The organism is Telluria sp. Soil_C_11 (genome assembly GCF_057657395.1).
This window is the reverse complement of the sequence record NZ_JBDGIN010000002.1, coordinates 343563-400073: the sequence shown is the minus strand read 5'-3', so window position 1 is coordinate 400073 and position 56511 is coordinate 343563. Positions and strand designations below refer to the sequence as shown.

52 protein-coding genes (1 of these 52 cut by a window edge) are annotated in these 56511 nt (G+C 66.1%); 20 read left to right on the top strand and 32 right to left on the bottom strand.

What is annotated here, in order from left to right:
* From AC3A6M_RS04740 to AC3A6M_RS04695, 10 genes are all read left to right on the top strand, one after another.
* Positions 1-195 carry the final stretch of a type II and III secretion system protein family protein gene (locus AC3A6M_RS04740; protein ID WP_487851736.1) on the top strand. 1284 nt of this gene lie to the left of the window's left edge, so 195 of the gene's 1479 nt are visible here — the last part of the coding sequence; its start codon lies off the left edge, out of view; it ends in the stop codon at positions 193-195.
* On the top strand, positions 192-479 hold the full coding sequence (locus AC3A6M_RS04735) for a hypothetical protein (RefSeq protein WP_487851571.1): 288 nt from the start codon (positions 192-194) through the stop codon (positions 477-479). The genes AC3A6M_RS04740 and AC3A6M_RS04735 overlap by 4 nt, the downstream gene beginning before the upstream one ends.
* A 131-nt stretch (positions 480-610) precedes the next feature.
* A complete protein-coding gene (locus AC3A6M_RS04730) occupies positions 611-817 on the top strand; it encodes a Flp family type IVb pilin (protein ID WP_487851570.1) in 207 nt (68 codons plus the stop codon).
* 237 nt (positions 818-1054) lie between these two features.
* Positions 1055-2287, top strand: a complete 1233-nt coding sequence (locus AC3A6M_RS04725) for a pilus assembly protein TadG-related protein (RefSeq protein WP_487851569.1) — start codon at positions 1055-1057, stop codon at positions 2285-2287.
* A gap of 10 nt (positions 2288-2297) precedes the next feature.
* Entirely contained in the window at positions 2298-2723 is a 426-nt protein-coding gene (locus tag AC3A6M_RS04720; protein ID WP_487851568.1) for a TadE/TadG family type IV pilus assembly protein, read from the top strand.
* Positions 2720-3139, top strand: coding sequence for a TadE/TadG family type IV pilus assembly protein (locus tag AC3A6M_RS04715; RefSeq protein WP_487851567.1), 420 nt, complete (start codon positions 2720-2722; stop codon positions 3137-3139). Before AC3A6M_RS04720 ends, AC3A6M_RS04715 begins: the two co-directional genes overlap by 4 nt.
* 17 nt (positions 3140-3156) lie before the next feature.
* Entirely contained in the window at positions 3157-4308 is a 1152-nt protein-coding gene (locus AC3A6M_RS04710) for a CpaE/TadZ family protein (protein WP_487851566.1), read from the top strand.
* A 14-nt stretch (positions 4309-4322) separates the two neighbouring features.
* Positions 4323-5669, top strand: a complete 1347-nt coding sequence (locus AC3A6M_RS04705; RefSeq protein ID WP_487851565.1) for a TadA family conjugal transfer-associated ATPase — start codon at positions 4323-4325, stop codon at positions 5667-5669.
* Positions 5670-5681: 12 nt separating this feature from the next.
* On the top strand, positions 5682-6671 hold the full coding sequence (locus AC3A6M_RS04700; protein ID WP_487851564.1) for a type II secretion system F family protein: 990 nt from the start codon (positions 5682-5684) through the stop codon (positions 6669-6671).
* A 12-nt stretch (positions 6672-6683) separates the two neighbouring features.
* Positions 6684-7598: a type II secretion system F family protein gene (locus AC3A6M_RS04695; RefSeq protein ID WP_487851563.1), complete on the top strand. Its 915-nt coding sequence runs from the start codon at positions 6684-6686 to the stop codon at positions 7596-7598.
* Between the two features lie 71 nt (positions 7599-7669).
* Here the strand turns inward: AC3A6M_RS04695 and AC3A6M_RS04690 are convergent, their stop codons facing one another.
* From AC3A6M_RS04690 to AC3A6M_RS04605, 18 genes are all read right to left on the bottom strand, one after another.
* A complete protein-coding gene (locus tag AC3A6M_RS04690; protein WP_487851562.1) occupies positions 7670-8374 on the bottom strand; it encodes a response regulator transcription factor in 705 nt (234 codons plus the stop codon).
* Between the two features lie 268 nt (positions 8375-8642).
* Complete coding sequence (pncB, locus tag AC3A6M_RS04685) at positions 8643-9830, bottom strand: nicotinate phosphoribosyltransferase (protein WP_487851561.1); 1188 nt, start codon at positions 9828-9830, stop codon at positions 8643-8645.
* Positions 9827-10339, bottom strand: coding sequence for an SET domain-containing protein (locus AC3A6M_RS04680; protein ID WP_487851560.1), 513 nt, complete (start codon positions 10337-10339; stop codon positions 9827-9829). Before AC3A6M_RS04680 ends, pncB begins: the two co-directional genes overlap by 4 nt.
* Positions 10340-10426: 87 nt before the next feature.
* Positions 10427-12100: an AMP-binding protein gene (locus tag AC3A6M_RS04675; RefSeq protein WP_487851559.1), complete on the bottom strand. Its 1674-nt coding sequence runs from the start codon at positions 12098-12100 to the stop codon at positions 10427-10429.
* 80 nt (positions 12101-12180) lie between these two features.
* Complete coding sequence (locus AC3A6M_RS04670; protein WP_487851558.1) at positions 12181-13869, bottom strand: 4Fe-4S binding protein; 1689 nt, start codon at positions 13867-13869, stop codon at positions 12181-12183.
* Positions 13866-14411, bottom strand: coding sequence for a DUF3306 domain-containing protein (locus tag AC3A6M_RS04665; RefSeq protein WP_487851557.1), 546 nt, complete (start codon positions 14409-14411; stop codon positions 13866-13868). Before AC3A6M_RS04665 ends, AC3A6M_RS04670 begins: the two co-directional genes overlap by 4 nt.
* 11 nt (positions 14412-14422) lie before the next feature.
* A complete protein-coding gene (locus AC3A6M_RS04660; RefSeq protein WP_487851556.1) occupies positions 14423-14863 on the bottom strand; it encodes a DUF3305 domain-containing protein in 441 nt (146 codons plus the stop codon).
* Positions 14860-15408, bottom strand: coding sequence for a hypothetical protein (locus AC3A6M_RS04655; RefSeq protein ID WP_487851555.1), 549 nt, complete (start codon positions 15406-15408; stop codon positions 14860-14862). Before AC3A6M_RS04655 ends, AC3A6M_RS04660 begins: the two co-directional genes overlap by 4 nt.
* A gap of 30 nt (positions 15409-15438) precedes the next feature.
* Entirely contained in the window at positions 15439-15888 is a 450-nt protein-coding gene (locus AC3A6M_RS04650) for a hypothetical protein (RefSeq protein WP_487851554.1), read from the bottom strand.
* Positions 15889-15904: 16 nt separating this feature from the next.
* A complete protein-coding gene (locus AC3A6M_RS04645) occupies positions 15905-17017 on the bottom strand; it encodes a formate dehydrogenase subunit gamma (protein WP_487851553.1) in 1113 nt (370 codons plus the stop codon).
* Positions 17018-17027: 10 nt separating this feature from the next.
* Positions 17028-17240, bottom strand: coding sequence for a hypothetical protein (locus tag AC3A6M_RS04640; RefSeq protein ID WP_487851552.1), 213 nt, complete (start codon positions 17238-17240; stop codon positions 17028-17030).
* Positions 17237-17920, bottom strand: coding sequence for a formate dehydrogenase FDH3 subunit beta (gene fdh3B / locus AC3A6M_RS04635; protein ID WP_487851551.1), 684 nt, complete (start codon positions 17918-17920; stop codon positions 17237-17239). The genes AC3A6M_RS04640 and fdh3B overlap by 4 nt, the downstream gene beginning before the upstream one ends.
* 15 nt (positions 17921-17935) lie before the next feature.
* Positions 17936-20758, bottom strand: a complete 2823-nt coding sequence (locus AC3A6M_RS04630) for a formate dehydrogenase subunit alpha (protein WP_487851550.1) — start codon at positions 20756-20758, stop codon at positions 17936-17938.
* A 34-nt stretch (positions 20759-20792) separates the two neighbouring features.
* Positions 20793-21005, bottom strand: coding sequence for a formate dehydrogenase (locus AC3A6M_RS04625; RefSeq protein ID WP_487851549.1), 213 nt, complete (start codon positions 21003-21005; stop codon positions 20793-20795).
* Positions 21006-21013: 8 nt separating this feature from the next.
* Positions 21014-21601, bottom strand: a complete 588-nt coding sequence (locus AC3A6M_RS04620; protein WP_487851548.1) for a TorD/DmsD family molecular chaperone — start codon at positions 21599-21601, stop codon at positions 21014-21016.
* Positions 21602-21785: 184 nt separating this feature from the next.
* A complete protein-coding gene (locus AC3A6M_RS04615) occupies positions 21786-21908 on the bottom strand; it encodes a DUF2474 domain-containing protein (RefSeq protein ID WP_487851547.1) in 123 nt (40 codons plus the stop codon).
* The gene (gene cydB / locus AC3A6M_RS04610) at positions 21908-22915 is read right to left on the bottom strand and encodes a cytochrome d ubiquinol oxidase subunit II (RefSeq protein WP_487851546.1); all 1008 of its coding nucleotides are present in this window, start codon (positions 22913-22915) and stop codon (positions 21908-21910) included. The genes AC3A6M_RS04615 and cydB overlap by 1 nt, the downstream gene beginning before the upstream one ends.
* Positions 22916-22930: 15 nt before the next feature.
* Positions 22931-24358, bottom strand: coding sequence for a cytochrome ubiquinol oxidase subunit I (locus tag AC3A6M_RS04605; protein ID WP_487851545.1), 1428 nt, complete (start codon positions 24356-24358; stop codon positions 22931-22933).
* A gap of 218 nt (positions 24359-24576) precedes the next feature.
* On the opposite strand from AC3A6M_RS04605, the gene fnr reads away from it, so the two are divergent.
* From fnr to AC3A6M_RS04590, 3 genes are all read left to right on the top strand, one after another.
* Positions 24577-25347 carry a fumarate/nitrate reduction transcriptional regulator Fnr gene (gene fnr / locus AC3A6M_RS04600; RefSeq protein ID WP_487851544.1) on the top strand — a complete coding sequence of 257 codons (771 nt, stop codon included), beginning with the start codon at positions 24577-24579 and terminating at the stop codon, positions 25345-25347.
* Positions 25348-25434: 87 nt separating this feature from the next.
* Positions 25435-27051 carry a L,D-transpeptidase family protein gene (locus tag AC3A6M_RS04595; RefSeq protein WP_487851543.1) on the top strand — a complete coding sequence of 539 codons (1617 nt, stop codon included), beginning with the start codon at positions 25435-25437 and terminating at the stop codon, positions 27049-27051.
* Positions 27048-27668 (top strand): hypothetical protein, encoded by a 621-nt coding sequence (locus tag AC3A6M_RS04590; RefSeq protein WP_487851542.1) that lies wholly within the window; start codon positions 27048-27050, stop codon positions 27666-27668. The genes AC3A6M_RS04595 and AC3A6M_RS04590 overlap by 4 nt, the downstream gene beginning before the upstream one ends.
* 135 nt (positions 27669-27803) lie before the next feature.
* On the opposite strand, the gene AC3A6M_RS04585 is transcribed toward AC3A6M_RS04590, so the two are convergent.
* The 8 genes from AC3A6M_RS04585 to ccoN form a co-directional block, all read right to left on the bottom strand.
* Positions 27804-28103 (bottom strand): cyclic-phosphate processing receiver domain-containing protein, encoded by a 300-nt coding sequence (locus AC3A6M_RS04585; protein WP_487851541.1) that lies wholly within the window; start codon positions 28101-28103, stop codon positions 27804-27806.
* A 270-nt stretch (positions 28104-28373) separates the two neighbouring features.
* Positions 28374-30224, bottom strand: a complete 1851-nt coding sequence (locus tag AC3A6M_RS04580; protein ID WP_487851540.1) for a DUF885 domain-containing protein — start codon at positions 30222-30224, stop codon at positions 28374-28376.
* A 101-nt stretch (positions 30225-30325) separates the two neighbouring features.
* Entirely contained in the window at positions 30326-30838 is a 513-nt protein-coding gene (locus AC3A6M_RS04575; protein WP_487851539.1) for a FixH family protein, read from the bottom strand.
* A 9-nt stretch (positions 30839-30847) separates the two neighbouring features.
* Complete coding sequence (gene ccoG / locus AC3A6M_RS04570; RefSeq protein WP_487851538.1) at positions 30848-32236, bottom strand: cytochrome c oxidase accessory protein CcoG; 1389 nt, start codon at positions 32234-32236, stop codon at positions 30848-30850.
* Positions 32233-33159: a cytochrome-c oxidase, cbb3-type subunit III gene (gene ccoP, locus AC3A6M_RS04565; RefSeq protein WP_487851537.1), complete on the bottom strand. Its 927-nt coding sequence runs from the start codon at positions 33157-33159 to the stop codon at positions 32233-32235. The genes ccoG and ccoP overlap by 4 nt, the downstream gene beginning before the upstream one ends.
* Complete coding sequence (locus AC3A6M_RS04560) at positions 33152-33340, bottom strand: CcoQ/FixQ family Cbb3-type cytochrome c oxidase assembly chaperone (protein ID WP_487851536.1); 189 nt, start codon at positions 33338-33340, stop codon at positions 33152-33154. Before AC3A6M_RS04560 ends, ccoP begins: the two co-directional genes overlap by 8 nt.
* 2 nt (positions 33341-33342) lie before the next feature.
* Positions 33343-33972 (bottom strand): cytochrome-c oxidase, cbb3-type subunit II, encoded by a 630-nt coding sequence (gene ccoO, locus AC3A6M_RS04555; protein ID WP_487851535.1) that lies wholly within the window; start codon positions 33970-33972, stop codon positions 33343-33345.
* An 18-nt stretch (positions 33973-33990) separates the two neighbouring features.
* The gene (gene ccoN, locus AC3A6M_RS04550) at positions 33991-35436 is read right to left on the bottom strand and encodes a cytochrome-c oxidase, cbb3-type subunit I (RefSeq protein ID WP_487851534.1); all 1446 of its coding nucleotides are present in this window, start codon (positions 35434-35436) and stop codon (positions 33991-33993) included.
* A gap of 161 nt (positions 35437-35597) precedes the next feature.
* Between ccoN and AC3A6M_RS04545 the strand changes: the two genes are divergently transcribed.
* Entirely contained in the window at positions 35598-35996 is a 399-nt protein-coding gene (locus AC3A6M_RS04545; RefSeq protein ID WP_487851533.1) for a TraR/DksA family transcriptional regulator, read from the top strand.
* A gap of 94 nt (positions 35997-36090) precedes the next feature.
* On the opposite strand, the gene ccoS is transcribed toward AC3A6M_RS04545, so the two are convergent.
* The 5 genes from ccoS to AC3A6M_RS04520 all read right to left on the bottom strand — a co-directional run bounded on the left by ccoS (position 36091) and on the right by AC3A6M_RS04520 (position 42464).
* Positions 36091-36231: a cbb3-type cytochrome oxidase assembly protein CcoS gene (gene ccoS, locus AC3A6M_RS04540; RefSeq protein ID WP_487851532.1), complete on the bottom strand. Its 141-nt coding sequence runs from the start codon at positions 36229-36231 to the stop codon at positions 36091-36093.
* Entirely contained in the window at positions 36231-38636 is a 2406-nt protein-coding gene (locus AC3A6M_RS04535) for a heavy metal translocating P-type ATPase (protein WP_487851531.1), read from the bottom strand. Before AC3A6M_RS04535 ends, ccoS begins: the two co-directional genes overlap by 1 nt.
* Positions 38633-39403: a sulfite exporter TauE/SafE family protein gene (locus AC3A6M_RS04530; protein WP_487851530.1), complete on the bottom strand. Its 771-nt coding sequence runs from the start codon at positions 39401-39403 to the stop codon at positions 38633-38635. The genes AC3A6M_RS04535 and AC3A6M_RS04530 overlap by 4 nt, the downstream gene beginning before the upstream one ends.
* A 7-nt stretch (positions 39404-39410) precedes the next feature.
* Positions 39411-40847 carry an oxygen-independent coproporphyrinogen III oxidase gene (hemN, locus tag AC3A6M_RS04525; protein ID WP_487851529.1) on the bottom strand — a complete coding sequence of 479 codons (1437 nt, stop codon included), beginning with the start codon at positions 40845-40847 and terminating at the stop codon, positions 39411-39413.
* Positions 40848-40913: 66 nt separating this feature from the next.
* Positions 40914-42464, bottom strand: a complete 1551-nt coding sequence (locus AC3A6M_RS04520) for a methyl-accepting chemotaxis protein (protein ID WP_487851528.1) — start codon at positions 42462-42464, stop codon at positions 40914-40916.
* A gap of 182 nt (positions 42465-42646) precedes the next feature.
* Here AC3A6M_RS04520 and AC3A6M_RS04515 point away from each other — a divergent pair, with 182 nt between their 5' ends.
* Positions 42647-46672, top strand: a complete 4026-nt coding sequence (locus AC3A6M_RS04515) for a Pls/PosA family non-ribosomal peptide synthetase (RefSeq protein ID WP_487851527.1) — start codon at positions 42647-42649, stop codon at positions 46670-46672.
* Between the two features lie 182 nt (positions 46673-46854).
* A complete protein-coding gene (locus tag AC3A6M_RS04510) occupies positions 46855-47403 on the top strand; it encodes a 4'-phosphopantetheinyl transferase superfamily protein (RefSeq protein WP_487851526.1) in 549 nt (182 codons plus the stop codon).
* Positions 47404-47454: 51 nt separating this feature from the next.
* Here AC3A6M_RS04510 and AC3A6M_RS04505 read toward each other — a convergent pair whose 3' ends face one another.
* Positions 47455-48138 (bottom strand): PEP-CTERM sorting domain-containing protein, encoded by a 684-nt coding sequence (locus tag AC3A6M_RS04505; protein WP_487851525.1) that lies wholly within the window; start codon positions 48136-48138, stop codon positions 47455-47457.
* A 181-nt stretch (positions 48139-48319) separates the two neighbouring features.
* Between AC3A6M_RS04505 and AC3A6M_RS04500 the strand changes: the two genes are divergently transcribed.
* From AC3A6M_RS04500 to AC3A6M_RS04485, 4 genes are all read left to right on the top strand, one after another.
* Positions 48320-49579 (top strand): metal-dependent hydrolase, encoded by a 1260-nt coding sequence (locus AC3A6M_RS04500; RefSeq protein ID WP_487851524.1) that lies wholly within the window; start codon positions 48320-48322, stop codon positions 49577-49579.
* A 176-nt stretch (positions 49580-49755) separates the two neighbouring features.
* Positions 49756-52017: a TonB-dependent receptor gene (locus tag AC3A6M_RS04495; RefSeq protein WP_487851523.1), complete on the top strand. Its 2262-nt coding sequence runs from the start codon at positions 49756-49758 to the stop codon at positions 52015-52017.
* A gap of 16 nt (positions 52018-52033) precedes the next feature.
* Complete coding sequence (locus AC3A6M_RS04490) at positions 52034-55480, top strand: hybrid sensor histidine kinase/response regulator (protein WP_487851522.1); 3447 nt, start codon at positions 52034-52036, stop codon at positions 55478-55480.
* Entirely contained in the window at positions 55477-56397 is a 921-nt protein-coding gene (locus tag AC3A6M_RS04485) for a diguanylate cyclase (RefSeq protein WP_487851521.1), read from the top strand. Before AC3A6M_RS04490 ends, AC3A6M_RS04485 begins: the two co-directional genes overlap by 4 nt.
* Positions 56398-56511: the final 114 nt, after the last annotated feature.

Here is a 56511-nt window from a genome sequence, read left to right as displayed (position 1 = left end):
CGCAGCTCCGAATTCCAGACGGACCAGACCGAACTGATGTTCGTGATCACGCCCCGACTGGTCAAGCCGCTGGCCGCAATGCCGACCCTGCCCACCGACAACCACGTCGTTCCTTCTCGCGGCGAGGTTTACCTGAACGGCAGTATCGAAGGCAAGGCCGCTCCGGCATCCAACAAACAAAGGGGCAAACAATGAAGAAGCCGTTCGGAATTTTCGCGGTGGTGCTGGCGGCCGGCTGCGCCCAGACCGTGACCCCGCACTACGACATGCGCTTCGGCGACGCCGTGCGCGAGGCGAACCTGGCGATGACCATCGATCCAAATGCCGGAAGCCGCGAGGATGTGGTGGCTGGTATCGATGGCCGAGCCGCCCAGGAAAGCGCCAAGCGCTACCACGATTCATTCAAGCAGCCGCCACCAGTGACTAATGTCATCAATATTGGTGGGGGATTTACTGGGACTGGTGGCGGGGGTAAGTAAATGCCGACGCACCGATAACAGAGTTCTAGCAGTAGAAAGAGCAGTAGTTTGCAGTAGTAGCAGTGGTAAGAACGGGCTAGCGTACGCTAATCCGACATTTTTTAATCAATGTCTTGAGAGGAAACTTACAAATGAACATCCTGAACACCACCAAAAAAATGGCCGCTGACTTTGCTCGTGAGGAAGAAGGCGCACAGATCGTCGAATACGGCATGATTATCGGTGCAATCTCTCTGGTGCTAATTGGCTTGCTGGCCACTCTGCGGGATCAAGATTTCAGTGGTTTGGTCACCAAGATTCAGACCTGCCTCTCGGGCGCTACGGGCTGCGGAACCTAATCCGAGGCCATAAAACGGCCGTGGCAACGCGGCCGACGACGCGCGGGGATACCTCGCGCGTCGTACCTCGGCAAATAAGCCGCCGGATGTGACAAACATTCCTGTGGCCAAATCTGCGGTTGCGGTACTTCACGCATTGCATAGTCCATGCGTTCTGCAATTTTCACAGATCGTGGACGAGTTGCAATACCAATCTGAAGTACAGCGTCGCACTCTTGGATAAGCACGACGTCAATCATGCGTAAAGTCTTAAGAAATCAAAGTAGGCAGGAAGGCGCCGTAGCCCTAACATTCGCCCTCGTCCTTGTCCTTCTCCTGGGTTTCATGGGCCTTGCTCTCGACTTTGGCCACCTCTTCGTAGTCAAGACGGAACTGCAGACTGCGATGGACTCCTGTGCGCTGGCTGCCGCCCAGGAATTGAACGGCCAACCTGACGCCATTGCGCGAGCCACGAGTGCCGGCATTGCAGCTGGCAACGTCAACAGAGTCAACCTGCAATCCTCTACGTGGAGCGGCAAGGCTCAGATGACGGCCGCAGACATAACTTTTTTTGACAACGACCACGGCGGTACAACTGATAGTGCGAAGGCACATTTCGTACGCTGCGATCACGTCCAAGCAGGCACAAGTACACCCCTGTTGCACATGGTAAGCATTCAATCCTCTTCCTCCGCGTTTGCCGCCACGATGGACGTACGCGCCTTCGCCGAAGCGACCACTACGCCATCACAATCAACGTGTCCGATGCCTTTGGGCCTGAATCCAAGAAACAATACACCACCTGACTATGGCTTTATCAAAGGGGAATGGATCACTTTGCTCAGCAAGAACAATCCCAATCCTGGGCAGATCGGATGGCTGAACCTGAATCCTGACGGCAGCAAAGGAGCGCCGGCCATTGAGGACCAGCTCAAGGGGATTTGCGGGATTCGTACCGATGATCCCGTTCTGGCCCAAGGGGTGAAGCAGACAGTTGCTGACACATGGAATACGCGATTCGGCATCTACAAGGACGATGTGCCAAGCCAGCAGCATCCAGATTTCACAGGCTACGTGTACAACCAAACGGTTCCCGGCAACGGAAAAAATAAGCCGGCGCCCACTTGGCCACTCGGTCGCGACGCTTATTCTGATTTCGTTGGCAAGCGTCAGACGTTTAAAGGCTGTGCAGCCACGTTCAGTGACTGCGTCGCTCTCACTGGCGTAAATGCCAAGACGCTCGCCAGTTCCGGACCAGGTAGTGATTTGCAAACCTATGGCACCAACCGCAGGCTCGTTACCGTACCGATCACGACAGGTGGCAAAATCAAAGACTTTGCATGCATGCTCCTGTTGCAGCCGATCCCCACACCGTTCGCCGACGTGCAGTTGGAATACCGGGGCAATGCTTCGCAGGCCGACAGCCCCTGCACTGGCAGCGGATTGCCCGGGGGCACAAACGGCCCCTTGGTCCCTGTTTTGGTGCGATAAGGAAGATGCCATGAACCGACAACAAGGTGTGGCACTGGTCGAATTCACATTGCTCCTGCCATTCATGCTCGTCTTGACATTTACCGTCACAGAAATCGGTCGAGCTTATTACCAGTACAACACAATCGCCAAGTCGGTACGGGAAGCGGCACGTTATTTGTCAATTCGCGCCCCTAATGTGGATGTAGACAAAGCGCGGAATATTGTCGTCTATGGCAATCCGAAGGGTACGGGTGCTCCGCTCGCACTAGGATTGAGCTTGTCAAATGTTCCGCCCCCAACGTGGGGAACTACAGGTAGCTACCCCGCGTTAAGTACAGTCACAATCAGCGTTACGGGGTACAGATACAAGCCGTTGGTAGGCAACATATTCGGAGTCGCCTTCAACACGATCACGTTTGGCTCGATTCAAGCCACCATGCGGAGCCCGTCATGAAGCTCAGACAAGAAGGCGCGGTCATCATCGAGTTCGCGCTAGTGCTACTCCTGTTCCTAGCGTTCGTGTTTGGAATCGTGGATTTTTCGCGTCTGTTATACAGCTGGCAGATCGCAAACGAAGCGACACGTGAAGGGGCGCGCTATGCCGTGGCCTGTGCCGACCCGACTAGTAATGCTCGCATTAAAGCAAGAATGCAAGCGCTGATGCCGCAAATTAGCGCGATCAATGTAGTGTGGGAACCTGCAGATTGCAACAGCACAAGCTGCGAGGCCGTGACTGTTTCAATTACAGATATGAAGTTCAAATGGATATCGCCCCTCCCAGGAAGTTTGACCAAGCCAATCATCCTCATGCCCGGCTTTTCCACCTACCTCCAGCGCGAAATGATGAGCTACAACCCCCGGATCTGCTAGTCAACACTGAGGCAAACATGAAAATTGTACTGATTTCCGAAGATAGGGTCTTGCTGCAGCAAATGCACACCATTTTGGCCGACAGCGATAATGAGTTGCTAACAATGCCAGGCGAGACATCTGATTTGCGTGGCATTGCCAAAGAACTAGCGCCAAATGTAATGCTCGTCGATGGCCGGAATAAGGAGGCCATAGACCTTGAACACGTGGAACGGCTTACCCTGCAATACCCAGCCGTTGCCGTAATCCTGATCTCCGATGCCGTCTCGCCGAAATTCCTGCTGGCCGCTATGCGTGCCGGCGTTCGCGAAGTCATCTCGCCTTCTCATCTTCAAGAAATGCTTCGCGCTGCCGTCGAGCGCATCGCCACCATGATGTCTGTTGCATCGGCCAGCGATCACGCAAAGATCCATGCCTTCATTGGCACAAGCGGCGGTAGCGGCACCACATTCTTGGTAACGAATTTTGGCTACCAGCTTGCCCAATCGCATAAGGTGCTACTGGTCGATCTAAACCTGCAATTCGGCGACGCGCTGAGCTTCGTTCAAGATGGAAAGGCATCCAAGACCATCGGCGATATCGCGCGGGACATCAAGCGTCTTGATAGTACCTTACTGAATGCCAGCACTATTCACGTAACACCCAATTACCACATCCTCGCTGCACCGGACGAGCCTGGTCTGGCCGAAGACATCCGGCCCGAGCACATTGACGCAATCCTCAGTCTCGCGGTCACGCAATACGACATCGTTCTACTCGACATGCCACGCATTGTTAATTCCATGCTGATGACGGCACTAGACCGAGCGGCCTCGATCTTCTTGGTACTGCAGGCTAGTGTGCCGCACCTTCGCAATGCGGACAAGCTGTTGTCCGCTTTCCGCTCGCTGGACTATTCACGGGACAAGGTCGAGCTGATACTTAATCGCTATGACAAACGCAGCGACATTACTATCGACAAGATCCATAAGGCGCTAGGGCAGCTTGAGATTCACACAATTGCCAACGGTTACCGCCAAGTAAGCACGGCAATCAATCAAGGTGTGCCGCTGATGGAATTGGAACGCAAGCATGGCGTGATCCGCAATCTCAGCCAGCTTAGCAACACCATGGCACCAGCCGCTGAGCATCCAGCCGGGCTGTTTGAGCGCCTATTCCGGCGCGCTTAAAACGCGGAGTCCTTATGTCACTCAGGGAAAAACTAAGTGCCCGGCAACCGGATAGCGAGCAAGCTCCGCTACAGACGGTTCAGCGCGATGCCTACAAGCAACTCAAGGAGCAAATGCACCTGAAGCTGGTCGATCAGTTTGATTTGACTACATTAGAAACACTGCCCGCAGACAAACTGCGCCAAGAAATTGCTACTTCAATTGACCGCCTGCTTCTAGATGAACAAGTTCCAGTCAGTGCTTTGGAACGTCGCATGCTGATGCGCGACATCCAACATGAGATGCTGGGATTTGGACCACTCGAGTTGCTAATGGCCGATCCTACAGTATCGGATATTCTTGTTAATTCGTACGACAACATATATGTCGAGCGCCGCGGTAGGCTGGAGCGGACAGACGTCAGCTTTACCGACGAGCGCCACCTTTTAAGAATCATCGACAAGATCGTATCCCTGGTCGGACGCCGTATCGACGAGTCAAGCCCTATGGTCGACGCACGCTTACCCGACGGTTCTCGCGTCAACGCAGTTATTCCACCGATCGCACTTGACGGACCGATGATGTCGATCCGCCGCTTCGCTCACATCCCATTGCGGATGGAAAACCTTGTACATGACCTGCGCAGCCTAACGCCGGAAATGGCCGAAATGCTGGAAGGGCTGAGTAAGGCCAAAGTCAACATGTTGATTTCCGGTGGTACAGGCGCTGGTAAGACCACGCTATTGAACATCATGTCCGGTTACATCCCTGAATCCGAACGGCTCGTGACAATCGAAGACGCTGCAGAACTTCAGTTGCAGCAACCACACGTTGTTCGCTTGGAAACGCGCCCACCGAATATCGAGGGTAAGGGCGAAGTTACTGCACGTGCTCTGGTAAAGAACGCCCTTCGGATGCGGCCGGATCGCATCATCATTGGCGAGGTGCGCGGAGCCGAGGCGGTCGATATGCTGCAGGCAATGAATACTGGCCATGAAGGCTCGCTAACCACGATCCACGCGAATACGCCGCGGGACGCACTCGCACGTATGGAGAACATGATCGGGATGGCAAACCTCAACCTGCCGCACAAGGCCGCGCGTCAGCAGATTGCCTCTGCTGTTACGGTCGTTGTCCAGGCGCTACGTCTCATTGATGGCAAGCGCAAGATCACCAGTATCCAGGAAGTGACTGGCATGGAGGGCGACGTGATCACAATGCAGGAAATTTTCGCTTACCATCAGACTGGAGTCGATGCCGACGGCAAGATTATTGGTCATTTCCAGGCAAGTGGCGTCCGACCGAAGTTTGCCGACCGCCTGCGCTCATTCGGCATTCAATTACCCGACCGAATGTTCGATCCAGCCCGACACTATTCCTGAGGAGGGCGAAGCATGTTTAATCTTTCTGGAGCTGGTTTAGGCCCAATTATCTCGGTCTTGGTCTTCCTCTCGGTTATGCTACTGATGGAGGCCGCTTACCTATTCTGGCGTGCACGCCGCGGTGCGGCAGCCCTGCGCCTGACCCGACGGCTGGAAGTGCTATCGCAATCCATCTCCGGCGAAGGACAGCGCCCCCTGCTGAAACAGCGAAAGCTGAGTGAGGTGACAACCCTAGCCCGGCTGCTCGACAGGCTATCCTTTACTTCTGGGCTCGAGCAATACCTCGCCCAATCCGGACTGAGTTGGACGGTCGGTAGGCTAATCCTGACTAGCGCTACCGCCACGGCACTCGGCATTGCTGCTGCTAATTTGACAGCAACACCGCTCTTCTTCGGCGTCACATGTGCCGTCATACTCGGCTTACTACCTTGGGCCTATGTCGCTCGCGCACGCCAAAAGAGATTGCGCAAGCTAGAGCAACAATTGCCTGACGCCCTGGATTTGATTACCCGAGCCATGCGCGCCGGCCATTCCCTGCCGCTTGGAATACAGTTGTTATCCGAAGAAATGGCGGATCCTATTGCCAGCGAATTTCGCTTGGTCCATGAGCAAGTGAACTTCGGTGTTTCATTACAACAAGCACTGTCAAACCTTTGCGAGCGGGTGCCGTTAACGGATTGCCGTTACTTCGTCGTATCGGTACTCATCCAACGCCAGTCTGGTGGCAACCTGACCGAGGTACTCATAAATCTCAGCCGCCTGATTCGCGAGCGTCTCAAATTGATGGGCCGCATCCGCGTGCTCTCTGCCGAAGGACGAATGTCGGCTTGGATTCTAGGCCTTCTGCCTTTCTTCATCGGAGGACTACTACAAACCTTCAACCCAGATTTCATGGGACCTATGTGGACCGATCCCTTAGGTATTCGGATGCTTCAAATCATGCTAACCATGATGATGTTGGGGGCTTTTGTGCTGAGCCGGATCATCAAGATTCGTGTCTGACTGGAGATATCTATGTTGCTCCCTATCGTCGTCTTTTTTTCGGTCACATTCGCAGTTGTCGGCCTCTACCTCTGGCTTGTTCCCGACAAAACAGATAAGCGTCTCCATGCGCTCTCCAACACGAGTGATTTAGACTCGCTAGGATGGCAAGCCGCGGTTGTCAAGGTAGTTACTCCATTTGCAAAGCTGTCCACACCCTCGGGAGACTGGGAGTCTTCCCCATTTCGCTTGAAGTTCATACATGCGGGGATTCGCCACCCTAAAGCGCCGCACGTCTTCTTTGGCTTGAAAACATTGCTCCCGCTGTTGCTCGCAGTACCAATTTTTTTTCTCCTGCGGGGTATGCAAGGCGTAAGCACCTTAAAGCTTTCGACGATAGTATTTTGTGCGGCAGCAGTCGGCTGTTACCTGCCGAACATCATTTTGCATCTCAAAGCGAAAAGCCGCATGCGCGAAATTTTCGACAACTTTCCAGACGCAGCCGACCTGATGTTGGTTTGCGTCGAGGCTGGTCTTGGACTAGACGCGGCGATCACACGGGTCGCAGAGGAACTATTGGAAAAAAGCGCTACGCTCGCCGAGGAACTTCAGTTGACCAACCTTGAGATTCGCGCAGGCAGTACGCGAGAAAAGGCGTTGCGGAACCTTTCTCTGCGTACCGGCGTCGAAGAACTAAATTCGTTCGCCACGATGCTAATCCAGGCGGATAAGTTCGGTACAAGCGTCGGCGATTCGTTGCGCGTGTTTTCCGAAGATTTACGTCACAAGCGCCAAATACGGGCGGAAGAGCATGCGGCAAAGGTACCAACCAAGATGCTGTTTCCGCTTGTAATGTTCATCTTTCCATCAATCATCATGGTCGTCTTAGGGCCGGCCATCATCCAAATCGTTCGTCACCTCGGCCCAGTGATGGGTGGCGCACGTTGATGGCACAAACAACACAGGGCGCATTCCAAAAGAATGCGCCCCGCGTAATGACCAACAATTTAATAATTCTACTAAGCCACCTCCGCCACATCCACCCCAAGATGGCTCTGCACATAAACATACAAATCCAGTCGATTACCAACCCCAAGTTTCTGGTAAATCGAGGATAAATGATTCCTTAAAGTAGATTCGGAAATAAAGAGTTGTTTCGCCAAATCCTTATTTGTACGAACCTTATTATCGACCACGGCATGCAATACTTTTCGTTCACGCGGCGTCAGCAAACCGAAATGGCCCCTGGGTTCTCCCGCCGCCGGCTGTTCGCGCGCCCGGCGCATCACCTGCAGCGCGATGCCGGTCGCTTCGCGGCCGAACCACAGCTCGCCCTCGTGCGTCTTTTCGATGGCCTTGATGATCTCGTCCGCGCTGGAGCGCCGGGTCAGCACGCCATGGGCGCCGGAACGCACGCTTGCTGCGAGTGTATCCTCGGTGACCTCTTCCATGAACAGCAGCGTGCGGCAGTTGGTCGTCAGCGCCTCGGGCAGCAAGCCATGTCCCGTCATCGTCGCCAGTTCATGCCGCATCAGCACGATATCGGGAGTCACGCCGGGAATCTGCAGGAGCGCATCGGTCTGATTGCTGGCGATGCTGACCACCTCCATTAATGGACGGTGGCCGTTGATCAACTTGGTCAGTGCCCACAGCATGAGTTGGTGGTTTTCCACCACCATGACGCGGATGGGCTTATTCAATACATTGTGCATGTTGGACATCATGTTTTCTTTTTAGAAAGAATAATATCCGCTGAATTAAACGTATTATCAGCGCTCTTTGGTGATGTCTTATCTACCAGTGGCCGCGCCTCATATTGCTGAGGCGTGTGTAATTACTATAATCAGATCCTTACCAAAAGTCCATGTTTATGATTACTGTCGCGATTAAAAAAGCCACATTTTGAACTCAGCCATTAATTAATGCCATGTTCAATTTCTCGATCGAAAAATTAATCGTACAAATGAATTTTAATTGTCATTAATTTGTATTTTAAATATGTTGATCGAATACCTGCCGTAAATAGGCAATGAAAGTTTCATCCGTGCCCATGCCCTTGCCCGGGCTGTCCGACAGCTTGGCCACCGGCTGGCCGTTGCAGCGCACCAGCTTCATGACGATGTTGAGCGGCTCGAATTGCGTGTCGTTGGTCAGCTTGGTGCCGATGCCGAAGCCCAGCTGGACGCGGTCCGCGAAGTGGCGGTACAGGTGCAGGGCCTTCGGCACCGTGAGCGCGTCCGAGAACACCAGACGCTTGGTGCGGGCGTCGATACGCAGTTTGGCGTAATGGGCCAGGGCCTTTTCGCCCCACTCGACCGGATCGCCGGAATCGTGGCGCAGGCCGTCGAACAGCTTGGCGAAATAAAGGTCGAAATCGCGCAGGAAGGCGTCCATGCCCACCACATCGGTCAGCGCGGTGCCGAGGTCGCCGCGGTATTCCTGCACCCAGTCCTCCAGTGCCTTCTTCTGGAAATCGCGCAGGCGCACGTCGAAGGACTGGAAAGCCTGCATGTATTCGTGGGCCATGGTGCCGATCGGCACCAGGTTGAATTTCTTCGCCAGGTAGACGTTCGACGTGCCCTTGAAGAATTGCGGCAGTTCGCGCGCCATGGCGGCCACCACCTCTTCGTGCCACTCGCCGGAAAAGCGGCGGCGCACGCCGAAATCGAAGAACTCGAAGGGGTTCAGGCGCTGCGGTTCCGTATCGAAGGCGCGGAACTCGTCGATCTTCTGTTTCAGGCGCTTCCTGCCCTCTTCCAGCGCCGCGGCCTGGTCGACGCGGCGGAAGTAGAGTTCATTGACGATGTAGAGCACGAAGATCTCGAAGCCCATCACGTGCACGATCGGGCCGGAAGCGCGGATGCGCAGGTGCGGGCCGTCGGTTTCGACGCGGATGAACTTGCGCTGGAAGCGGAACAGGGTCAGGTAGTCGGCGAAATCGCTCTTGATGAAGCGCAGCGAGCGCAGGTACGCGACCTCTTCCTCGCTGAACATCATTTCGCACAGGTGGTCCAGTTCGCGGTCGACCTCATCCTTCAGCTCGGCCAGCGGAAAGGCCGGCGTGTTGCGGCACTTGAACTCGTATTCACCGATGGCGCCCGGGTGCATGTGCAGGAAAGCCTGCCACATCGTGAATTTATACAGGTCGGTTTCGAGCAGGCTGCGGACGACTGGTTTCATGTGGACCTTTCGATGCGGGCGGGCTTTTTCGCGCGGCGCTTGGGCGCCAGCATGGTGCCGCTGCAGGCCGGGGTGCCGCAGCGGCAGGCGAACAGGCGCTTCAGGGCGGGCGTATGACGCTCGTCGTAGATCAGCGCGTAGTTGTAGTTGAGTTCTTCGCCGGCGTCGATGTCGCGCAGGGCGTGGATGTAGACGCGGCCGTCTTCCTCGTAGGCTTCGCAGTTCGGCTCGCAGGCGTGGTTGATCCAGCGCGCGTCGTTGCCGCGCCGGCCGCCGTCGATCACATTGCCGTCGGCCAGGCTGAAATAGAAGGTGTGGTTGACCGGGCCGCCGCGCTCGGCGGCGCGCTCGGTGGCGGCGTCCCAGCTGATGCGTTCGCCGCGGTATTCGATGATGCGTTCCCCGGCCGCGATCGGGCGCAGGGCGAACACGCCGTTGCCGTGGACCGGGGACTTCCTGACTTCATAGGCGGGTGCCTTCGGTGCTGCGGGTTTCTTCGCGGTGCTCATCTCGGATTGGGGAAGGTTGAGGGATTGGTCCTCATTATTGCCCGAAACTTGGCAAGACTGCCACACCGCCCCTTCCCCTCCCTGCGCTTACGCGGCGAAATCCTCCTCGCGGTACTCGCCGGCGCGCCCGCCCGCCTGCTCGGCCTTGCGCAGCTCGACGCGGCGGATCTTGCCGGAGATCGTCTTCGGCAGCTCGGTGAATTCGAGCCGGCGGATCCGCTTATAGGGCGACAGCCGCTCGCGCGCGAAGGCGAAGATGGCGCCGGCCAGCTCGCGGGTCGGCTCGACGCCGGGGCGCAGGGTGACGAAGGCCTTCGGCACCGACAGGCGCAGCGGATCGGGACTGGGCACGATCGCCGCTTCCAGCACGTCCGGATGCTCAATCAGCACGCTCTCCAGTTCAAAGGGGCTGATGCGGTAATCCGAGGACTTGAACACGTCGTCGTTGCGGCCGACGTAGAAGTAGTAGCCGTCCGCGTCGATGGTCGCGGTGTCGCCGGTGTGATAGTGGCCGGCGCGCATGACGTCCGCGGTCTTGGCTTCGTCGCCCTCGTAGCACAGCATCAGGCCGAGCGGGGCCGGATCGAGCGTCAAGGCGATCTCGCCCTCTTCCGCCGGCTGGTCGTCGGCGTCGAGCAGGGCCACGCGGTAGCCCGGCAGCGGGCGCCCCATCGACCCCGGCTTGACCACCTGGCCCGGTGGATTGCCGATCTGGCAGGTGGTTTCGGACTGGCCGAAGCCGTCGCGGATGCGGATGCCCCAGGCGCGTTCGACCTGCTCGATGACTTCCGGGTTCAGCGGCTCGCCGGCGCCGACCAGCTCGCGCAGCGGCGGTTTCCAGGCCGTCAGGTCTTCCTTGATCATCATGCGCCACACGGTCGGCGGCGCACACAGCGAGGTCACGCCGCAGCGGCAGATGACGTCGATGCAGGCGCGCGCGGAAAAGCGCTCGTAGTTATAGACGAAGATGGTGGCGCCGGCATTCCAGGGCGCGAAGAAGCAGCTCCACGCGTGCTTCGCCCAGCCCGGCGAGCTGATATTCCAGTGCACGTCGCCCTGCTTCAGGCCGATCCAGTACATGGTCGACAGGTGGCCGACCGGGTAGCTCTGGTGGCTGTGCAGCACCAGCTTGGGCTTCGCCGTGGTGCCGGAGGTGAAGTACAGCAGCAGCGGGTCGCTGGCTTTCGTGACGCCGTCGGGCGTGAATTCCAGGGCGGCGCCGGCGCTGTCCGCGAAGTCGGCCCAGCCCGCCGGCCTGTCGCCGACGGCGATGCGGGTGTAGTCGCCCGGCAGCTCCGCGAACTTGTGGGTTTCGGAGCCTTGCGCGATCACGTGGCGGATGCGGCCGCGCTGCAGGCGGTCGTCGAGGTCGGCGGGCGAGACCAGCATCGTGGTCGGCACCAGCACGGCGCCCAGCTTGATCCCGGCCAGCATGATCTCCCACAGTTCGACGCGGTTCGGCAGCATCAACAGGACCCGGTCGCCGCGCCGCACGCCCTGGTCGCGCAGCCAGTTGGCGACCTGGCCGGAGCGGGCCGCCATCTCGGCATGGCTGATCTTCTTCTCGCTGCCGTCTTCCTCGACCACCCACAGGGCGGGCGTGGCGTTGTCCTTCGCCTGGACGTCGAAGAAGTCGAGCGCCCAGTTGAACTCCTCGAGTTCGGGCGCCCGGTAGTCGCGGTAGGCAGTGTCGTAGTCGAGGCGGTGCTGCTGCAGGAAGTCGCGCGCCTGGATGAAGCGCTCGTAGGGGGTGAAGGCCATGGCTGTCTCCTTGTTCGCAGGGGTATTTATGTACTGTTGCGAACATTCTGCCATGGCTTGCTGACGGCCGGGTTACAAACTCATGGCCGGCGGCGCAGCTCCTCCACCTGGCCGATCGAGACTTCGTCCTTCGGCGTCATCATGTCGATCACCCGGCAGTCGCCGCACATGCGCATGCGGTCCAGGTTGCCGGCAAAGGCCGGATGCGAGGCCAGGCGCGCCAGCATGGTCTCGACCATGCGCAGGGTGCCGAACGGCTTGCTGCAGCGGATGCAGTGGAAGGGCCGGGTCTCGTTCAGCACCACGGTCTGCTTGCGCGTATCAAGCAGGTTCATGCGCGGCACCAGGCGGATCGCGTCTTCCGGGCAGGTGGTGGCGCACAGGCCGCACTGCACGCAGTTCTTCTCGACGAAGCGCAGCTGCGGCGCGTTCTGGCCATCCATCAGGGCGGAACTCGGGCAGGCGCCGACGCAGGACATGCACAGGCTGCAGGCGGACGAATCCACCGCCAGGGTGCCGAACGGCGCCCCGGCCGGCAGCGGGATCTCCTGGACCGGCGCCGGCGCATGGCGCACCAGGTGGTCGAGCGCATAATCGAGCGTGTTGCGCTTGTCGGCGGCCAGGTTGAAGGTCGCGCGCTGGGCCGGCACGTGGCCGCGCGGCGCATGCTGCAGGGCCACCGTGAGCTCGTCCAGGCTGTTCACCCGCAGCAGCTGCAGGTGCGGTCCGGCGTATCCGAGGCCGTCGAGGATGGCCTGGGCGATCTCCATCTGCTGGCCGAGCGCGGCCGCGTACTGCGGCGCCTCCGCCTCCGTCATCAAGACCGTGACCCCGGCCGCGCCGTAGGCCAGCGCACTGAGCCAGACGTCGATGCCGGTCGATGCCGTGTGGTGCAGGCCGAGCGGCAGCAGGCGTCCGGGGATGGCGCTGCCTTGCTCACCTTCGGCCTGGGCCAGCAGCGCCGCGCCGTCGAGGCCATGCAGCAGCAGCACCGGCTCGAGCCCGCCCGCCTCCGCATAAGCCTGCAGCGCGGTCTTGATGCGGCCGCCCGTGTGGCTCGCCGACGGGTAGGCATACGAGATGGCGCCGGTCGGGCACACCGTGGTGCAGGCGCCGCAGCCGGCGCACAGGTAAGGGTTCACCTTGACCAGGTCGCCCGCGCCCTCGATCGCGCCGGCCGAGCAGATCTCGACGCAGGCATTGCAGCCGACCAGCTGGTTGCGGCTGTGGGCGCACAGGCGCTCCTTGTAGCTGAAGTATTTCGGCTTTTCGAAGTCGCCGACCATCTCCAGCATCTCGTCGACGGCTTGCGCGCGCGCCGCTTCGTCAAGGCCGGGTGCGTAATAGCCGTGCGGGCGCTGGTGGGTCGTGATCTGCGGGCTGGCGCCGAGGTCCAGCACCAGGTCGAACTTGCCGTGTTCGGGCGCCCTGCCCGGCGCCTGCCAGGTCGCCTGGAATGCGCCCAGCCAGCCGCTCAGGACGATGGCGCGGGCCGGGAACGCCGGGTAGATGCGCAGCGGCGGTGTGTCGTCCGCATCCAGCAGCAGCACCGTCACCTGTACGCCGGCGGCGAGGCGGTCGGCCCAGGGCAGCACCGAGGCGGCGCTGCCGATGACCAGGGTGTGGCCGGCCGAGCGGTAGCCGACCGTGTCGAGCGGCTCGGGCGGCTCGATGGTGCCGAGCGAGGCGATGGCGGCGGCACGGGCGATCAGGTCGCGCGCTTCCTGTGCCGGATCGGCGCCCTGCCCTTCGATGAATCGGATATTCATTGTGTCTCTTGTTCAGGTGGTTGTCGTGTTTGTGGTTCTTGTCGGGGTGCTGCTTGTGCTTTTGCTGTTGCTTCCGCTTCCGGCTCGTCCTCGAGCATCTTCGCGAACACGCTCTTCGCATGCTCGAGCGAAGCCAGCATGGCCTCGGACACCGGGCTCGCCACGGTGTAGTCGTCGATGTAGACGTCCAGCCTGTCCATCACCTTGAAGTGCGGGTCGGCGAACAGCTTTTTCAGGGCGCTGCGGCGCACGGCCTGGTCGACGCCGCGGGCGACGAAGGCGGAGAAATCGGAGTCGCCGTCCAGCGCAGCCACGTCGTCGAGCGTGGGCAAGGAGCGTGCGGGCGCGGCGGCGGCTTCCGCCGGCACCGTACCGGGCACCGGCTGCGGCGCGGCGAACGCGCTCGCGCCAAGCGGGGCCGCGACGGCGTCCGGGGCTGCTTCGGCAAGCGGCTGCCGCTGCGGCTGAGGTTCCGGCGCGCGTCCCTCCCGCACTTCGGTCTTGCGGCGCGCCCAGCGGCGCAGGAATCCTTCCCCGGACATGGCGCGGCCCGTCACCCGTGCTGCCGGCCGCGGCGCGGCTTGGGCTGGTAGTGCTGGCGCAGGTAGGCGGCCACCCAGGCGTAGATATCGGCCGGCATGGTCACGCCGTCGGCGTTTTCGCCCGAGTCGAACATGCGCGTGCCTTCGACGTAGCTGACCGAAGCCCGCACCGGCATCGCCCGGCCGTCTTCCATGCGCCACAGCACGAAGACCTTGGATTCGGGCGCCACCACGTTCTCGTAATAGCCTTCGTTCTCGTCCGGATACAGCTCCAGTTCGAGGCCCGAGACCAGGTAGTAGTCGCGCTCCGGCGTCTGGCTGAGCATCTGCACGTGCGGCAGGTTGCCGCGGTCGGGCACCACGCCCACCGCTTCCCACGCTTCGTCGGCCCAGACGTGCTTGACGCTGCGGCGCTGCATCAGCACCGCGATCGGCATGCTGCCCATCTTCATTTGTTCTTCACGTCAGGCGTGCCCCTGTCGACGGTTGGTTTTGCGCTCCTGGGCTGGGCCTGGGTCGGCGCCTTCTTGACGTCCTCGCTCGGCGGTGCGGTGCCCAGCTTTTCGCTCTTGATGGCCGGGTTGACGCCAGCCTGCCCGGCGGCGGTCGTGTTGCCGGCACCGATCGACCCGGCTGGCGGCGGGCTGGCCGGCCCGGCCGCGGTGACGGGCGCGCCACCGGCGGCGGGCGCCGCTCCCGCAGCCGGCGCGGCGGCGGCGATGGCCACCGCCGGATTGGTCTTCCAGCCTTCCTTCGCGGCGCGCGCGCGCCAGCGGGCGGTGACGGCGTCCATCGACGCCGCCAGCTTGACCTTGTCGGCCGCGGCCTGGGCATCGGCCTTGGCCTTCTTCTCGGCCGCGGCCTGCTGCTGGGCCGGGGTCGGCGGCGGCAGGGCTGCCCAGGCAACACTGGCCAGCAGCAGGCCCGCGATCAGCAGGGCCGCCTTGATCGCCGGATGGCGGCCGGGGTGGCCTTTCCTGTGTTGGGTCGTCCTCATCGCATGGTCCTCCTCGTATCGGCGGCCCGGTCAGCGGCCCGGCGCGGCGCTGCTTGCGCCCGGGTCGCGGTGGGCGGCGGCCGGCTGCGGCGCCGGGTTGGCGTCGGGCTTGACCGGGTTGTTGCCGCTGTCGCCGGATGGTTTCTCGGTGGCGCCCGTCTGCGCGGCGGTGCCGCTGGACGGGGTCGATACGCCATTGCTCGGGCCCTGGCCGGTTTCGCGCACCGCGCCCCCGGTGGCCACGCCGCCGGTATTGCCGCCCGAGCCGCCGGCGATGCCCGGTGTCCCGCCCGCATAGGTGGCGTCGGTCTTCGGTCCTCCGTTGCGCGCCATGACCTGGCCGCTGGTGCCGCCGCCGGCCGTGACCATGCCCGGGAACTTGGTCTCGCGCATGGCTTCGTCGCCATGCCGCTTGCAGCCGGCCGCGCTCAGGAGCAGCGCCACGGCGCCTGCATGCATAAGAAAAACTGATGCTTTCATGGTGCGGTCCTCATGCTCAGTGCGCCGGCCCCGGGCGCCTGCCCGGCGGCAGCGTGCCCGGTGCGCCTCCCGAAGGGGGATGATCGGGCGGCAGGCGGTCGTCGAAGGTTCCCGGCGGCACGCCGGCCTTGACCTCGTCGTACCAGATGCCGTGGTGGGCCCTGGCCCAGGCTTCGTCGACGTCGCCGTGGCGCATCGCGTGGTAGGCGCCCGGGGTGCCCCAGGTGCCGATGTAGATGTGGCCCATGGCGGCCGCGATGTAGAAGGTCGCGCCCAGCAGGTGCAGGTAGTTGGCGACCTGCAGCACGTAGCGGGTCTGGCCGAAGGCGATGAAATCCAGGACCAGGCCGCTGATCGACATCACCAGGCCCAGCAGGGTCACGCCGAGCCAGAACCAGCTCTTCTCGCCGGCGTTGAAGAAGCCGGCAGGCACGTGCTCATGGGTCAGCATGCCGCCGCCCTTCCTGAACCACAGCCAGTCGATGCGGCGGAAGAAGTTGCGGTGCAGGAAGGTGAAGAACATCGCCACCGAGCACAGGATGAACAGCGGGCCGATGAAGTTGTGCAGGTATTTGAAGATGTAGGCGATGAAGGCGAAGATGTCGTGCCCGAACAGCGGGATCAGCAGTTTCTTGCCGAACAGGATCACCAGGCCGGTGACGGCCAGGATGATGAAGCTGATCGCCGTCGACCAGTGGATGAAGCGCTCCCAGTCGGTGAAGCGGCGGATGCGCCGTCCGGTGTCCGGCTCGTCGGCCTTGATCTTGCCGACCACTGCCGCGACCACGAACACGGCCAGCAGCGCCAGCACCAGGATCACGCCGGCCAGGGTCGCGAGCGGGCCGTTGCGCAGCACGCGCCACTCGTTGCCGCCGCGCTGGACGATCACGGTGCCCTCCTTCTGGCCGTACTGGCCGAGGTAGTGGCGGTCGATGTGCACGCGGCCGGAATCCTTCGAATCCAGGCCCGGCTCCGGCGAACGCGAATCCTTCTCGGCCTGGAGGATGGTCTGCTCCTCGGCATAGGCCGGCTGGGCACGGTTGTTCGGCACCCCGGCCCAGGCCGACGACAGGCTCAGCGCCAGGCACAGTCCCATCAGGAAGGACGATAACCAGTGGATTGTTCGCATGGTCGGCTCCTCAGGGATTGGCCCGGTTGTATTCGTTCTGGTGCTGGTTGCGGTTGCTGATCGTGCCCCACCAGGACAGCTTGTCGTTGTGGAAGTGGGTGGCGAACTGGCGGTCGTCCTTCTTGCCGGCGTACTGGCCCTTGATCCAGTTCGGATGCTGGTCGACCTCGAGGCAACCGGCCAGCAGGCACAGTGGCAATACCATGATGAACAGTCGCTTCATGTCGGCAGCCTCCCCGGGTCGTTCTGCGAATCCTTCAGGTTCTGGTTCTCGCGCGGGCCGTCGCCGGTGGCCTTGATGTCGCCGCCGCGCTTGGGCTTGCCGTAGGCGATCTTCCAGCCCCACAGTTCCGGACCGTAGCCGCGCGTTTCGACGCGCTGGCGGTAGATGTCGGCGATCACGCCGGCGTCGCCGCCGATCAGGGCCTTGGTGCCGCACATCTCGGCGCAGGCCGGCAGCTTGCCCTCGGCGATCCGGTTGCGGCCGTATTTCTTGAACTCGGCTTCGGAGGTGTCCGGTTCCGGGCCGCCGGCGCAGAAGGTGCACTTGTCCATCTTGCCGCGGTGGTTGAACAGGCCGCTCTCCGGGAACTGCGGTGCGCCGAACGGGCAGGCGTAGTAGCAGTAGCCGCAGCCTATGCACTGGTCCTTCGAGTGCAGCACGATGCCGTCCTCGGTGTGGTAGATGCAGTTGACCGGGCACACCGCGAGGCAGGGCGCGTCGCTGCAGTGCATGCAGGCCATCGAGATCGAGCGCTCGCCGGGCACGCCGTCGTTGATCGTGACCACCCGGCGCCGGTTCACGCCCCATGGCGTCTCGTTCTCGTTCTTGCAGGCCGTCACGCAGCCGTTGCAGTCGATGCAGCGCTCCGTGTCGCAAATGAATTTCATCCTCGCGGCCATCTCACTCTCCTCAATTCACGCGCGCACCAGGCGGCACAGCGACACTTTGGTTTCCTGCATCATCGTCACGGCGTCATAGCCGTAGGTCCAGCCGGTGTTGGCGGCCTCGCCGCGCACGGTCGGGGCGCCCCCTTCCGGGTAATGCTTCTCGAGGTCTTCGCCCATCCACCAGCCGCCGAAGTGGAAGGGCATCCAGACGATGCCTACCGGCACGCGCTGGGTGACCATCGCCATCAGCTTCAGGCGCGCCCCGGTCGGGGTCTCGACCCACATGAAGTCGCCCAGCTTGACGCCGATCTGGGCCGCGTCTTCCGGATTCACCTCGCAGAACATGTTCTGCTGCAGTTCGGCCAGCCACGGATTCGAGCGGGTCTCCTCGCCGCCGCCCTCGTACTCGACCAGGCGACCGGAGGTCATGATCAGCGGATAATCCTTGGAGAAGTCGACCTGCTGGACCGACTTGTACAGCGTCGGCAGGCGCCAGAACGCGGCCTTGTCGTCGTAGGTCGGGTACTTCGCGACCAGGTCGCGGCGCGGCGAGACGAGCGGCTCGCGGTGGACCGGCACCGGGTCCGGGAAGTTCCAGACGTTGCAGCGCGCCCGCGCATTGCCCCAGGGCGCGCAGCCGTGGGAAATGACGACCCGGATGATGCCGCCCGACAGGTCGGTCTTCCAGTTCTTGCCTTCGGCCGCCTTCTGCTCTTCCGGCGTGAGGTCGCCCCACCAGCCGAGCTTCTTCAGGAACACATGGTCGAACTCGGGGTAGCCGACGTCGAGTTCGCTGTCCTTGTTGGTCGAGCCGTCGGCCGCGAGCAGGCTCTCGCCGTTGTGCTCGACGCCCCAGTTGGCGCGGAACGGCAGGCCGCCCTCGGCCACCGGCTTGTGCAGGTCGTACAGGATCGGCGTGCCCGGATGCTTCATCTCCGGCGTGCCCCAGCACGGCCACGGCAGGCCGTAGTAGTCACCCTTGCAGGGGCCGTCCTCGGCGCGCATGGTGGTCGGGTTGAAGGTGTGCTTGTTCTGCATGTGCAGCTTCAGGCGCTCCGGCGAGCAGCCGGTGTAGCCGATGGTCCAGCAGGAGCGGTTGATTTCGCGGAGGATGTCCTCGATCACCGGTTCGTTGTTGACCACCTTGATGTTCTTCACCAGCTCATCGCCGAAGCCCAGCTTGCGCGCGAACAGGTACATGATCTCGTGGTCGGTCTTGCACTCGAACAGCGGCTGGATCACGCGTTCGCGCCACTGGATAGATCGGTTCGAGGCGGTCACCGAGCCCTGGCATTCGAACTGCGAAGCCGCCGGCAGCAGGTAGACGCCGTTCTCGCGTCCGTGCATCGACGCCGTCATGCTCGGATATGGATCGATCACGACCAGCATGTCGAGCTTCTGCATCGCCTTCTTCATGTCCGGCAGGCGGGTCTGGCTGTTCGGCGCGTGGCCCCAGTAGAACACGGCGCGCAGGTTGGTCGGCTGGTCGACGTACTGGTTGTCTTCCAGCACGGCGTCGAACCAGCGCGAGACAGTGATGCCCGGCTTTTCCATCAGCTCCTTGGAGCCGAAGCGCGACTTGATCCATTCGTAGTCGACGCCCCAGACGTTCGCGAAGTGCTTCCACGCCCCCTCGGCGATCCCGTAATAGCCCGGCAGCGATTCGCCGTTCGGGCCGACGTCGGTGGCGCCCTGCACGTTGTCGTGACCGCGGTAGATGTTGGCGCCGCCGCCCTGGATGCCGATATTCCCCAGCGCCAGTTGCAGGATGCACAGGGCGCGCACGTTGGCGGTGCCGACGTGGTGCTGGGTGATGCCCATGCACCACACCACCGACGAGGGGCGGTTCTTGGCCAGCATCTCGGCCGCCATCCGCACCGAGGCTTCCGGCACGCCGGTCACGTCGGTCACCTTGTCCGGCGTCCACTTCGCGACTTCCTTGCGGACGTCGTCCATGCCGTTGGTGCGGGCCGCGATGTATTCCTTGTCTTCCCAGCCGTTCTCGAAGATGTGCCACAGGATGCCCCACACCAGCGGGATATCGGTGCCCGGACGGACCCGCACGTAATGGTGGGCGAAGCGCGCCGTGCGCGTGAAGCGCGGGTCGATCACGATCATCTTGGCGCCCAGTTCCTTCGCGTGGAGGAAGTGCAGCATCGAGATCGGGTGGGCCTCGGCCGGGTTCGAGCCAATGAACATCACCGCCTTGCTGTAGTGCAAGTCGTTGAACGAGTTCGTCATCGCGCCGTAGCCGAAGGTCTGGGCCACGCCCGCCACCGTGGTCGAGTGGCAGATGCGTGCCTGGTGGTCGCAGTTATTGCTGCCCCACATCGAGACCCATTTTCGCAGCAGGTAGGACTGTTCGTTGTTGTGCTTCGAGCTGCCGATCACCATCAACGCATCCGGGCCGGACTGCTGGCGCAGCTGCAGCAGCTTGTCGCCGATCTCGTTGATGGCCTGGTCCCAGGAGATGCGCTCGTACTTGCCGTTGACCAGCTTCATCGGATAGCGCAGGCGGTGCTCGCCGAAGCCGTGCTCGCGCACCGAGGCGCCCTTGGCGCAGTGCGCGCCCATGTTGATCGGCGAGTCGAAGGCCGCTTCCTGGCGCACCCAGACCCCGTTCTGCACCACCGCCTCCACCGAGCAGCCGACCGAGCAGTGGCTGCAGATGGTGTGCTTGATCTCGGTCTTCGGGGCCTGCGCCGGCGCCGGATCGGCGGCCGAAGCCGGCTCGATGACGTTCAGCGGCAGGTGGCGCGCGACCGCCGCCGCGCCGGCCGTGACGCCGGCCCCGACCAGGAATTTGCGCCGTTTCAGCCCGCTGTCGCGCGAAGTCTTCACCAGTGTCATGGCTGCTCCTCAGTTCCTTGCTCGGTTCCTGGCATTACCAGTAGGCGGCCGTACCGTAGTAGCGGCGGATGTGTTCGGTTTCGTGGTAGCCCTTCGGCTTGGCCGGCGCTTCCGCCGCCACTGCGGGCGCGGCGGTCTCGGCGGCGCCGGCGCGGGCCGCGACCACGGCCAGGGCGCCCAGCGGTGCGGCCTTCAGCAGGCTGCGGCGGGCGGGATCGGGCGCTTTGTCTTTATCGTCGGTAGCCATCGTTGTCCTCATGCGGCAAGGGGTGCATCGGCCGGGTTTTTGTCATCTGTCCATACCGAGAAGGCATGGGCTTCGACCGCCAGGAAGGCGCCGGCGAACGCGGCGACCACCCGGTAGAAATTGGCCGGTTCAGCGGCGGAAATGTCGGCCACGCAGGCCGCGTACCATGGCTGGATGTGGGCGGTGAACAGGTGCTTCTGCTCGGCCAGCGTCTGGCGCGCAATGCCCGGCGCACCGGTGATCAGCACGCGCATGGTTTCGCACAGGGTGCCCAGATGGTCTTCGAACTCGCCCACGCCGCGCGCACGCGCGATGCGCAGGCGGGCCAGGTCCTGGCGCAGTTCGGCCAGCGGGAAATCGTTCAGGTGGCCCGACAGGTAGAACGAGCCGTAAGGATTCAGCAGCGGATTGCCGGTGCTGATGAACAGCGCATCGAATTCCCCGGCCACCGCATCGGCATCCATCACGCTGGCGGCCTGGGTCAGCTTCAGCCAGCCGTCCTGCAGCGCCCGCCCGGCTTCATCGAGGCCGTCGGCGGCGATCGGCTCGGCCGTGGCCAGGGCCGCGAGCAGCGGGGCGTCGGGTGGCGCCAGCATCAGGCGCGCTATCAGTGCGTAAAAATCGGCCCGTGCCTGGTCCTCGTCGGACAAGGGCAAGGCAATCGTTTGAAAGGACGCGGTCTCCTGAGGCACTGAGTAGTTCTCCCGTTAGCAAATCTGCACTGAAAGTGTAGTACCACGACACCCAGAAGGCGCGCACGGTTGAACTTTCGCGTGCCTGCTATTTCATGCCGGCTGCATGCATCACGACCCGCAGCAGCCAGGCGACCACGCCCAGCGCCGCCACCCCGGCCATCCACAGGCCCGCGAACCAGCCGGCGCGCCGCAGCCAGAGCGGCGCCATCAGTGGTAACCCCCGGTATCGCCCACCTTGCCGCGGAAGACGTAGTACGACCAGCCGGTGTAGGCCAAAATCAGCGGCAGCACGATCAGGGTGCCGACCAGCGCGAAGCCCTGGGTGGCCGGCGGCGACGCCGCTTCCCAGATCGTGATCGCGGGCGGCACGATATGCGGCCAGATGCTGATCGCCATCCCCGTAAAGCCCAGCAGCACCAGGGCCAGGGCGGCAATGAAGGGATGGCGGAAGGGATCGCGCTTCAGCGACCACAGCAGCCAGAACGCGGATGCGGCCACCAGCAGCGGCACCGGCGACAGGACCAGCAGGTTCGGGAAGCTGAACCAGCGCTCGGCCACCTGGTGCTGGGACAGCGGGGTCCAGATGCTGACCACGGCGATCGCTGCCAGCAGCAGCCAGGTGAAGGGGCGCGCCAGCTTCACCATGCGGGCGTGCAGCTCGCCCTCGGTCTTCATCACCAGCCAGGTCGCGCCCAGCAGGGCGTAGGCGATCATGACGCCGACGCCAGCCGCCAGCGGGAACGGCGCGAACCAGTCGAGCGGGCCGCCGGCATAACTGCGCCCCGACACCGGAATCCCGGACAGGAAGGCCCCCAGCGACACGCCCTGGAAGAAGGCGGCCGTCATCGAACCGGCGATGAAGGCCAGGTCCCAGATGGGCCGTTCGCGGTCGTTGGCCTTGAAGCGGAATTCGAAGGCGACGCCGCGGAAGATCAGGCCGACCAGCATGAAGATCAGCGGCAGGTAAAGGCCGGGCAGGATGATCGCGTACGCCACCGGGAAGGCCGCCAGCAGCCCTTCTCCGCCCAGCACCAGCCAGGTTTCGTTGCCGTCCCAGATCGGCGCCACCGAATTCATCATGACGTCGCGCTCGCGCCTGCCCGGCACGAAGGGATACAGCATGCCGATGCCGAGGTCGAAGCCGTCCAGCACCACGTACATGAAGACGGAGAAGAAGATGATCGTGGCCCAGACCGCGGTGATGTCGATGTCCATGCTGGTTCAGCCGATTCAGGTAAGGTTGTCTTCGTTGACCGAGGCGTCCGCTTCCGGCACCGACAGCGGCCGCGCCGGCGTGCGTCCCCTGCCCGGCCCGCCCTGCGGCGTGCGGCTGAGGTCGAAGGCTTGCGGTCCCTTGCGCACCAGCCGCAGCACATAGGCGATGCCGACCCCGAACACGAAGAAATAGGCCACCACGAACACCGCCAGGCTCAGCGCCAGCGGCCCGGCCGTGATCTTCGAGGCGCCGTCCGCGGTGCGCAGCACGCCGTACACGACCCAGGGCTGGCGCCCGACCTCGGTGGTGATCCAGCCCGCCAGCACCGCCAGCAGGCCCGCCGGTCCCATCCACATGGCCATGCGCAGGAAGCCGCGGCTGTCGAACAGCCGCTTCTTCACGCGCAGCCACAGGCTCCAGGCGCCCAGCGCGATCATCAGCAGGCCCAGCCCGACCATCAGTCGGAAACTCCAGAAGATGATCAGCGAGTTCGGCCGCTGGTCGGGCGGGAATTCCTTGAGGCCCTTGATCTGGCCGGCCCAGGTATGGGTCAGGATCCAGCTGCCGACCCGCGGGATGCCGACCGCGAACCTGGTTTCCTCGTCCTCCATCGACGGGATGCCGAACAGCAGCAGCGGCAAGGGCTTGTCGCCTTCGTTCTGCCAGTGCCCTTCGAGGGCGGCGATCTTGGCCGGCTGGTGCTGCAGGGTGTTCAGGCCGTGCATGTCGCCGACCACGGCCTGGATCGGCGCCACCACCAGCACCATCCACATCGCCATCGACAGCATGGTGCGCACCGCCTCGTTGCCGCGTCCCTTCAGCAGGTGCCAGGCGGCCGAGCTGCCGACGAACAGCGCGGTCGACAGGAAGGCCGCGATCGCCATGTGCGTCAGCCGGTACGGGAACGACGGATTGAAGATGATCCTGAGCCAGTCGACCGGCACCATGCGGCCCTCGACGATGGCATAGCCCTGCGGGGTCTGCATCCAGCTGTTCGAGCCGAGGATCCAGGTGGCCGAGATCAGGGTGCCGAGCGCCACCATGCAGGTGGCCAGGAAGTGCAGCCCGGGCCCGACCCGGGTCCAGCCGAACAGCATCACGCCCAGGAAGCCGGCCTCGAGGAAGAACGCGGTCAGCACTTCGTAGGCCAGCAGCGGCCCGGTGATGGCGCCGGCGTATTCCGAAAAATAGCTCCAGTTGGTGCCGAACTGGTAAGCCATCACGATGCCCGAGACCACGCCCATGCCGAAGTTGACGGCGAAGATCTTCAGCCAGAAGTGGTACAGGTCGACGAAGACCTGGCGTTTCGTCTTCAGCCAGCACAGTTCCAGCACGGCAAGGTAGCTGGCCAGGCCGATGGTGATGGCCGGGAACAGGATGTGGAACGACATCGTGAACGCAAACTGCACGCGCGCCAGGTCCAATGCCGCCAAACCGAACATGGAAGTCCCCCGCATATTGTCGTGTGCAGAATCTAGCATGGGCCGGGCCGCGCACGATTGGCAGTGTGACAAGGCAGGTCCGGGCCGCGAACGGCTTTGGCACGGCGAAAATGCCACAAAGTATGGACAGAAGGCCGGCCAGCAGGCCAGCAGGCGGCCCCGGGCGTGACAACGGGCCGTATAATCAAGGTATTTACCGCCACCGCCTCTTCTTTCCGATGCTCCAGGCCATCCACTTTCCGAACGACGACAAGCCCCTGAACGTGCAGGCGCTGAAGGCAAGCTGCTCGGCATGCAGCATGCACCAGCTGTGCCTGCCGATGGGCCTGGAGGATGCGGACATCGACCGCCTCGACAAGATCATCGGCAAGCGCCGCCGCCTCGAACGCGACGAGCCGCTGTACCGGATGGGCGAGCCCTTCCGCAACCTGTACGCGGTGCGCTTCGGCCATTTCAAGACCTACCAGGTGAACGCGGCCGGAGAAGCCCAGATCACGGGTTTCCAGATGGCCGGCGAGCTGCTGGGCATGGATGCGATCAGCGGCGACCGCCACCACTGCGACGCCGTGGCGCTGGAAGACAGCGAAGTCTGCGAAATCCCCTTCGCCAGCCTGGAAGACCTGTTCGGCCACGTGCCAGCCCTGCTGCGCCACTTCCACCGCATCATGAGCCAGGAAATCACGCGCGAACAGAACGTCATGCTTCTGTTGGGCAATATGCGCGCCGAGCAGCGCTTCGCCGTGTTCCTGGTGAACCTGTCCGCCCGCTACGCCGCGCGCGGCTACGCGGCCAACAGTTTCCAATTACGCATGTCGCGCGAGGACATCGGCAACTACCTCGGCCTGACCATCGAAAGCATCAGCCGCCTGCTGTCGCGCTTCAAGAAGATGGGGCTGGTGCAGGTCGACAAGCGCGAAGTGATCCTGCTCGAACCGGCGCGCCTGAAGGCGATGGCGGCCGGGACCGAGCAGTGCAGTCCGATGGCGTGAGGGCGCACGCCTGGCTAGCGCATCGGTATCGCTGAACGGGTATGATTCGGATCGGCAACGTACGGTTGCCGAAGTCCGAAGGTAACAATGAAACTCAGCAAGAAAATCGGCGCCGCCCTCGCGCTTTGCGCAGCCGTGGCACTCGTCCCCTGCTCCACCCTCGCGCAGCCCATCCCCGCCACCATCCGCACCCTGGCCGTCCAGGCCACACAGTCGTCCGCGGCGCCCTCGGGCCCCTACGACGAACGCGGCTGGCTCGAGCGCTTCTACGCCCCGCGCAAATACGCCCCCGCCTGGAATCCGTCGACCGCCGCGGCCGCACTATGGGTGCTGCGCCAGGCCAGGCTGCAGGGCCTGGACCCGCGCGACTATGGCGCCGACGCGCTGCAGCGCCAGTTGAGCGCGGGCGACGCCGATATCGCCCGTTTCGACGTCGCGCTCACCGCGGCGATGCTGCACTACCTGGCCGACCTGCGCGTCGGCCGCGTGCGCTCCGAATACCATACCCGCCTGCCCGATGCGCGCCTGAAGCAGTACGACCCGGTCGAACGCCTGCGCGCCGGACTCGCCGGCGGCAAGCTGCAGGCCGCGGTGCAGGCGGCCGAGCCCCAATTGAACCAGTACGGCCGGGTCAAGGCGGCGCTGGCGCATTACCGCGAGCTGTCCCGGCAAGCCTGGCCGGCGCTGCCGAAACCGGACGCCAAGGTCGTGCCCGGCGGCGCCTACCCGGCCGCGACGGCGCTGTACAAGCGCCTGGTGCTGCTGGGCGACCTGCCGGCCGATGCCCCGCCGCCGGCCGAGGGCACCTACAGCGAGCCGATGGCCGAGGGCGTCGAGCGCTTCCAGGCGCGGCATGGGCTGCTTGACGATGGCGTGCTGGGCCGAGGCACCATCGACGCCCTCAACGTGCCCTTGGCGAAGCGCGTGCGCCAGCTCGAACTGACGCTCGAGCGCCTGCGCTGGCTCCCTGATCTGGGCCGCGGCCCGCTGATCGTGGTCGACCTGCCGGCGTACCGCCTGTGGGCGTTCCAGAACGGCGGCGGCGATGCGCCCGGCGCCGAGCCGCCGCTCGAGATGCGGGTGGTGGTCGGCACCGCGCTCAAGACGGAGACCCCGCTGTTCGTCGGCCAGATGCGCTACCTCGAGTTCAACCCGTACTGGAACGTCCCGCGCAGCATCCTGGAAAAGGAAATCCTGCCGAAACTCGCGCGCAACCCTGCCTACCTCGCGCAGAACGAGATGGAGACGGTGCCGCCGGGCGCCAGCGTGGCCGACCTCAAGGCGGGCCGGGCGCGCGTGCGCCAGCGCCCGGGACCGAAGAACTCGCTGGGTGCGATCAAGTTCGCGATGCCGAACCCGATGGACATCTACCTGCACTCGACCCCGGCGCGCGAGCTGTTCCAGCGCAGCCGGCGCGACCTGTCGCACGGCTGCATCCGCGTCGAGCATCCGGCCGCCCTGGCCCAGTACGTGCTGGGCCGGCAGCAGAAGTGGAACGCCGACAGGATCCAGGGCGCACTGCAACCGGGGCCGACCCGGCACGTCGACCTGGCCCGGGCGATTCCGGTGGTGATTTTCTACGCCACCGCCAGCGTCGACGGCGAAGGCAATCCGCGCTTCGCCGCCGATATCTATGGCCGCGACGCGAAGCTCGAGCAGGAGCTGGCGGGCCGCCGCAGCCTTGGTACAATGACATCACCATGAAAACGACCGCCATCTCCCTGCTCCTCGGCGTGACATTGTCCGCCGCGCTGTCGGCCTGCGACAGCAAGACCTCCGCCAACGAAAAGAACTTCGCCGCCGCCGTCAGCCAGTACTTCGACAAGAAGGGCGAGTTGTGCCTGGCCCCCATCAAGTGGCCGGTCGACGTGTACGACATCGACATTCGCCAGCAGAAGTTGTATCCGGACGGCGTCGCGGGCCAGATGGCGGCGCTGGAATCAGCGGGCCTGGCCAGGGGCGAGGACACGGAATTGCCGAGTGGCGGATCGAAGTTGAAGGTCAGGCGCTATACGATGACCGATGCCGCGAAACCCTACCTTCGCACAGTGGCCGGGCGCGAGCCGCGCATGTGCTGGGGCCGCAAGTCGCTGTCCAAGGTCCTGCGCTGGGCCGATCCGTCCAAGGTGGGCGACCACCAGGAATCCGCCGTCATCTATACCTACAAGCTGTCGAACGTGGCCGACTGGGCCAGGAAGCCGCAGGTCAAGGAGGCTTTTCCTGACCTTGGGCGGAACATCGATGGCGAGCAGAAGCAGAAGGAAAAGCTGTACGTGAAGCTTGCGCCGCAGGGGTGGGAGGCGCTAGGCTTGAACGACTGAGCATGGGCGGTTATCCTGTGCGTGGTTGCATCGGTTCCGGACTTGCCGTGCGTTCTTCGAGTCGATGCTTCGGTTTTTTGCGGACGATGGCCCTGCCCTGCCGCCGGTTTGGGGCAGTCGGCAAGCGACGACGCATTACCTCGTTCCCCGCGCTCTCTCGACAATGGACTGGATGCCGAGTTCCATCTTTAGACGTGCCGAGGAATTCGCAGAATGTACCAGGATTTTCGGAGGGATGAATCCCCTCGTGATCACGGCTTCTTCTATCCACAAGACGACGTCATACCCGGTACCGCGTTCATCGTCTCCCAAGTCATGGTCCAGGCTGATCTCCGTGACTTGCCCTGTTTCCAGCAGCAGAATTGCCTCGTCGGGCCAGTAGACGCGGTGCCAGCCTTCCGGCGTCGTCCTCTCATCGTCCAGATATATCTTCATGAGCTACCTTTCCCGCCCCATCGGCATCGTCGAGCAACCGTTCAGTGCCTCGCATGACATCGAGTGCGACCGCGGCGGATTGCGGAGCGGCTCGCCTGTCCTCGACCGCGCGGAACAGCCGTTTATCCTGGATGATAGAGCACATTATCGGGAACCGTCCCCTTCAGGCCAGCGTCCAGTCGGCAAAGCCGCCGCCATGAGATCGGACCCGCCGATACCGCCGGAACACCGGCAGCCACCGGCGGGCCCTTCCGGCTAGAACGTCAGCGTTCAAGCCTGCTTCTGCCGGGCCACCCAACGCTGCACGATCTCCCCCAGCACATCCAGCGGCACCGACCCATTCTTCAGCACCACGTCATGGAAAGCCGGCAGCGAGAACCTGTCGCCCAGCTCCTTCCTGGCCTGGTCGCGCAGTTCGAGGATGCGCAGCATGCCGACCATGTAGGCGCAGGCCTGGCCCGGCCAGGCCACGTAGCGCTCGACTTCCTGCGCGCCGATGCCGTAGTCGATCGCCTGCTGGCGCGTCCATCCCTTGGTGTGCAGGCCAGTGTCGACCACCAGGCGCCGCGCGCGGAACAGTTCCGAGCCGAGCGCGCCGAGCAGGCCCGGGATGTCGCCGTCGTACCAGCCCTGCTCCACCGCCAGCCGCTCGGCGTACAGGCCCCAGCCTTCGCTGTGGGCGCTGCCGCCGCCGAAGATGCGCTGGGCGCGGAATTTCGGCAAGTCGGTCCGCTCCTGCTGGATCGCCAGCTGGAAGTGGTGGCCCGGCACCGCCTCGTGGTAGGACAGGCTGCGCATGCGGATCACGTCGAAGGTCGGGCCGCGCATCGGCACCCAGAAGATCCCGGGACGGCTGCCGTCCGGCGCCGGCAGCGTGTAGTGGGCGGCGGCCGACGGCTCCGTCAACGGCGGTTCGCGGCGCACCTCCACCGGGGCGCGCGGCTTCAGGTTGAAGATCGCATTGCTGCGCTGCTCGGCGTCCGCCACCATCGCCGCGTACTTCTGCAGCAGTTCCGGGCGCGGGTCGCCTTCTCCCTTCGGCTGGAAGCTGGCGTCCAGCTTCTTCATGCGTTCCTCGATCGAGCCTTCGGTGTAGCCGAGCGTGCGCAGGTGGCGGTCCATCTCCCCTTCGATGCGGGCCACTTCGCGCAGGCCGATCTCGTGGATCTGCTCGGCCGTGAGGTTGGTGCTGGTGTAGGTCCTGAGGGCCTGCTGGTAGGCCGCCAGACCGCCCGGCAGGCGCGAGATGCCGGCCGTGTCGTCGGTCCGCGGATGGATCCCGGCCATGAAGGCCTGCACGCGCCGGTAGGCCGGGCGGATCTTCTGGTCGACGATGCGGGCGGCGTCGGCCACCGCCTTCGCGCGCGCCGCCTCCGGCACGTCCGGCAGCTTGGCCAGGCGCTGGTCGAGCGTGGTGACCAGCACGTTCTGGCTCGCTTCCGGCTTCAGGAACAGCTCGACCTGGTACTGGGCGCGCTCGAGGATGAAGCGCGGCGGCAGCAGGCCCTTCGCGCTGGCTTCCCTGGCCTTGACCACGGCTTCGTCCATGCGCTGCCCCACCTGATCGAGGCGCGCCATGTAGCTGTCCAGGTCCGACGCGCGGCGCAGCGGATGGGTGTTGGTCATGAAGTTGACCAGGCCGACCTGCACGCCGCCGAACTGGTTGAACACGAAGCTGTAGTCCTCGAACGGTTCGCTGGCGACGGTGTTGGCCAGGCTCCAGCGCATCACCGAGGCCGAGGTGCGCTGTTCCTCGCTCAGCGGACCGGCCAGGAAAGCGTCCAGGCGGGCCACGCCGGATTTCGCCAGCTTGATCATCTTGCGGCGCTGTTCGCGGGTCTGGGGGGTCAGCTGGCGGTCGAGGGCTTCCTGTTCGGCGCCCTGGAAGTACTGGGTCGAGGTGGCCGCCTGCGGGTTGGCGCGGACCCAGTCCTCGGCGAAGCGGTCGGCCCAGGTGTCGAAGGCTTTGTTCGGCTTGCCGGCGGTGGCCGGCGTGGTGACCTTGACGGCCTTGGCGGCCGCGGTGGCGGCAGTGGCATGCTGCATGCCGGCGGCGAGCGCCAGCGGGAGGAACAGCGATGCGATGGTGGTGCGCAGGACGCGCGAACGGGTCTGGGACATGTCTCTCTCTTCCAATCTCGATTATCAGCGCCAAACAGCAAGGTTTGACTCTGAGCAATTTATCATGGAAAAGACCAGACCGGTCGCCCGCGTGCTCTCCGCTATACCGGATCCGCGACGATCGCCAGTTCCTGCTGCCGCGGCCAGCTCCAGCCCTTGGCCAGGCGCCAGTCGCGCAGATTGCCCTCGACGACCACCTGCCAGTGTGTGTGTTCGAGCACCGGCAGCGGCACCGAGAACGCGCCATCTGCATCCGGCCGCACCGGCAGGGCCAGGTCGCGCTGCGGCAGGGTCGGATGCGCGAGCCGGATCGTGATCGGCACGGCAAGCGGGCGGCCGAAGCTCTCGATCCGGCCCTGCAGGCGCCCGCCCTCGTAGCGCAGGTGCACGGCCAGGCGCAGGGCGCTGGCCACGCGGTCGCGGCGCAGGTCCTGGTTGATCGCCTTGCCCTGCTTGTAGTAATCGTCGACCACCATGGCGTCGGGGTGACCGAGCGCCAGCCAGGTGGCGAAGGAGCCCGCGACCAGCACCGAGGCCGGCCCCAGCATCAGGAACCACGGCCAGCGGTGGGTGTACCAGGGCCGGGCCGGAGCTGTGTTGGAAGTGATGTGCACGTTGATTCCTTATTTCGGTACGATGAAGACGGCTTTTTCGGATACGAACAGCGCGGGGTCGTCGAGCGCGCGCACCGTAAAGCGGATCGGATGCGAGCCGCTGGCCGCCCTGCCCGACTCGATGCGCACGCGCACCGGCACTGCGCGCGTCGATGCGCCGTCGAGTTCGACCACGTCCTCGTCGGCGATGGCAGCCGAGCCGATGCCGGCCACTTCCACGCGGTACAGGTGCGGCCGCTCGGCGGTGTTCATCACCTGCAGGCGGTAGACGTTCTCGATCTTGCCGTCCTCGACTTCGCGCCCCATCGCGCCGCGGTCGCGGATCACGTCGAGCTTGAGCGGGGTGCGCAGCGCCAGCGAAGTGAAGAGCGCGCCGGCGATGGCGACGAACACCAGGCCGTAGCCGATCACGCGCGGGCGCAGGATGCGCTTGCGGACCTGGGCCACCGTCCAGCGTCCGGCCAGCGCATTCTCGGTCGCGTAGCGGATCAGGCCATGCGGCTTGTCCACCTTGTCCATCACGCTGTCGCAGGCATCGATGCAGGCGGCGCAGCCGATGCATTCGTACTGCAGGCCCTTGCGGATGTCGATCCCGGTCGGGCAGACCTGCACGCACATGCTGCAATCGATGCAGTCGCCCTTGGGCTCCGATTTCGCGATGCCGCGCGGTTCGCCGCGCGCCACGTCATAGCTGACGATCAGCGTATCGCGGTCGAACATCGCGCTCTGGAAGCGCGCATAGGGGCACATGTACTTGCAGACCTGCTCGCGCATCCAGCCGGCGTTGCCGTAGGTGGCGAGGCCGTAGAACAGCACCCAGAACAGTTCCCACGGACCGAGCGAAAAGCCCAGCGCCTCGTGCGCCAGATGGCGTACCGGCGTGAAGTAGCCGACGAAAGTAAAGCCGGTCCACAGCGCGACCAGGCCCCAGGCCAGGTGCTTGGCGCCGCGTTTGCCCAGCTTCTCGAGCGTCCACGGCTGGCGGTCGAGGCGGATGCGCGCGCTGCGGTTGCCTTCGATGCGGCGCTCGATCCACAGGAAGATCTCGGTGTACACGGTCTGCGGACAGGCATAGCCGCACCAGACGCGTCCGGCCACCGCCGTCACCAGGAAGAGCCCATAGGCGCAGACGATGAGGAGCGCCGCCAGGTAGATGAAGTCCTGCGGCCACAGCACCAGTCCGAACAGATGGAACTTGCGCGCGCCAAGGTCGAACAGCACCGCCTGGCGGCCATGCATCTGCAGCCAGGGCAGTCCGTAGAACAGGGCCTGGGTCAGCCACACGCAGGCCCAGCGCAAGGTGGCGTAGCGGCCCTTCACCTCGCGCGGGTGGATCTCCTCGCGCGCGGCGTACATCTTGACGACCGCTTCCTTCACCTCGGGCGTCGGCGCATTCATCTTGCCGCCTCCGGTGCGTTGGACAGGCTCCACACGTACGCGGCCAGCACGTGCACCTTGCCCTCGCCGAGGAACTCGCCCCAGGCCGGCATGGTGTTGTTGCGGCCCTTGCGGATGGTCTCCATCACCGTCTCGGCGCTGCCGCCGTACAGCCAGGTCTTGTCGGTCAGGTTGGGCGCGCCCAGGGCCGGGTTGCCGTGCGCGTCCGCGCCGTGGCAGGCGGCGCAGGCGCCGAACTTCGGCTTGCCGAAGCTGACCTTGACCGGATCGGCGGTCAGGCCGGACAGGCTGCGCACGTAGTGGGCCACGTTCTCGACGTCCTTGTCGGAACCGAGGGCCGCGCCCATCGGCGGCATCTGGCCGTTACGGCCCTTCATGATGGTTTCCTTGATCACCGACGGTTCGCCGCCGTACAGCCAGTCGCCGTCCGTCAGGTTCGGATAGCCCTTGTTGCCGCGCGCGTCGGAGCCGTGGCACTGCGCGCAGTAGTTCAGGAACAGGCGCTCGCCGATCGCGTGCGCCTGCGGGTCGCGCGCGACGACCTTGATGTCCTGCTTCAGGTACTGGTCGAACAGCGGGCCGAAGTCGGCGTTGGCCTGCTTCACCTCCGCCTTGTAGGCGCCGCTCGACTGCCAGCCCAGCTTGCCCGCATAGCTGCCCAGGCCCGGATACAGCACCAGGTAGGCGATCGCGAACACGATGGTCAGGTAGAACAGCCCCATCCACCAGCGCGGCATCGGGGTGTTCAGTTCGGTCAGGTCCTCGTCCCAGACGTGGCCGGTGGTCTTTTCCGGTTGCCCGTCCTGGCCGATCCTGACCTTGTGCACCGACTGCGACCACAGCAGGATCGCGCAGCCGGCGATGCCGAGGATGGTGATGAGGGCGATGTACCAGTTCCAGAAACCGCTGGTGAAGTCAGACATAGTCTTCTCCCGGTCCGTCGCCCGCGTCCGCGGCGTCGTCGGCGAAAGGCAGCGCGGCGGCCTGGGTGAAGTCGCGCTCCTTGCGCAGCACGTAGGTCCAGGCCAGGATGCCGGCGAAGGTGGCGAAGCTGATCACGGTCATGATGCGGCTCGCGTCGTCGAAAATGTGTTGGAGTGCCATGCTCAATTCCTTGTCTTGATTTGCGTACCGAGGCCCTGCAGGTAGGCGATCAGCGCGTCCTGCTCGCTCTTGCCTTCCAGTCCGGCGGGCGCGTCCCGCACTTCCTGCTCCGAATACGGCACGTTCAGGCGCTGCATCGCGCGCATCTTCGGCACGATGGCTTGCGGGTCGAGCTTCGTGTTGGCGAGCCAGGGGTAGCCCGGCATGTTCGATTCGGGGACCACGTCGCGCGGGTTGTCCAGGTGGGTGCGGTGCCACTCGTCCGAGTAGCGCCCGCCCACGCGCGCGAGGTCCGGGCCGGTACGCTTCGAGCCCCACTGGAAGGGATGGTCGTAGACGAACTCGCCGGCCACGGAATAATGGCCATAGCGTTCGGTCTCGGCGCGGAAAGGACGGATCATCTGCGAATGGCAGTTGTAGCAGCCCTCGCGGATGTAGATGTCGCGCCCGGCCAGGCGCAGCGGCGAATACGGTTTCAGGCCGGCGACCGGCTCGGTGGTCGACTTCTGGAAGAACAGCGGCACGATCTCGACCAGGCCGCCGAAGGAGATCACGACCAGCACCAGGCCGATCAGCAGCCAGGGATTCTTCTCGATCCACTCGTGGCTGAATTTTCCAATGCCAAGTTTCATGATGGTTTCTACTCTCTGTTATGCGTGTTCGGGAGTCGCCGGCGCGTGCGCCCGCAGCGCCGGGATACGCGCGTCGACGGAGACGGTGCCGCGCATCGTCAACCAGGTGTTGTACGCCATGGTCAGCATGCCGCTCAGGTACATCAGGCCGCCGCCGAAGCGGATCACGTAATAGGGATAGGTGGCCTTGACGCCTTCGACGAAGGTATAGGTCAGGGTGCCGTCCGGGTTCACGGCGCGCCACATCAGGCCCTGCATCACGCCGGCGATCCACATCGCGGCGATGTACAGCACGATGCCGATGGTGCCGAGCCAGAAGTGGGTCTCGACCAGGGCCAGGCTGGCCATCTGCTTCTTGCCCGCCAGGCGCGGGATCAGGTAGTACAGCGAGCCCATGGTGATGAAGCCCACCCAGCCCAGTGCGCCGCCGTGGACGTGGGCGATGCCCCAGTCGGTGTAGTGCGACAGCGAGTTGATCGTCTTGATCGACATCATCGGGCCTTCGAAGGTGGCCATGCCGTAGAAGGACAGCGAGACGATCATGAACTTCAGGATCGGATCCGAGCGCAGCTTGTGCCAGGCGCCCGACAGCGTCATCATCCCGTTGATCATGCCGCCCCAGGACGGCGCCAGCAGGATCAGCGAGAACACCATGCCCAGCGACTGGGTCCAGTCGGGCAGCGCGGTGTAGTGCAGGTGGTGCGGCCCGGCCCACATGTAGGTGAAGATCAGGGCCCAGAAGTGCACGATCGACAGGCGGTACGAGTACACCGGGCGTTCGGCCTGCTTGGGAATGAAGTAGTACACCATGCCGAGGTAGCCGGCGGTGAGGATGAAGCCGACCGCGTTATGGCCGTACCACCACTGGATCATCGCGTCCTGCACGCCGGCGTACATCGAATACGACTTCCACAGCGAAGCCGGCATCGACATGCCGTTGATGATGTGCAGGACCGCGACCGCGATGATGTAGCCGCCGAAGAACCAGTTGGCGACGTAGATGTGCTGCACGCGGCGCTTGACGATGGTGCCGAAGAAGACGATGGCGTAGGCCACCCAGACGACGGCGATCAGGATCGCGATCGGCCATTCCAGCTCGGCGTATTCCTTGCCTCGCGTGAAGCCCATCGGCAGCGTGATCGCGGCCGCCACCAGCACCGCCTGCCAGCCCCAGAAGGTGAAGGCGGCGAGCTTGTCCGAGAACAGACGGACCTGGCAGGTGCGCTGCACGACATAGTACGAGGTGGCGAACAGACCGCAGATGCCGAAGGCGAAGATGACCGCGTTCGTGTGCAGCGGACGCAGGCGGCCATAGCTCAGCCACGGGATATCGAAGTTCAGCGCCGGCCACGCCAGCTGGGCCGCGATCCACACGCCGGCCGCCATGCCGATCACCCCCCAGACCACGGTGGCGATGGCAAACTGGCGCACGACCTTATAGTTATAGTTTAGACTGGTGCCCACAATGCACTCCCTAGAAGAAAAGAAAGGACGACATCAGGAGCGTAAGTTTCTGAACGTGGAAAATCCTTGATGTGAATCAAAATGTTCAGAATGGGTTGAGGTAGGAAACTACGTGTTGCTGGAAGCGGACGACCGATCAACTTTGAACGATAGGACTTCCCATGCCGCCCATCTCGACTGAACTGCATGAAGAAATCGGCAAGCGCCTGCGCAAGAGCCGCGAGGACATGCTTGCCACCGTCCACGCCCGCACCGACGGCGACACCGACGACCGCCCGGCGATCTCGCCGATGGCCCACATGGGCTCGAACGACGACGCCCCCGCCGGCGAAATGCTGAGCCACAACGAAGAGCACCTGGCCGAGCACGAAACCAATCTGCTGCACGACATCGACGCCGCCCTCGGCCGGCTGGAATCGGGCGGCTACGGCATCTGCGTCCGCTGCGGACGCGACATTCCGGAAGCGCGGCTGCTGGCGACCCCGACGGTGCAGACCTGCGTCGCGTGCCAGGAGGAGATCGAGAAGGAACAGCGTACTGGGCGTGGGCCGACGATGTAACACTACCCTGTCGTCCCCGCGCAGGCGGGGACCCAAGTTCTGCTTGCGCTATAGGGGTCAGAGCCCCCGAAAACCAGCACCGGACTCTGACCCCTTAGTCCTCATCATTCAATATCCGCAACGCCGGCCCATCCAGGTCGTCGAACTGCCCGCTCTCCGCCGCCCCGAAGAAGACCCACACCGCAAACGCGACCAGGATCAGGCTCAGCGGAATCAACAGGTACAAGGCTTCCATCATTCCCTCCTCAGCCTGAGCGCATTCAGCACCACCAGCGCCGAACTGCCCGCCATGCCCAGTCCGGACAGCCAGGGATTCAGCAGGCCGCTGGCGGCGGCCGGGATGGCGACCAGGTTGTACAGCATCGCCCAGCCCAGGTTCTGGCGGATCGTGCGCATGCAGGCGCCGGCCGTGCGCAGCGCCTCGCCGAGCGGCGCCAGGCCTGAATCGGCGTCGCCCAGCAGGACGCAATCGGCATGCAGTTGCGCCAGCTGGGCGCCCTGCCCCATCGCGAACGACACGTCGGCGCCGCCCAGTACCGCGGCGTCGTTGATGCCGTCGCCGACCATCGCCACCACCGCGCCCGCGGCCTGCAAGGCCCGCACGGCGTCCAGCTTGTCCTGCGGGAGCTGGCGGCCGCGCGCATCGCGGATGCCGAGCTGCGACGCCACCGCCCGCACCGCCTCGTCGTCGTCGCCGGACAGCAGCAGCACGGACTTGCCCATCTCCTGCAGCGTGCGCACCAGGACCGGCGCTTCGGGGCGCAGGATGTCGGCCAGGTCGAAGCGCGCCAGCCAGCCGTCCTCGCGTCCCAGCCAGACGGCGCTGGCGCCGGCCGGCGTATCCAGCGGCGCCCGCGTGCCGGTCAGGCCGGCCACGAAGGCGCTGCTGCCCAAGCGGTAGCGCTGGCCGGCGATCTCGCCTTCGACGCCCTGCCCGACCGCATACGACAGCTGCCGGGCCGTCACGTCCACCGGCCCGGCCGCGGCGCGCAGCGCCTCCGCCAGCGGATGCGCGCTGCCCGCTTCCAGGGCGGCGGCCAGGCGCAGGCACTCCTGCGCGCTCGCAGACCAGAAGGTCAAGGTATCACGCAGCACCGGGCGGCCACGGGTCAGGGTGCCGGTCTTGTCGAACACCACGTGGGTGGCGCGCGCCAGCGTCTCGAGCACGTGCGGTTTCACGGCCAGCACGCCATGGCGCAGCAGGCGTTCCAGCGCGGCCGCCAGCGCGGTCGGCGTCGCCAGCGACAGCGCACACGGACAGGACACCACCAGCACCGCGATCGCCGCCGGCCAGGCGCGCGCCGGGTCGACCGCCCGCCAGAACGCGAACACGGCCGCGGTCAGGGCCAGCAGCACCGCCACGAACCAGGCGCCGACACGGTCGGCCCACAGCGCAAGCTGCGGCTTGTCCTGGCCTGCGCGCTCGCTCAGCCGCACCAGCATCGCCAGGGTGCTGTCGGACGCGCTGCTGGTCATGCGCACCACGATCGCCTGGGCGACGTTGACGGCGCCGCCAGGCAGCAGGTCGCCGGGGGCCATGGCGCGGGTGCGGCTCTCGCCGGTCAGCAGCGCCAGGTCGACCTCGGTGGCGCCGTCGAGGATGACGCCATCCGCCGCCACCGTCTGCCCCGCCGGCACCAGGATCACGTCGCCGGGCCGCAGCCGGCTGGCGGCGACGGTCCCGGTATCGCAGGACGCCGGCCAGCCGTCCATGCGCAGGGCGGTGGCCGGCGCCGCGTGCTGCAGCCCCTCGAGGGCGCGCGCGGCCTTGCGGCGGGCGTCCAGTTCCAGCCAGCGGCTGCCCAGCAGCAGGAACACGAACATGGTGATCGAATCGAACCACACCTCGCCTTCTCCCCGCAGCAGGGAGACCGCGCTGCCGGCGAAGGCGGCCAGGATGCCCAGCGCCACCGGCACGTCCATGCCCGGCAGGCCGCGCCGCAGGTCCTTCCAGGCGCCAGCCAGGTAGGGCCAGGCGCAGTAGGCGACGGCGGGAATGGTCAGCAGGAAGGACGCCCAGCCCATCAGCGCCTTCATGTCGGCGTCCATCGTGCCGTCGGTCGCCATGTAGACCGGGAAGGCATACATCATCACCTGCATCATCGACAGGCCGGCCACGAACAGTCGCCGCAGCAGCGCCTTGCGCTCGCGCTCGAGCCGGGCGCCGTGGCGCGTCGCGTCGTAGGGATAGGCGGTGTAGCCGATGCCGCGCAGGGCCTTGATGATGGCGCTGGGCCGGCAGGCTTGCGGGTCCCAGCGCACGTGCAGGCGCTCGGTGGCGACGTTCAATCCGCAGGACGCGACGCCCGGCAGCGCGGCCACGCGGCGCTCGATCAGCCAGACGCAGGCGGCGCAGCGCAAGCCCTCGACGCTGAATACGGCATCGCCGTCCAGCCCGGGTTCGTCGTACAGGAGAATTGCAGGATCGTCGCTCGCGGCATCGCCGGCCGGCGCCGCGAATCCGGTGCGGCTGGCGTAGTAGTCCTCCAGGCCGGCGCCGGCGATTGCCTCGGCCGCCGCCGCGCAGCCGGGACAGCACATGGTGCGCGCCTCGCCGCCGACGGTCGCACGCCAGCCCTCACTGGCGATAGCCGGCTGGCCGCAGTGGTAGCACGGGACGACGTCCGCCATCGTGTTCATGCCGGCGCTCCGGGCGTCACGCAGATCGTTTGTACCCAGCCGTGCGGCAGTCCGCCGGCCGCGCGCGCCAGGCCGAGCAGGCCGAAGCCCAGCACCAGCGCGCCGCAGGCCACGCGCACGCCGCGCACGCGCAGGCAGGCGCGCACGCGCGCGCCCAGCAGCCCGAGGCCGAGCAGCATCGGCAGGGTGCCGAGCCCAAAGGCCAGCATCACCAGCGCGCCCCCCGTCGCGGAGCCGGACAGCATCGCCGTCACCAGCACGCTGTAGACCATCCCGCACGGCAGCCAGCCCCACAGGGCGCCGGCGGCCAGCATCCTGTCCGGACCGAAGTCGATGCCGGGCACGGGGCGCAGGCGCCGCAGCAGCGGCTGCACGCGGCGCCACAGCAGCTGGCCGCCCTGCTCCAGCCGCGCCAGGCCGCGCCACGCATCCATCAGGTAGAGGCCCAGCAGGACCAGCATCAGGTTCGCCATCCAGTAGCCGCCCGCCTGCAGGGCCGGCAGCCGCGCCAGCGATCCCGCGCCGGCGCCGACGCCTCCCGCCAGCGCGCCGGCCAGCATGTAGCTGCCGATGCGGCCCACGTTATAGGCCAGCACATTCGCCAGCGCCGGCCGCGCCGACACCGTCGGCACGACATGCACCGGCACCATGCGGCCGGAGGACGGCGCCAGCGACAGCGCGCCGACGATCCCGCCGCACATGCCGGCGCAATGCACGCTGCCCAGCAGGCCGACCACGAATACGGGAAGCAGCGCGATGCCGGACATGCCCACCTCACACCGTCTTCGAGTAGCGCGGCCCGGCGCCGGGCGCCGCGAGATAGCGGTCGAAGGCCATGCACACGTTGCGGATCAGCAGGCGGCCCCTGGCGCCGACGCTGATCCAGTCGCCGTCCACGCTCACCAGGCCATCGTCTTCCATCGCCGCCAGCTGCGCCAGCTCGTCCCTGAAATACTGGCGGAACACGATCGGGAAGGCCTGCTCGATGGTGGAGATCGACAACTCGAACTGGCACATCAGCTTCTGGATGATGGTGCGGCGCAGGACGTCGTCCATGTTCAGGCGGGCGCCGCGCGCCACCGGCAGCTCGTTGCGGTCGAGCGCATCGTAATACGCTTCCAGGGTCTTGACGTTCTGGCTGTAGGTCGCGCCGACCGCGCCGATCGCCGAGACGCCGCAGGATACGAGGTCCGTGTCCGCATGGGTCGAGTAGCCCTGGAAGTTGCGGTGCAGGCGCCCCTGGCGCTGGGCGATGGCAAGGTCGTCGCCGGGCTTGGCGAAATGGTCCATGCCGATGTAGACGTAGCCGGCGCGCGTGAGGCGCTCGATGCAGAGCTGGAGCATGGCCAGCTTGGCGTCGCTGCCGGGCATGTCTTGTTCGAGGATGCGCCGCTGCGGCTTGAACAGGTGCGGCAGGTGGGCGTAGTGGTAGACGGCGATGCGGTCCGGGTCCAGCGCCACCACCTTCTCCAGGGTCGCGCGCATGGTCGCCGGGGACTGCCTGGGCAGGCCGTAGATCAGGTCGATGCTGACCGAGCGGAAGCCGGCGCCGCGGGCGGCGACGACGATGGCGCGCGTCTCTTCCTCCGGCTGGATGCGGTTGACGGCCTTCTGCACGCCGGCGTCGAAGTCCTGCACGCCCAGGCTGATGCGGTTGAAGCCTTGCGCGCGCAGGCTGTGCACGCGTTCCGCGGACACGGTGCGCGGGTCGACCTCGATCGAATACTCGCCCAGCTCGTCCGGGACGAAGCGGAAGCAGCGCCGCAGGTGGTCCATCAGCTCGCCCATCTGTGCGTCCGACAGGTAGGTCGGGGTGCCGCCGCCGAAGTGCAGCTGCGCGACTTCGTTCATGCCCGCAAACAGGCTGGCCTGCATCTCGACCTCGCGCTTCAGGTAAGCCAGGTAGGTGGCGGCCTTCTCGCGGTTCTTCGTGACGATCTTGTTGCAGGCGCAGTAGTAGCAGACCGTGTCGCAGAACGGGATGTGCAGGTACAGCGACAGCGGCCGCGCATTGCCGCGCGTGCGGCGGTCGGCCACCGCGTGCAGGTAGTCGCGGTAGCCGAAGGCGTCGGAAAAGCGGTCGGCGGTCGGGTAGGAGGTGTAGCGCGGGCCGGATTTGCTGAGGCGGGAGATGAGGCCGGCGTCGAATTCCACGGTCGACGGCACGGGGGGCTGGAAGGCCATCGGGATGGCCCGGGTTGCTGCTTGCATGATGAGGACTCCTTGACTCTATGCAGGGAGTCTATTGATCACAGTCAGCAAAATCCTTGACCTGCATCAAAAACGGCCGACCTTGAACACCGACAGCGCCTGCGACAGGTGAGCTGCCTGCTCGGCCACGCTCTCCGAGGCCGCAGCCGCTTCCTCGACCAGCGCCGCATTGTCGCGCGTGATCCCGTCCAGCGCGCGCATGGCCGCGTTGACTTCGGCAATGCCGCTGTGCTGCGCGCGCGAGGCGTCGGTGATGCCGTGCATGATGCGCGCCGCTTCCTGCACCGAGGCGACCACTTCGCGCATGGTCTGGCCGGCCGCGCCGACCAGCGCATTGCCCTGGCCGACCTTGTCGACCGAGTCCTCGATCAGCACCTTGATCTCCCTGGCCGCGCTGGCCGAGCGCTGGGCCAGCGAGCGCACTTCGCCCGCCACCACCGCGAAGCCGCGTCCCTGCTCGCCGGCGCGCGCCGCTTCGACCGCTGCGTTCAACGCCAGGATATTGGTCTGGAAGGCGATGCCGTCGATCAGGCCGATGATGTCGACGATGCGCGTGGCCGAGCCGCTGATCTGGCCCATCGTCGCGCCCACCTGCCGGACCGACGACCCGGCGCGGTCGGCCACGCTGGAAGCCGCACCCACCAGGCCGTCGGCGCGCACCGCGCTGTCGGTGTTGCTGCCGGCCGCCGCCGCGACCTGGGCCAGGCTGGCGGCGGTCTGTTCGAGGCTGGCGGCTTGCGACTCGGTGCGGCGCGCCAGGTCCTGGTTGCCGGCCGCGATGCCGCGCGTGGCCGCTTCGATCGAGGCGACGTTGGAGCGCACGTCGCCGACGATGGCGGTCAGGTTGACGTTCAGCTGGCGCAGCGCCAGCAGCAGGTGGCCGACTTCGTCGTCGCGTCCGCGCGGCGGCATATGCGACAGGTCGCCGCCAGCCAGGGCGTAGACCGCGTCCCGGGCCTGCTGCATCGGGCCGACGATGGAACGCTGCAGTTCCGCCCACGCCAGCAGGGTGAGGACGGCGCCGGCGCCGGCCGCCAAGCGCCATGGCGTGCCGTCGACGGCAACGGCCAGTGCCGCCAGCAGGGCCGATTGCGCGCCCAGCATCAGGGCAAGGCGCCGCCCCAGCGACATCGTGCGCAGCGCCAGCAGGCGCGCCCACCATGCGGTGCGGGCGACGGCGCCGCGGCGGATCGCCAGCCCGGCAGCCTTCCCTTCGCGAAAACGCCGGTACAGGGCCTCGGCTTCCTTCACCTGTTCGCGCTGCGGCCTGGTGCGCACCGACATGTAGCCGACCGTCACGCCGTTCTCCTTGATCGGCACCACGTTCGCGACCACCCAGTAGAAATCGCCGTTCTTGCGGCGGTTCTTCACCATGCCGGTCCACGGCAGGCCTGCCTTCAGCGTTTGCCAGAGGTCGGCGAAGGCTTCCGGCGGCATGTCCGGATGGCGCACGATGTTGTGGGCCTTGCCGATCAACTCATCGAGGTCGAAACCGCTGACCTCGACGAAGGTCGGGTTGACGTAGGTGATGCGTCCCTTGGTATCGGTTTTGGAGACGATGGACTGGCCATCCTGGAGAATGTATTCGATGCCGGTGACCGGCAGATTGGTGCGCACTGCGGAACTCCTTAATTTCCTTCAAGCAATATCAATTGTATGGCTGCGTGGAAATTAATTTCCTTGATGTAGATCAAAAACGAAGCCGCACCGCAGGGCTCGTCCAAAATGATGTACGCTGCGCTCATGTGCTCGCTCCTCCGCTTGTTTAAGTCCATGTTCGCCCCCATTTGCCGCCGTCGATGAACGATATTTCCTCCCTGACACGGCATCCCGATGTGCTGTATGGCCCGCACCAGCCCGAGCTGCTGCGCGACGAAATCCTGGCCGACCTGCTGGAAGCGAGCGCCCGCCGCGCGCCCGACCAGATCGCCCTCATTGCCGGCGAGCGCCGGCTCAGCTACCGCGAACTCGACGAACTGGCCAGCCTGGCCGGCTCGCGCCTGATCGAGGCCGGCATCAAGCCCGGCGACATCGTCGGCCTGTGGATGCCGCGCGGGATCGACTTGCTGGTCATGCAGGCCGCGATCGCCAAGGCCGGCGCCGCCTGGCTGCCGGTCGACGAGGACACTCCGGTCGAGCGCCTGCTGGTCTGCATGGAGGACGCCGGCTCGCCGGCCCTGGTCAGCAGCGAACGCATGGGCGAGCGGCTGCATGGCGTGGACCGGCCGATCCACACCGCGGAAAGCCTGCTGGCGCCCGCCCCCGCCGGCTATGCACCGAAGCGCCGCGGCGCCGTCTCCGGCGGCGCGCCGGCCTACGTCATCTACACGTCCGGCTCGACCGGCAAGCCGAAAGGCATCCTGATCGACCAGCGCAGCATCTGCCACTTCCTGCGCAGCGAGAACGAGGTGCTGGGCGTGCGTGCGGACGATACCGTCTACCAGGGCTTCTCGGTCGCCTTCGACATGTCCTTCGAAGAAATCTGGATCTCCTGGCTGGTCGGCGCCACGCTCTGGCTCGGTCCCAAGGAAACGGCCGGCGATCCGGAAGCGCTACCGCGCCTGCTGGGCGAGAACGGCGTCACCGTGCTGCACGCGGTGCCGACCCTGCTGGCCCTGTTCGCCGAGGACGTGCCCAGCCTGCGCATCATCAACCTGGGCGGCGAGATGTGCCCCGAGACCGTGGTCGAGCGCTTTTCCAGGCCCGGCCGCCAGATGTTCAACACCTACGGCCCGACCGAGGCCACGGTCTCGGCCAGCCTGGCGCGCCTGGAGCCCGGCAAGCTGATCACGATCGGCAAGCCGCTGCCCAACTACGGCCTGCTGGTGATCTCGGCCGATACCGAAAAGGGCTTGCAGATCCTGCCGCGCGGCGACACGGGCGAGCTGTGCATCATCGGCCCCGGCCTGTCGAGCGGCTACCTGGGCCGCCCCGACCTGACTGCCGAAAAATTCCAGCCGAATCCCTGGAGTTCCGGCCCGGATGACCTGCGCCTGTACCGCACCGGCGACCTCGCGCGCATCGAGCCGGACGGCCAGGTGGTCTGCCTGGGCCGCACCGACGACCAGGTCAAGATCCGCGGCTTCCGCGTCGAACTGGGCGAGATCGAAGCCGTGCTGGCCCAGCAGGAAGGAATCGGCACGACCGCCGTGCTGCTGCGCCGCGACGACGGCATCGACCGTCTGGTGGCCTACCTGGTGCCGGCGCTGGGCGCCACCGCCGAACAGCTGGCCGCGCCGACCTTGCGCCGCGCCCTGGCCGGCCGCCTGCCGCCCTACATGGTGCCGAGCCGCTTCGAGGTCCTGAACGTGATGCCGCGCCTGACCTCCGGCAAGATCGACCGCAAGGCCCTGAAGGCGATGGCCTTGTCGCACCCGCTGCCCAGCGATGCGGCCGAATCGGACCTGGCCGAGACCCCGGCCGAGGAAGCGCTGTTCGCCGCCCTCGCCCAGCTGTTCCCGGGCCAGCCGATCCGCCGCGAACTCGATTTCTTCAGCGACCTCGGTGGCCACTCCTTCTTCGCCGCGCGCCTGGCCACGGCCCTGCGCGCCGATCCGCGCTTCGCCCATGTGACGGTGCGGGACATCTACCAGCATCGGCAAATCGGCGCGATCGCCTCCAGCCTCGACCAGGCCGCCGGCACCGCCCACGTCGAGCAGGACTGGACCCCGCCGCCGACCGCGCGGCGCTGGCTGTGCGGCCTGGCCCAGCTGGCCGCGGTGCCGGTACTGGTGACCCTGCGCATGGCGCAGTGGCTGGCGCCCTTCTTCACCTACCACTTCATGACGGGCGATCCGGGCGACTCCACGCTGCGCGCGGTCGCCGCGTCGATCGGCGTGTTCCTGCTCGCCACCGTCATGGAATTCGTGTTCGCGGCCGCCGGCAAGTGGCTGGTCGCGGGGCGGCTGCAACCCGGCAGCTATCCGCTGTGGGGCGTCACCTATTACCGCTGGTGGCTGGCCGACCGCCTGGTCGAGGCGGCGCCCACCTACCTGCTGGCCGGCTCCTCGCTGTACGGCTGGTGGCTGCGCCTGCTGGGCGCGAAGGTCGGCAAGGACGTCGTGATCGGCTCGATGACGGTGCGCTCGCCGGACCTGCTGGGCCTCGGCGACAACGTCAGCATCGGCAACGGCGTGAACTTCGAGAACGCGCGCGTCGAACGCGGGCGCCTGGTGCTGGGCCGGATCGACCTCGATGACGACGCCTGCGTCTCGTCCTACGCGATCCTCGAAGGGAATACCCGCGTCGGCCGGCGCGGCCACCTGGAAGGCCAGTCGGCGCTGGCCGATGGCGCGGCGGTGCCGGATGGCCGCGTGTGGGCCGGCTCGCCCGCGCGCGACACGGGCGCCTTCGATCCGTCCACCCTGCCGCCGCGCCCCCTCGCCTCGCGCGCGCGCCTGGCCGGCGAAGCGCTGTTCTTCGTGTTCGGCATGCTGCTGGTGGCGACCCTGTTCTTCATGCCGGTGTTCCCGAGCTTCGTGCTGATCGACTGGTTCGACGAGCGCGGCACGCTGGCCTGGATGCAGGCCAACACCATCCAGGGCCAGCTGGTCCGCTACTTCGTGCTGGCCCTGCCGGCCAGCAGCGTGCTGATCTTCCTGACCATGCTGGTGTCGGCGGCGATCCGCTGGGGCTTCCTCCCGCGCATGCAGCCGGGACGCTCGGCCGTGCACTCCAACACCTACTGCAAGAAGTGGCTGGTCAGCCACATCCAGGAATCGAGCCTGAACGTCCTGCACGGCATCTACGCGACCGTGTTCGCGCCCTTCTGGTACCGCCTGCTGGGCGCCAAGGTCGGGCGCGACGCCGAGATCTCGACCGCGCTGGGCGTGGTGCCCGACATGCTGACCCTCGGCGACGAGACCTTCATCGCCGACGCCGTGATGCTGGGCGACGAGCAGATCGACGGCGGCTGGATGACGATGGAACCGACCGTGGTCTCGAATCGTTCTTTCGTGGGCAACGGCAGCTACATCCCGGACGGCACCGTGCTGCCGGAGGGCGTGCTGGTCGGCGTGCACACGCATGCGCCGGCGAACGAGCGCATGACGGGCGGCGATACCTGGCTCGGCTCGCCGCCGATCCACCTGCCGGCGCGCGAACAGGTGAGCGGCTATCCCGAGCACCTGACGTACCGGCCGTCGATGGCGCGGCGCCTGGGACGCGCCCTGGTCGAAGCCTTCCGCATCGTCGCGCCGCATGCGGTGGTGATCGCGGTCGGCTACACGGTGGTGCTGGACCTGATGCCGCTCGCCGGCGCCGGCCGCTGGGGCGAAGTGGTGTGGGACCAGGCCCTGGTCGGCCTGGCCTACGGCATCGGCAACTACCTGTTCGTGCTGGCCTTCAAATGGCTGCTGCTGGGCCGCTACCAGAAGCGCGCGGAGCCGATGTGGACGCCCTTCGTGTGGCTGTCCGAAGGCGTGACCAATATGTACGAGGGCATCGCGGTGCCCAACTTCATGCGCTACCTGCGCGGCACGCCCTGGCTGCCGCTGGCCTTCAACCTGCTCGGCTGCCGCATCGGCAAGGGCGTCTACATGGACACCACCGACATCACGGAATTCGATTGCGTGCACATCGGCGACCACAGCGAGCTGAACGCCCTGTCCTGCCCGCAGACCCACCTGTTCGAAGACCGCGTGATGAAGATCGACCGCGTCGACATCGGCAGCAAGGTCTACATCGGACCGCGCAGCGCGGTGCTGTACAGCGCGAAGGTCGGCGACAACGCCCGCATCGGGCCGCTGACCCTGGTGATGAAGGGCGAGCACATTCCCGCCGCAAGCGGATGGAATGGCTTGCCGGCGGCGCCGCAGCGGGCCTGAGCGTCATGGCCGGCGCGCTTCCTTCCTCCCCCGTCCAGGTCCGGTGGCGCCGGGTGGGTGGCGGCGCCGGTCTTGCCGGTGCGGCGGGTCCGGACCGTGCGGCGGACGGGCCGCCCCCTCCGGCGCATGGCGGCTTCGGGGTTGACGTGCCTGGCGCCTCTCGTCGGTTAGTTGCAAATTTCTTGGCTGGCGATGAGCCGCTCGTCGTCGGCATCCGGGACCAGGCCGACCGCGAGGCCGCGCGCCGCGCGATCCGCGAGGCCATCGCGGCCGAGCTCCTGCTGTCGAGCGGCCTGCCGCCGCAGCGCATCGTCCTGCACACCCTGCGCGGCAAGGCGCCGTGGGCCGAGCTTCACTTTCCCGACGGACCACGCCGCGCCTGGCTCGCCATCAGCCATGACGGCGCGCTGTCGGTCGCCGCGATCTCCCTGCGCGGCCCGGTCGGCATCGACGTCTCGTGCATCGTCGACATCCCTGATTGGGAGGCCGTGGCGCGCGACTACCTCGGCCCGGATGCCGCCGCGGCGCTGGCCGTGCTGCCGCCGGCAGCGCGCGCGACAGCCTTCGCCAGCGCCTGGAGCGAGCGCGAGGCGCGCCTGAAATACCTGGGCCGCGAGCTGGTGGAATGGAGCGCGGACGGCGACCGCGCACTGGCTGCCTGCCGTTGCCTGCCGCTCGCCCTGCCCGGGGGATATGCGGGGATGCTCGCCGTCCCGCTCGGACGGACATGAAAAAAGCCCCGGACAGGACCGGGGCTTCTCTTTCACGCGCGATGTCGCGGATCAGGACTTCCTGCGGCGCGCCAGGCCGACCCCGGCCAGGCCCAGGCCGAGCAGCGCCAGCGAAGCGGGTTCTGGCACGGCGGCCGTATCGGCGTAGTTCACGACCAGTTGCACCTGGGCGCGATCGGCCGCGTAGCCAAAGCCGGAATACGTATAGGTCCAGCGGCTCGCGGAGCTGTTGGCCAGATGCATGCCCAGCCAATCCTCGCCGCTGGCGAGCGCCGACTGGACCAGTGCGGTCACATCGTAGCTGGAGGTAGCGCCATTGCCGTTGGCGATGACGCCGCTCACCGTGCCGTAGGCTGCCGTAGGGGCATTGAAGTTGTAGCCGAGCACGCCGTTGGCGTCGTAGCCGGTAATGGTCAGGACACCATCGTTGAGATAATTCTCTTGCAGGACGAAGCTGAGCGTTGCCGACGACACCTGTTTGCCGGCGAGGTCGGCAAGGCCGACTTCCAGATTGGTTCGCGAGTAAGCGCCTTCCAGGCCGAACAGGTGCGCGAATTCGTTGGACTGATACAGGCCGACGAAGCCGGTGCCGGCGTAGGTTTGACCGGTGTTCGCCACCGTATAGTTGTCGCCGGCCAGGATGTCCTTGATCTGGTAGGTCGCGACGCCGGCATGGGCGGCGCCGGCGAACATCAGGGCGGACAGGATGGCGGACGACAGGACAATCTTCTTCATATTATGTTCCCTAGTTATTATTTAGTAATGGAGTGCTGTTTTTCTAATAAGCATTTTTCGTGCCAGAAACATATTTGTCCAATAGCATCAAGTGCTTACATTTCGCGGAAATAAATACATGGGTGGAGATGTAAAATTTTCCGACAGTCCATCTTTCTTGCAATCCGAGTAAGATTACTGGATGGATAATCTCACCCACTCCGTCGTCGGCCTCGGTGTCGGCGCCCTGATCGACCGTAGCCTGGCCGCCGAGCCGGACCCCGACCAGCGGCGCGTCCGCTCCCGTATGCTGCTCGTCATCGGCTGCCTGGCCAGCAATTTCCCGGATCTCGACCTGGTCCTGACGCCCCTGCTGGAGGCGCCGCTGGGCTACCTGCTGCACCACCGCGGCCACACCCACACCCTGCTGGCCGCGATCGCCGAAGCCGCCCTGCTGCTGGCCCTGGTCTGGCTGCTGTGGCCGGCGGCGCGCCGGCTCCTGCGCGCGAGCCGCACCGCACGGCGCGGCGCCCTGCTGGCCGCCGGCGCGGGACTCCTCCTGCACATCGGCATGGACAGCCTGAACGTCTACGGCGTGCACCCGTTCTGGCCGCTCGACCCGGACTGGTACTACGGCGACCTGGTGTTCATCGTCGAACCGGTGTTCTGGATCGGCTTCGGCGTGCCGCTGGCGGCCCTGGTGCGCAGCCGCCCGCTGCGCTGGCTGTGGCTGGCCGTGATCGCCCTGGTGCCGCTCGGCGCGGCGGCGCTCGGCTTCCTGCACTGGGGCTCGCTGGCGGGCTTGCTGGCGCTCGGCCTGCTGCTGGCCTGGATCCAGCATCGCAATGACGAACGCCATGGCGAGACCCGCGCCGAACGCGGACGCATGGCGCTCGGCGCCGGGCTGGCGGCCTCGCTCGCCTTCGTCGGCCTGCAGGCCCTGGCCCTGCAGCAGGCGCGCGGCGTGGTCGCGGCCGAGCTGAACCGCATCGACGGCGGCGAGCGCGTGCTGGACATGGCGCTGTCGGCCTATCCAGCCAACCCGCTGTGCTGGTCCTTCGCCACTGTGGCCCGGACCGGCGACAATGGCGCCGGCACCGTCCACCTGCGGCGCGGCATGCTGAGCATCGCGCCCCGGCTGCTGCCGGTCTCGCACTGCCCGGTGCGCGTGGCCGGACCGGCGCTCGAGGATGCCCCGCCGCAGATCGCCTGGCAGGCCGAAGACCGCCAGCCGGTGGCCAGCCTGCGCGCCCAGGCCGCCGGCAACTGCCGCGTGGACGCCTGGCTGCGCTTCGCGCGCGCGCCCGCGCTGGCGGACGGCGTCGCCACCGACCTGCGCTGGGGCGAGCCGGGCGGCCGCAACTTCACCACCATGACGCTGGCCCGGCCGGCCGGCACACCCTGTCCGCATCCGGTGCCGGGCTGGGGCTATCCGCGCGCCGACCTGCTGTGGGGCCGGTAAGCAGGAATTTGTGCGCCGCAGTCACAAATTTGACAAACTGTGGCTACCCAACACTATTGCATAAAGACACCAACTGCTAGACTGTCGAAGGCTAGCTTTTAGGCAACAAATATGTCTTCCTGATATCGACCAGGAGACAAATATATAAAAAAATCAAGTAGTTATTGGGGAAGTCCATGAAGAAGCACCGGGTCCGCCCGAACCCTACCCTGCTGGCCGCCGCATTGGCCGGCATCGCCTGGGGCACTGCCCAAGCCCAGACCGCAACGCCAGGCGCCGCCGGCGACGGCATCCAGGAAGTGATCGTCACCGCGCAGCGCAGCGCCGCCCCGGAGTCGAAGACCCCGGTCGCGATGAGCGTGCTCAGCGGCGAACAGCTCGGCAAGCTCGGCCTCGACGATCCGATGGCGATCGGCGCACGCCTGCCGAACACCTATCTGGAATACGGCTACGACGGCCTGCGCATCACGATCCGCGGCGTCTCGAGCGCCGACAACACGGAAAAAGGCGACCCCTCGGCCGCCTTCATGATCGACGGCGTGTACGTGGCGCGTCCGCAGAGCCAGACCGTGCCCTTCTTCGACGTCGACCGCATCGAAGTGCTGCGCGGTCCGCAGGGCACGCTGTACGGCCGCAACACCACGGCCGGCGTGGTCCATGTGATCAGCAAGGCGCCGGTTCCGTACTTCGAGGGCGAGGGCTATGCGGAAGTCGGCAGCTACAACAGCCGCAAGCTGGGCGCGACCGTCAACGTGCCGGCCGGCGAGTCGCTGGCATTGCGCGCCGCGGTCGCCGCCAACCGGCGCGATCCCTTCCTGCGCAACGCCCAGGGCACGCCCTACCACCTCGGCATGGAACGCGACGACTGGGCCGCGCGCCTGTCGGCCAAGCTGGACCTGGACCGCGCCCTGGGCGGCGGCAGTTCCCTGCTGCTGCGCTACGAGCGCATGCAGAACGACGCCAGCAACGACGAGAACCTGCCCGACACGAATTTCTACCGCCGCGACGCGCAGGGCCAACCGGTCTGGTTCGACGCGCCGGCATCGGCGCGCCTGACAAATGCCTTCATCGCGCCGAACATGCGTCCCGAGCAGGGCTACACCCACAAGACCACGTCGGCGCTGTCGGCGGAGCTGAACTGGAACCTGGGGCCGGCCATCCTCACGTATCTCGGTTCGCACCGCGATTTTTCCCAGACCTATCTGTACAACTTTTACTACCGGGTCATGCCGACCTTCGCGATCGGCGTGCGCCAGGATTTCGACGGCGACTACAACCAGGACTCGCACGAGCTGCGCCTCGCCACCCGGACCGGCGGACGCCTGAACGCCCAGGGCGGCTTCTACTGGTTCCGCGAAGACGCGCGCAACCATTACTACTACCGCGACTTGCAGGTGATCGGCCTGACGCCGTGGTACGTCTGGGACATCGTTCCGTCGGTGTCGCGCAGCCGCGCCGTGTTCGGCCAGGCGACCTACGGCGTGACCGATGCGCTGCGCCTGACCCTCGGCGCCCGCTACAACCAGGACGGCAAGTCGCGCGTCGGCAGCACCGGCTACCAGCAGGCCCGCGCCTTCAACCCGGCCACCGACCTGCGCGCCCTGGTGCATGGCGAGCTGGCCACCCACAAGACCACCTGGCGGCTCGGCGCGGAGCTCGACGTGGCGCCGGCCGGCATGCTGTACGGGACCGTCTCCACCGGCTTCAAGGCCGGCGGCTTCAATGACGGCTGCGTCAGCGGCGACGAGCAGCTTGGCCTGCGCTGCGGCCCCCTGAGCGCGATGCCCGCATCGGACCTGGTGTATGCGCCGGAGACCGTGCGCGCCGCCGAGGCCGGATTCAAGACCCGCTTCTGGCAGAACCGCGCGAGCCTGAACCTGGCGGCCTTCCACTACGACTACCGCAACCTGCAGCTGTCGGCGGTGGCCTTCCACAACGGCTCGCCGGTCTACGTGACCAGCAATGCCGGCCAGGCCGTCGTCAACGGCCTCGAAGCCGAGGGCCAGCTGCGCCCGGCCGCGGCCGACCGGCTCGACTACGCGCTGACCTTCACCGACGCCCATTACGTCCGTTATTCGCCGGACGGCGTGCATTCCTGGGCCGGCGTGAAGCTCGACCGCACCCCGACCCGCACCCTGTCGCTGGGCTGGGAGCACCGCTTCGGCCTGCCCGGCGGCGCGCTGGTGGCCGGCGTGCACACGCGCGCCAGCAGCCGCGCGATGCTGACGGTGCCGAGCCAGGCGTTGCGCTACTGGGTACCGGGCCATACGGAATCCGACCTGCGCCTGGCCTGGGAACCGCTGGGCGCGCGCTGGACCGTGCAGGCGCGCGTGCGCAACCTCGAGAACGAGGTGCGTCCGACCGCGGTGAACAGCTTCGGCATGGCCTTGCCGAGCGCGCCGCGCACGGCCGACCTGCGCTTCGACTACCGCTTCTGAGCGAAGAAAGGCCACCATGCCGATCCGCCGCCCGCACGTCCCGCGCACCTGGCTGGCTGCGCTGCTGCTGTCCCTGCTCGCCCTGCTCGCGGTGCTGCCCTTGCCGTCCAGGGCCGCGCCGGCGCCGCTGCTGCTCGACGGCCGCCACGCCGAGGTCGATGCCTGGCCGGCTGTGAGCGTGCTGGTCGACCCCGGCCATGCACTGAGGGTGGAGTCGCTGCTGGCGCAACCCGGACGCTTCCACGCGCCGGCGTCGCCGTTCGCCAGCATCGGCATGCAGAAGGGGCATGCCTGGCTGCGCCTGCCGCTGCAGGCGGCGGACGACGGCATCTGGGTGCTCGACATCGCGTACGGCCAGATCAACCGCGCCGACCTCTGGCTGGTGCGCGACGGCCGCATCGTGCGCCATGCGGTGGGCGGGGCCGGGGTGCCGCCGGACGGCGCCATCGGCCAGGGCAACCCCGCCTTCCGCCTGGTGCTGGAGCCGGGGGTGCGCTACGAAGCGCTGCTGCGCATCGATACCGAGGCGCCGAAGATCCTGCCCGTCAAGCTGCGCAAGCCCGAAGCCTTCTACCGCGCCGCGATGGACGAGCAGATCCTGCAAGGCCTGCTGTCGGGCCTGAGCCTGTTCCTGGTGATCTACAGCCTGGCGCAATGGGCCCACCTGCGCGAATCGCTGTTCGCCAAGTACGCGCTGTACGTCGGCAGCCTGGCCGTGTATTCGGCGGCGGTGTACGGCGTCGGCGGCCGCTACCTGTGGGCCGGCAGCATGTGGGGTTCGCAGCACATCCCCGGGATCGCGGCGATGCTGTGCTCCTGCAGCGCCTACCTGTTCGTCGAACATGTGCTGGCGCGCCCCGGCCGCGACCGCATCTTCTCGCGCGTGATGAAGGTGTGCGCGCTGCTGTGCCTGGCCAATTCCGCGGCCTTCGGCCTCGGCCTGATCGACGACGCGTTCATGGTGCTGATGGTCAGCACGCTGGGCATCTTCCCGACCCTGTTCGGCCTGCCCGGCGCCTTCCGCCTGGCGCGCAGCCGCGACCCGGTCGGCATCTGGCTGCTGGTCGGCTGGACCATCAGCTTCACGGGCGCAGCCGTGATGACCAGGGTGGTGCATGGCGGGGCCGCCCCTAGCTTCTGGAACCTGCATTCGGTGCAGTTCGGCGCCGCCCTCGACATGCTGGTATTCATCCGCATCGTCGGCCTGCGCAGCCGCGCGACCCGCGACGCCACCCTGCGCGCCGAAGCCGCGGCGCGCATGAAGTCCGAGTTCCTGGCGAACATGAGCCACGAGATCCGCACGCCGATGAACGCCATCCTCGGCATGAGCCGCCTGGCCCTGATGGCCGAACCGAACCCGAAGCTGCGCAACTACCTGGGCAAGATCCTCTGCGCCGGTGAGCACCTGCTGGGCATCATCAACGACGTGCTCGACTTCTCCAAGATCGAGGCCGGCCGCATGAGCGTCGAGTCGGCCCCGTTCGCGCTCGACGGCCTGCTCGAGCACCTGGCCGGCATCGCCGCCGTCAAGCTGGATGACAGGCAGGTCGAGCTGGTGTTCCGGGTCGCGCCGGACGTGCCGCCGCAGCTGGTCGGCGATCCGCTGCGCCTGGGCCAGGTGCTGATCAACCTGACCGGCAACGCGGTCAAGTTCACCGAGCGCGGCGAGATCGTGGTCGCGGTCGAACTGGCCGAACCGGTCGAGCGCGGGGCCGGCCGCGCGCGCCTGCGCTTCTCGGTCAGCGATACCGGGATCGGCATGAGCGCCGAACAGCTGGCCGGCCTGTTCCAGGCCTTCAACCAGGCCGACAATTCGATCACCCGCAAGTACGGCGGCACCGGCCTCGGACTGACGATCTCCAGGCAGCTGGTGGAACTGATGGGCGGTACCATCGGCGTTACCAGCACGCCGGGCGCCGGCAGCCGTTTCAGCTTCACCGTCCCGCTCGGCGTGGGCGAGGAATGCGCGCCCGCCGCGGCGCCGTCCGCGATGCCGGACCGCGCCCGCGTGATGGTGGTCGACGACAGCGCCAGCGCGCGCGAGGCCCTGGTCGAGATGCTCGGCGCCTGCGGCATCCGCGCCAGCGCCGCCGGTTCCGGCGAAGAAGCGCTGCAACTGCTGGCGCAGGCCGCCGACGCCGGCCAGCCCTTTGAACTGGTGCTGATGGATTACCTGATGCCGGGCTGGGACGGCGTCGAGACGATCCGCCGCATCCGCGCCGACGCCCGCTTCGGCGCGCCGCCGGCGATCCTGATGGTCAGCGTCTGCAGCCGCGAAGCCGTGCTGCAGGAGCAGGCCGAGCTGCCGCTGGACGGCTTCCTGACCAAGCCGGTGAACCCGGCCCTGCTCCACCACAGCGTGCTGCGGGCCCTGCATCCGGAACTGGCGCTGCCCGCGCGGGACGCACAGGCCGCCGACGACGGCGCGCCGGACCTCGCGCGCCTGGACGGCGCCCGCATCCTGCTGGTCGACGACAACGCCAACAATCGCGACGTCGCGCTCGAGTTCCTGGCCGCCGCGCGCATGCGGGTCGACGTCGCCGCCGACGGCGCCGAAGCGGTGGCGATGGTGAAGGACGGCGACTACGACCTGGTGCTGATGGACATCCAGATGCCGGTGCTCGACGGCCTGAGCGCGGCGCGCGAAATCCGCACGCTGCCCGGCTGCGAACGGCTGCCGATCGTCGCGATGACCGCCAACGCGCTGTCCGGCGACCGCGAAAGAAGCCTGGCGGCCGGCATGAACGACCACGTGGTCAAGCCGATCGACCCGGACCTGCTGCTGCGCGCCCTGCTGCGCTGGATCGATCCGCGCCGCCTGCTCGGCCGGGCGCTGCCGGACCCGCGCCCCGACCTGGCGGAGGTGAACCCGGGCTCCGCGGCGCCGCTGCCGCCGCTGGCCGGCGTCGACTGGAGCCAGGCCCTGGCAAGCGCCGGCGGCGAACCGGCGCGCCTGCGCCGCCGCCTGGCCAGCTTCGCACGCGAGTACGGCGAGGCGCCGCGCCTGATCCGCGAAGCCCTGGCGGGGGGCGCCGACGAGGTCCTGCTCGGCCTCGCGCACAACCTGCGCTCGGGCGCGACCTATATCGGCGCCGCCGCGCTGGCGCGCATCGCCGGCGACCTCGAACAGGAACTGCGCGCCGGCCGCCGCGAGCGCCTGGCCCTGCTGGCCCCGGAGCTCTCGCTCGCCCTCGACGCCGTGCTGGGCGGCCTGGCGCGCGCGGCCGGCACGATGGCGCCCCAGCCCGCGCCGAAGGCCGAGCTGGGCGCCCTGGTGCGGCGCCTGGCCGCCTACCTGCGCGCCGACGACGCGCGCGCCGAAGACGCCCTCGCCGAGCTGCAGGCCGCCCTGCCGGCCGGCGCGCACGACGGGCTGCTGGCGGCGCTGCGCAAGGCGGTGGACGAGATCGAATACGGCGCCGCCCTGGCCCTGCTGGGGGAGCTGGAAGGAGCGCAGGCATGAATCTTCTCGAACCCCAGAAAGTCTTGATCGCCGACGACGACGCGGTCAACCGCCAGGTGCTGGCCGACCTGCTCAAGCCGGAATACACGGTGCTGCTGGCGAAGAACGGCGAACAGGCGCTGGAACGCATCCAGCGCCACGCGCCGGACCTGGTGCTGCTGGACGTGATGATGCCGGACATGGACGGCTACGAAGTGCTGCGCCGGCTGCGCGCCGACCCGCAGACCGCGCAGGTCACGGTGATCTTCATCTCGGGCATGAACCGCCCGGAAGACGAGGCCAACGGCCTGAAGATGGGCGCCTCGGACTACATCGCCAAGCCCTACAACGCCACCGTGGTGATGGCGCGCGTGGCACTGCACCTGCAGCTGGTGCGCCAGCGCCGCATGCTGGAACGCCTGGCGAACATCGACGGCCTGACCGAGCTGGCCAACCGCCGCCGCTTCGACGAGCTGTATGCGGTGGAGTGGCAGCGCGCGCAGCGCAACGGCCGGCCGCTGTCGCTGGCCCTGCTCGACATCGACGCCTTCAAGCAGTACAACGACCACTACGGCCACCCGGCCGGCGACCGCGCCCTGCGCGCGGTGGCGCGCGCCGCCGGGGCCGGGCTGCGCCGCCCGGCCGACCTGGCGGCGCGCTACGGCGGCGAAGAAGTGGTGCTGCTGCTGCCGGATACCGACGCCGCGCAGGCCCGGCATGTGGTGGCGTCGATCGTCGCGGCCATCTTCGAGCTGCAGATTCCGCATGCGGGGTCGGCGGTGGCGCCCTGCCTGACGGTCAGCGTGGGCGGGGCGACCCTCGGCGGGCATGGCGAGGAAAGCGCCGCCGAGCTGTTCGAGGCGGCGGACGTGGCGCTGTACCGCGCCAAGCATGGAGGCAGGAACCGGATTGCGTGGCGCGGGGTGGACGGCGACTGAGGGCGCTCCGGCGCGCTCACCGTCGTCCCCGCGCACTCACCGTCGTCCCCGCGCACTCACCGTCGTCCCCGCGCACTCACCGTCGTCCCCGCGCACTCACCGTCGTCCCCGCGC

Coding starts and splice junctions, on each gene's coding strand:
- AC3A6M_RS04735 (WP_487851571.1), top strand. CDS start 192: ATGAAGAAGCCGTTCGGAATTTTCGCGGTGGTGCTGGCGGCCGGCTGC.
- AC3A6M_RS04730 (WP_487851570.1), top strand. CDS start 611: ATGAACATCCTGAACACCACCAAAAAAATGGCCGCTGACTTTGCTCGT.
- AC3A6M_RS04725 (WP_487851569.1), top strand. CDS start 1,055: ATGCGTAAAGTCTTAAGAAATCAAAGTAGGCAGGAAGGCGCCGTAGCC.
- AC3A6M_RS04720 (WP_487851568.1), top strand. CDS start 2,298: ATGAACCGACAACAAGGTGTGGCACTGGTCGAATTCACATTGCTCCTG.
- AC3A6M_RS04715 (WP_487851567.1), top strand. CDS start 2,720: ATGAAGCTCAGACAAGAAGGCGCGGTCATCATCGAGTTCGCGCTAGTG.
- AC3A6M_RS04710 (WP_487851566.1), top strand. CDS start 3,157: ATGAAAATTGTACTGATTTCCGAAGATAGGGTCTTGCTGCAGCAAATG.
- AC3A6M_RS04705 (WP_487851565.1), top strand. CDS start 4,323: ATGTCACTCAGGGAAAAACTAAGTGCCCGGCAACCGGATAGCGAGCAA.
- AC3A6M_RS04700 (WP_487851564.1), top strand. CDS start 5,682: ATGTTTAATCTTTCTGGAGCTGGTTTAGGCCCAATTATCTCGGTCTTG.
- AC3A6M_RS04695 (WP_487851563.1), top strand. CDS start 6,684: ATGTTGCTCCCTATCGTCGTCTTTTTTTCGGTCACATTCGCAGTTGTC.
- AC3A6M_RS04690 (WP_487851562.1), bottom strand. CDS start 8,374: ATGATGTCCAACATGCACAATGTATTGAATAAGCCCATCCGCGTCATG.
- pncB (WP_487851561.1), bottom strand. CDS start 9,830: ATGAAACCAGTCGTCCGCAGCCTGCTCGAAACCGACCTGTATAAATTC.
- AC3A6M_RS04680 (WP_487851560.1), bottom strand. CDS start 10,339: ATGAGCACCGCGAAGAAACCCGCAGCACCGAAGGCACCCGCCTATGAA.
- AC3A6M_RS04675 (WP_487851559.1), bottom strand. CDS start 12,100: ATGGCCTTCACCCCCTACGAGCGCTTCATCCAGGCGCGCGACTTCCTG.
- AC3A6M_RS04670 (WP_487851558.1), bottom strand. CDS start 13,869: ATGAATATCCGATTCATCGAAGGGCAGGGCGCCGATCCGGCACAGGAA.
- AC3A6M_RS04665 (WP_487851557.1), bottom strand. CDS start 14,411: ATGTCCGGGGAAGGATTCCTGCGCCGCTGGGCGCGCCGCAAGACCGAA.
- AC3A6M_RS04660 (WP_487851556.1), bottom strand. CDS start 14,863: ATGAAGATGGGCAGCATGCCGATCGCGGTGCTGATGCAGCGCCGCAGC.
- AC3A6M_RS04655 (WP_487851555.1), bottom strand. CDS start 15,408: ATGAGGACGACCCAACACAGGAAAGGCCACCCCGGCCGCCATCCGGCG.
- AC3A6M_RS04650 (WP_487851554.1), bottom strand. CDS start 15,888: ATGAAAGCATCAGTTTTTCTTATGCATGCAGGCGCCGTGGCGCTGCTC.
- AC3A6M_RS04645 (WP_487851553.1), bottom strand. CDS start 17,017: ATGCGAACAATCCACTGGTTATCGTCCTTCCTGATGGGACTGTGCCTG.
- AC3A6M_RS04640 (WP_487851552.1), bottom strand. CDS start 17,240: ATGAAGCGACTGTTCATCATGGTATTGCCACTGTGCCTGCTGGCCGGT.
- fdh3B (WP_487851551.1), bottom strand. CDS start 17,920: ATGGCCGCGAGGATGAAATTCATTTGCGACACGGAGCGCTGCATCGAC.
- AC3A6M_RS04630 (WP_487851550.1), bottom strand. CDS start 20,758: ATGACACTGGTGAAGACTTCGCGCGACAGCGGGCTGAAACGGCGCAAA.
- AC3A6M_RS04625 (WP_487851549.1), bottom strand. CDS start 21,005: ATGGCTACCGACGATAAAGACAAAGCGCCCGATCCCGCCCGCCGCAGC.
- AC3A6M_RS04620 (WP_487851548.1), bottom strand. CDS start 21,601: ATGCTGGCGCCACCCGACGCCCCGCTGCTCGCGGCCCTGGCCACGGCC.
- AC3A6M_RS04615 (WP_487851547.1), bottom strand. CDS start 21,908: ATGGCGCCGCTCTGGCTGCGGCGCGCCGGCTGGTTCGCGGGCCTGTGG.
- cydB (WP_487851546.1), bottom strand. CDS start 22,915: ATGGACATCGACATCACCGCGGTCTGGGCCACGATCATCTTCTTCTCC.
- AC3A6M_RS04605 (WP_487851545.1), bottom strand. CDS start 24,358: ATGTTCGGTTTGGCGGCATTGGACCTGGCGCGCGTGCAGTTTGCGTTC.
- fnr (WP_487851544.1), top strand. CDS start 24,577: ATGCTCCAGGCCATCCACTTTCCGAACGACGACAAGCCCCTGAACGTG.
- AC3A6M_RS04595 (WP_487851543.1), top strand. CDS start 25,435: ATGAAACTCAGCAAGAAAATCGGCGCCGCCCTCGCGCTTTGCGCAGCC.
- AC3A6M_RS04590 (WP_487851542.1), top strand. CDS start 27,048: ATGAAAACGACCGCCATCTCCCTGCTCCTCGGCGTGACATTGTCCGCC.
- AC3A6M_RS04585 (WP_487851541.1), bottom strand. CDS start 28,103: ATGAAGATATATCTGGACGATGAGAGGACGACGCCGGAAGGCTGGCAC.
- AC3A6M_RS04580 (WP_487851540.1), bottom strand. CDS start 30,224: ATGTCCCAGACCCGTTCGCGCGTCCTGCGCACCACCATCGCATCGCTG.
- ccoG (WP_487851538.1), bottom strand. CDS start 32,236: ATGAATGCGCCGACGCCCGAGGTGAAGGAAGCGGTCGTCAAGATGTAC.
- ccoP (WP_487851537.1), bottom strand. CDS start 33,159: ATGTCTGACTTCACCAGCGGTTTCTGGAACTGGTACATCGCCCTCATC.
- AC3A6M_RS04560 (WP_487851536.1), bottom strand. CDS start 33,340: ATGGCACTCCAACACATTTTCGACGACGCGAGCCGCATCATGACCGTG.
- ccoO (WP_487851535.1), bottom strand. CDS start 33,972: ATGAAACTTGGCATTGGAAAATTCAGCCACGAGTGGATCGAGAAGAAT.
- AC3A6M_RS04545 (WP_487851533.1), top strand. CDS start 35,598: ATGCCGCCCATCTCGACTGAACTGCATGAAGAAATCGGCAAGCGCCTG.
- ccoS (WP_487851532.1), bottom strand. CDS start 36,231: ATGGAAGCCTTGTACCTGTTGATTCCGCTGAGCCTGATCCTGGTCGCG.
- AC3A6M_RS04535 (WP_487851531.1), bottom strand. CDS start 38,636: ATGAACACGATGGCGGACGTCGTCCCGTGCTACCACTGCGGCCAGCCG.
- AC3A6M_RS04530 (WP_487851530.1), bottom strand. CDS start 39,403: ATGTCCGGCATCGCGCTGCTTCCCGTATTCGTGGTCGGCCTGCTGGGC.
- hemN (WP_487851529.1), bottom strand. CDS start 40,847: ATGCAAGCAGCAACCCGGGCCATCCCGATGGCCTTCCAGCCCCCCGTG.
- AC3A6M_RS04515 (WP_487851527.1), top strand. CDS start 42,647: ATGAACGATATTTCCTCCCTGACACGGCATCCCGATGTGCTGTATGGC.
- AC3A6M_RS04505 (WP_487851525.1), bottom strand. CDS start 48,138: ATGAAGAAGATTGTCCTGTCGTCCGCCATCCTGTCCGCCCTGATGTTC.
- AC3A6M_RS04500 (WP_487851524.1), top strand. CDS start 48,320: ATGGATAATCTCACCCACTCCGTCGTCGGCCTCGGTGTCGGCGCCCTG.
- AC3A6M_RS04495 (WP_487851523.1), top strand. CDS start 49,756: ATGAAGAAGCACCGGGTCCGCCCGAACCCTACCCTGCTGGCCGCCGCA.
- AC3A6M_RS04490 (WP_487851522.1), top strand. CDS start 52,034: ATGCCGATCCGCCGCCCGCACGTCCCGCGCACCTGGCTGGCTGCGCTG.
- AC3A6M_RS04485 (WP_487851521.1), top strand. CDS start 55,477: ATGAATCTTCTCGAACCCCAGAAAGTCTTGATCGCCGACGACGACGCG.